The organism is Pseudomonas sp. NPDC089422, from assembly GCF_044749405.1.
Lineage (GTDB): Bacteria > Pseudomonadota > Gammaproteobacteria > Pseudomonadales > Pseudomonadaceae > Aquipseudomonas.
In genome coordinates this window covers 1-57,029 of record NZ_JBIVHW010000015.1, presented here as the reverse complement: position 1 = coordinate 57,029, position 57,029 = coordinate 1, and the positions used below count along the sequence as shown (strand labels likewise).

General features: G+C 64.0%; 47 protein-coding genes and 2 pseudogenes (1 of these 49 running past the window's edge). 23 read left to right on the top strand and 26 right to left on the bottom strand.

Going from position 1 to position 57,029, the window contains the following annotated elements:
- On the bottom strand, positions 1-928 hold the 5' portion of the coding sequence (locus tag ACIPZ8_RS24300) for an NAD(P)/FAD-dependent oxidoreductase (protein ID WP_400728628.1). 374 nt of this gene lie to the left of the window's left edge; the window shows 928 of its 1,302 coding nt (coding positions 1-928); the start codon lies at positions 926-928; its stop codon lies off the left edge, out of view.
- Positions 929-1,065: 137 nt separating this feature from the next.
- On the opposite strand from ACIPZ8_RS24300, the gene ACIPZ8_RS24295 reads away from it, so the two are divergent.
- Positions 1,066-1,986 carry a LysR substrate-binding domain-containing protein gene (locus ACIPZ8_RS24295; protein WP_400728625.1) on the top strand — a complete coding sequence of 307 codons (921 nt, stop codon included), beginning with the start codon at positions 1,066-1,068 and terminating at the stop codon, positions 1,984-1,986.
- 324 nt (positions 1,987-2,310) lie between these two features.
- Here ACIPZ8_RS24295 and ACIPZ8_RS24290 read toward each other — a convergent pair whose 3' ends face one another.
- A complete protein-coding gene (locus ACIPZ8_RS24290; protein ID WP_400728623.1) occupies positions 2,311-2,790 on the bottom strand; it encodes a hypothetical protein in 480 nt (159 codons plus the stop codon).
- Positions 2,791-2,953: 163 nt separating this feature from the next.
- Here ACIPZ8_RS24290 and ACIPZ8_RS24285 point away from each other — a divergent pair, with 163 nt between their 5' ends.
- The 6 genes from ACIPZ8_RS24285 (at position 2,954) to ACIPZ8_RS24260 (ending at position 9,287) form a co-directional block, all read left to right on the top strand.
- Positions 2,954-3,379: an anti-virulence regulator CigR family protein gene (locus tag ACIPZ8_RS24285; protein ID WP_400728620.1), complete on the top strand. Its 426-nt coding sequence runs from the start codon at positions 2,954-2,956 to the stop codon at positions 3,377-3,379.
- A 33-nt stretch (positions 3,380-3,412) separates the two neighbouring features.
- A complete protein-coding gene (locus tag ACIPZ8_RS24280; RefSeq protein ID WP_400728618.1) occupies positions 3,413-3,826 on the top strand; it encodes a GFA family protein in 414 nt (137 codons plus the stop codon).
- Between the two features lie 78 nt (positions 3,827-3,904).
- Positions 3,905-4,513: a GNAT family N-acetyltransferase gene (locus ACIPZ8_RS24275; protein WP_400728616.1), complete on the top strand. Its 609-nt coding sequence runs from the start codon at positions 3,905-3,907 to the stop codon at positions 4,511-4,513.
- Entirely contained in the window at positions 4,510-4,869 is a 360-nt protein-coding gene (locus ACIPZ8_RS24270) for a cupin domain-containing protein (protein WP_400728613.1), read from the top strand. The genes ACIPZ8_RS24275 and ACIPZ8_RS24270 overlap by 4 nt, the downstream gene beginning before the upstream one ends.
- A 149-nt stretch (positions 4,870-5,018) precedes the next feature.
- Complete coding sequence (gene gstA, locus ACIPZ8_RS24265; RefSeq protein ID WP_400728610.1) at positions 5,019-5,624, top strand: glutathione transferase GstA; 606 nt, start codon at positions 5,019-5,021, stop codon at positions 5,622-5,624.
- A gap of 276 nt (positions 5,625-5,900) precedes the next feature.
- Positions 5,901-9,287, top strand: a complete 3,387-nt coding sequence (locus ACIPZ8_RS24260) for an Ig-like domain-containing protein (protein WP_400728608.1) — start codon at positions 5,901-5,903, stop codon at positions 9,285-9,287.
- A 56-nt stretch (positions 9,288-9,343) separates the two neighbouring features.
- On the opposite strand, the gene ACIPZ8_RS24255 is transcribed toward ACIPZ8_RS24260, so the two are convergent.
- The 3 genes from ACIPZ8_RS24255 to ACIPZ8_RS24245 form a co-directional block, all read right to left on the bottom strand.
- A complete protein-coding gene (locus tag ACIPZ8_RS24255) occupies positions 9,344-9,832 on the bottom strand; it encodes a glycine zipper domain-containing protein (RefSeq protein WP_400728606.1) in 489 nt (162 codons plus the stop codon).
- 232 nt (positions 9,833-10,064) lie between these two features.
- Complete coding sequence (locus ACIPZ8_RS24250) at positions 10,065-10,469, bottom strand: DUF2251 domain-containing protein (RefSeq protein ID WP_400728604.1); 405 nt, start codon at positions 10,467-10,469, stop codon at positions 10,065-10,067.
- An 88-nt stretch (positions 10,470-10,557) separates the two neighbouring features.
- Positions 10,558-11,328 carry an IclR family transcriptional regulator C-terminal domain-containing protein gene (locus tag ACIPZ8_RS24245; RefSeq protein ID WP_400728601.1) on the bottom strand — a complete coding sequence of 257 codons (771 nt, stop codon included), beginning with the start codon at positions 11,326-11,328 and terminating at the stop codon, positions 10,558-10,560.
- A 145-nt stretch (positions 11,329-11,473) separates the two neighbouring features.
- On the opposite strand from ACIPZ8_RS24245, the gene ACIPZ8_RS24240 reads away from it, so the two are divergent.
- The 5 genes from ACIPZ8_RS24240 (at position 11,474) to ACIPZ8_RS24220 (ending at position 17,656) form a co-directional block, all read left to right on the top strand.
- Complete coding sequence (locus ACIPZ8_RS24240) at positions 11,474-12,283, top strand: shikimate dehydrogenase family protein (RefSeq protein ID WP_400728599.1); 810 nt, start codon at positions 11,474-11,476, stop codon at positions 12,281-12,283.
- 4 nt (positions 12,284-12,287) lie between these two features.
- Positions 12,288-14,015 (top strand): FAD-dependent oxidoreductase, encoded by a 1,728-nt coding sequence (locus tag ACIPZ8_RS24235; protein ID WP_400728597.1) that lies wholly within the window; start codon positions 12,288-12,290, stop codon positions 14,013-14,015.
- Positions 14,000-14,320, top strand: a complete 321-nt coding sequence (locus tag ACIPZ8_RS24230) for an NIPSNAP family protein (protein WP_400728594.1) — start codon at positions 14,000-14,002, stop codon at positions 14,318-14,320. Before ACIPZ8_RS24235 ends, ACIPZ8_RS24230 begins: the two co-directional genes overlap by 16 nt.
- A gap of 171 nt (positions 14,321-14,491) precedes the next feature.
- Positions 14,492-16,165 carry an FAD-dependent oxidoreductase gene (locus tag ACIPZ8_RS24225; protein WP_400728591.1) on the top strand — a complete coding sequence of 558 codons (1,674 nt, stop codon included), beginning with the start codon at positions 14,492-14,494 and terminating at the stop codon, positions 16,163-16,165.
- A 165-nt stretch (positions 16,166-16,330) separates the two neighbouring features.
- Entirely contained in the window at positions 16,331-17,656 is a 1,326-nt protein-coding gene (locus ACIPZ8_RS24220) for an MFS transporter (protein WP_400728588.1), read from the top strand.
- A gap of 346 nt (positions 17,657-18,002) precedes the next feature.
- Here ACIPZ8_RS24220 and ACIPZ8_RS24215 read toward each other — a convergent pair.
- Positions 18,003-18,141: pseudogene (locus ACIPZ8_RS24215) on the bottom strand (carboxymuconolactone decarboxylase family protein); the annotation flags it as partial.
- On the opposite strand from ACIPZ8_RS24215, the pseudogene ACIPZ8_RS24210 reads away from it, so the two are divergent.
- Positions 18,134-18,334 (top strand): annotated as a pseudogene (locus ACIPZ8_RS24210) (helix-turn-helix transcriptional regulator); the annotation flags it as partial. The pseudogenes ACIPZ8_RS24215 and ACIPZ8_RS24210 sit on opposite strands and share 8 nt — an antisense overlap.
- A 78-nt stretch (positions 18,335-18,412) precedes the next feature.
- Here the strand turns inward: ACIPZ8_RS24210 and ACIPZ8_RS24205 are convergent.
- Positions 18,413-19,291: a LysR family transcriptional regulator gene (locus ACIPZ8_RS24205; RefSeq protein WP_400728585.1), complete on the bottom strand. Its 879-nt coding sequence runs from the start codon at positions 19,289-19,291 to the stop codon at positions 18,413-18,415.
- Positions 19,292-19,398: 107 nt separating this feature from the next.
- On the opposite strand from ACIPZ8_RS24205, the gene ACIPZ8_RS24200 reads away from it, so the two are divergent.
- Positions 19,399-20,400 (top strand): zinc-dependent alcohol dehydrogenase family protein, encoded by a 1,002-nt coding sequence (locus tag ACIPZ8_RS24200; protein WP_400728583.1) that lies wholly within the window; start codon positions 19,399-19,401, stop codon positions 20,398-20,400.
- 178 nt (positions 20,401-20,578) lie between these two features.
- Here ACIPZ8_RS24200 and ACIPZ8_RS24195 read toward each other — a convergent pair whose 3' ends face one another.
- The 3 genes from ACIPZ8_RS24195 to ACIPZ8_RS24185 form a co-directional block, all read right to left on the bottom strand.
- Positions 20,579-21,394 carry a sugar phosphate isomerase/epimerase family protein gene (locus tag ACIPZ8_RS24195; protein WP_400728580.1) on the bottom strand — a complete coding sequence of 272 codons (816 nt, stop codon included), beginning with the start codon at positions 21,392-21,394 and terminating at the stop codon, positions 20,579-20,581.
- Between the two features lie 23 nt (positions 21,395-21,417).
- Complete coding sequence (locus ACIPZ8_RS24190; RefSeq protein ID WP_400728578.1) at positions 21,418-22,470, bottom strand: Gfo/Idh/MocA family protein; 1,053 nt, start codon at positions 22,468-22,470, stop codon at positions 21,418-21,420.
- Positions 22,471-22,609: 139 nt separating this feature from the next.
- Complete coding sequence (locus tag ACIPZ8_RS24185; protein WP_400728575.1) at positions 22,610-23,386, bottom strand: IclR family transcriptional regulator; 777 nt, start codon at positions 23,384-23,386, stop codon at positions 22,610-22,612.
- A gap of 186 nt (positions 23,387-23,572) precedes the next feature.
- On the opposite strand from ACIPZ8_RS24185, the gene ACIPZ8_RS24180 reads away from it, so the two are divergent.
- The 3 genes from ACIPZ8_RS24180 (at position 23,573) to ACIPZ8_RS24170 (ending at position 26,106) form a co-directional block, all read left to right on the top strand.
- On the top strand, positions 23,573-25,285 hold the full coding sequence (locus tag ACIPZ8_RS24180; RefSeq protein WP_400728572.1) for an FAD-dependent oxidoreductase: 1,713 nt from the start codon (positions 23,573-23,575) through the stop codon (positions 25,283-25,285).
- A 106-nt stretch (positions 25,286-25,391) separates the two neighbouring features.
- Entirely contained in the window at positions 25,392-25,778 is a 387-nt protein-coding gene (locus ACIPZ8_RS24175) for a YidH family protein (RefSeq protein ID WP_219811526.1), read from the top strand.
- Positions 25,771-26,106, top strand: a complete 336-nt coding sequence (locus ACIPZ8_RS24170) for a DUF202 domain-containing protein (RefSeq protein WP_400728569.1) — start codon at positions 25,771-25,773, stop codon at positions 26,104-26,106. The genes ACIPZ8_RS24175 and ACIPZ8_RS24170 overlap by 8 nt, the downstream gene beginning before the upstream one ends.
- On the opposite strand, the gene ACIPZ8_RS24165 is transcribed toward ACIPZ8_RS24170, so the two are convergent.
- From ACIPZ8_RS24165 to ACIPZ8_RS24140, 6 genes are all read right to left on the bottom strand, one after another.
- Positions 26,062-27,465 (bottom strand): amino acid permease, encoded by a 1,404-nt coding sequence (locus ACIPZ8_RS24165; RefSeq protein ID WP_400728566.1) that lies wholly within the window; start codon positions 27,463-27,465, stop codon positions 26,062-26,064. The two genes, ACIPZ8_RS24170 and ACIPZ8_RS24165, sit on opposite strands and share 45 nt — an antisense overlap.
- Positions 27,466-27,583: 118 nt before the next feature.
- On the bottom strand, positions 27,584-28,300 hold the full coding sequence (locus ACIPZ8_RS24160) for an ABC transporter ATP-binding protein (RefSeq protein ID WP_400728563.1): 717 nt from the start codon (positions 28,298-28,300) through the stop codon (positions 27,584-27,586).
- Positions 28,297-29,070 carry an ABC transporter ATP-binding protein gene (locus ACIPZ8_RS24155; protein ID WP_400728560.1) on the bottom strand — a complete coding sequence of 258 codons (774 nt, stop codon included), beginning with the start codon at positions 29,068-29,070 and terminating at the stop codon, positions 28,297-28,299. The genes ACIPZ8_RS24160 and ACIPZ8_RS24155 overlap by 4 nt, the downstream gene beginning before the upstream one ends.
- A complete protein-coding gene (locus tag ACIPZ8_RS24150; protein ID WP_400728557.1) occupies positions 29,067-30,314 on the bottom strand; it encodes an ABC transporter ATP-binding protein in 1,248 nt (415 codons plus the stop codon). The genes ACIPZ8_RS24155 and ACIPZ8_RS24150 overlap by 4 nt, the downstream gene beginning before the upstream one ends.
- A 10-nt stretch (positions 30,315-30,324) precedes the next feature.
- Positions 30,325-31,263, bottom strand: a complete 939-nt coding sequence (locus tag ACIPZ8_RS24145; RefSeq protein ID WP_294335394.1) for a branched-chain amino acid ABC transporter permease — start codon at positions 31,261-31,263, stop codon at positions 30,325-30,327.
- Between the two features lie 130 nt (positions 31,264-31,393).
- Complete coding sequence (locus ACIPZ8_RS24140) at positions 31,394-32,542, bottom strand: branched-chain amino acid ABC transporter substrate-binding protein (protein WP_400728554.1); 1,149 nt, start codon at positions 32,540-32,542, stop codon at positions 31,394-31,396.
- A gap of 332 nt (positions 32,543-32,874) precedes the next feature.
- Here ACIPZ8_RS24140 and ACIPZ8_RS24135 point away from each other — a divergent pair, with 332 nt between their 5' ends.
- Positions 32,875-33,600, top strand: a complete 726-nt coding sequence (locus ACIPZ8_RS24135) for a FadR/GntR family transcriptional regulator (protein WP_294335390.1) — start codon at positions 32,875-32,877, stop codon at positions 33,598-33,600.
- Positions 33,601-33,743: 143 nt separating this feature from the next.
- Here ACIPZ8_RS24135 and ACIPZ8_RS24130 read toward each other — a convergent pair whose 3' ends face one another.
- The 9 genes from ACIPZ8_RS24130 to ACIPZ8_RS24090 form a co-directional block, all read right to left on the bottom strand.
- A complete protein-coding gene (locus ACIPZ8_RS24130) occupies positions 33,744-35,192 on the bottom strand; it encodes an NAD-dependent succinate-semialdehyde dehydrogenase (RefSeq protein ID WP_400728551.1) in 1,449 nt (482 codons plus the stop codon).
- A 61-nt stretch (positions 35,193-35,253) separates the two neighbouring features.
- A complete protein-coding gene (locus ACIPZ8_RS24125; RefSeq protein WP_400728548.1) occupies positions 35,254-36,939 on the bottom strand; it encodes a thiamine pyrophosphate-binding protein in 1,686 nt (561 codons plus the stop codon).
- 25 nt (positions 36,940-36,964) lie between these two features.
- Positions 36,965-38,161: an NAD(P)/FAD-dependent oxidoreductase gene (locus tag ACIPZ8_RS24120; RefSeq protein ID WP_400728545.1), complete on the bottom strand. Its 1,197-nt coding sequence runs from the start codon at positions 38,159-38,161 to the stop codon at positions 36,965-36,967.
- Between the two features lie 24 nt (positions 38,162-38,185).
- A complete protein-coding gene (locus tag ACIPZ8_RS24115) occupies positions 38,186-38,998 on the bottom strand; it encodes an NAD-dependent epimerase/dehydratase family protein (protein WP_400728543.1) in 813 nt (270 codons plus the stop codon).
- A 26-nt stretch (positions 38,999-39,024) separates the two neighbouring features.
- On the bottom strand, positions 39,025-40,227 hold the full coding sequence (locus ACIPZ8_RS24110; RefSeq protein WP_400728540.1) for a pyridoxal phosphate-dependent aminotransferase: 1,203 nt from the start codon (positions 40,225-40,227) through the stop codon (positions 39,025-39,027).
- Between the two features lie 3 nt (positions 40,228-40,230).
- Entirely contained in the window at positions 40,231-41,895 is a 1,665-nt protein-coding gene (locus ACIPZ8_RS24105) for a hydantoinase B/oxoprolinase family protein (protein ID WP_400728537.1), read from the bottom strand.
- A 23-nt stretch (positions 41,896-41,918) separates the two neighbouring features.
- Entirely contained in the window at positions 41,919-43,994 is a 2,076-nt protein-coding gene (locus ACIPZ8_RS24100; protein WP_294335376.1) for a hydantoinase/oxoprolinase family protein, read from the bottom strand.
- Positions 43,995-44,161: 167 nt separating this feature from the next.
- A complete protein-coding gene (locus ACIPZ8_RS24095; RefSeq protein ID WP_400728534.1) occupies positions 44,162-44,917 on the bottom strand; it encodes an SDR family oxidoreductase in 756 nt (251 codons plus the stop codon).
- Positions 44,910-45,659: an SDR family NAD(P)-dependent oxidoreductase gene (locus ACIPZ8_RS24090; protein ID WP_400728531.1), complete on the bottom strand. Its 750-nt coding sequence runs from the start codon at positions 45,657-45,659 to the stop codon at positions 44,910-44,912. The genes ACIPZ8_RS24095 and ACIPZ8_RS24090 overlap by 8 nt, the downstream gene beginning before the upstream one ends.
- Positions 45,660-45,743: 84 nt before the next feature.
- Between ACIPZ8_RS24090 and ACIPZ8_RS24085 the strand changes: the two genes are divergently transcribed.
- Positions 45,744-46,349, top strand: coding sequence for a TetR/AcrR family transcriptional regulator (locus ACIPZ8_RS24085; protein WP_400728528.1), 606 nt, complete (start codon positions 45,744-45,746; stop codon positions 46,347-46,349).
- On the opposite strand, the gene ACIPZ8_RS24080 is transcribed toward ACIPZ8_RS24085, so the two are convergent.
- The gene (locus tag ACIPZ8_RS24080) at positions 46,346-49,210 is read right to left on the bottom strand and encodes an HD domain-containing phosphohydrolase (protein WP_400728525.1); all 2,865 of its coding nucleotides are present in this window, start codon (positions 49,208-49,210) and stop codon (positions 46,346-46,348) included. The two genes, ACIPZ8_RS24085 and ACIPZ8_RS24080, sit on opposite strands and share 4 nt — an antisense overlap.
- Before the next feature lie 570 nt (positions 49,211-49,780).
- On the opposite strand from ACIPZ8_RS24080, the gene ACIPZ8_RS24075 reads away from it, so the two are divergent.
- From ACIPZ8_RS24075 to ACIPZ8_RS24060, 4 genes are all read left to right on the top strand, one after another.
- Complete coding sequence (locus tag ACIPZ8_RS24075) at positions 49,781-52,963, top strand: T6SS effector BTH_I2691 family protein (protein ID WP_400728522.1); 3,183 nt, start codon at positions 49,781-49,783, stop codon at positions 52,961-52,963.
- On the top strand, positions 52,963-53,793 hold the full coding sequence (locus tag ACIPZ8_RS24070; protein WP_400728519.1) for a DUF6708 domain-containing protein: 831 nt from the start codon (positions 52,963-52,965) through the stop codon (positions 53,791-53,793). The genes ACIPZ8_RS24075 and ACIPZ8_RS24070 overlap by 1 nt, the downstream gene beginning before the upstream one ends.
- 138 nt (positions 53,794-53,931) lie before the next feature.
- Positions 53,932-55,290, top strand: coding sequence for a Na+/H+ antiporter NhaA (gene nhaA, locus ACIPZ8_RS24065; protein ID WP_400728516.1), 1,359 nt, complete (start codon positions 53,932-53,934; stop codon positions 55,288-55,290).
- 125 nt (positions 55,291-55,415) lie between these two features.
- A complete protein-coding gene (locus ACIPZ8_RS24060; RefSeq protein WP_400728513.1) occupies positions 55,416-56,795 on the top strand; it encodes an 8-oxoguanine deaminase in 1,380 nt (459 codons plus the stop codon).
- Positions 56,796-57,029: the final 234 nt, after the last annotated feature.

Below are 57,029 nucleotides of genomic sequence, written 5' to 3'. Positions count from 1 at the left end.
TGTCACGCTGGCGATACTCCACGGTGTTGCGGATCAGCAACCGGCGCCCCGGCAGCAGGCGTAAGGTGCAGCCGCCCGGCAAGGTGGACAGCACGCCCCAACCCGGGTCGTCGAACAGCGGCTGCCAGGGCCCTTCGGTGAGCGGGCGGGTGATGCTGGCACTCAGCTCCAGCGGGAACGTGCCACTGCGCTTGAGGCCGACCCGCGGCAGGAACGCACCCACACATACCAGCACTTGCCGGGCCTGCACTGCGCCTGCTTCGGTATGCGCAGTCCAGCCTTTGCCTGGGCGGCGGCGCAGCTCGGTGACGCCGCTGTGCTCGAAGACTTCCACCTGCTCCGGCAGGCTGTCGGCCAGGCCTTTGACGTAGCGCGCCGGCTGCATCAGCCCGTTGCCGCCCGCGCAGTGAATGGCGCGGGCATAGAACGACGTGCCCAGGCGCTGCTGCAGAGGCGCGCCTTCGAGGAACTGCGCCTGTGCCCCCACGGACGCCAGGGTTTCCAGGGTCCGCTCGACCTGCTGCAGATGCGCGGGTTCATGCACCGCGAAGTGGTAGCCGTTGTCACTGAGTTCGCAGTCCAGCTTCAGCTCGGCGATGCGCCGACGTACCTCGTTCCCCGCCGCCACGCCAATACGCGAGGCGACCTGGTAACCGGCGTACCCTGCCGTGCCGATCAGTTCGTCGGCCCCAGGCAACTCATGGCTGACCACAAACCCGGAATTGCGCGCCGAGGCGCCTTGGGCGACGCGCTGGCGCTCGAGCAACACCACCCGTTGCGAGGGAAATTGCCGCGCCAGGGTATGGGCCGCCGAAAGCCCGGTGATGCCGCCGCCGATAATCAGCCAGTCGGCCTGTTGCGTGCCCTCGAGGCGCGGCTTTACCGGCGACTCTCCAGCCAGGGCGATCCAGCCACAGTGGTTGTTCATTGTCTGTCACTCCTTCACAATCGATGCGCAGGCGTGATCGACCAAAGATCCCCGGATGCCCGCTACACGCCCTTAATCTAAGGACATGGCGCCGAGAGTTCTAACGCTAATAATTCATCCATCCATTCGGAATTTGCATGGATACCTACCTTCGTGTGCCCTCGCTGCACGCACTGCAGGCGCTGGTCCGGGTCGCGGACACCCGCAACTTCACCGAAGCCGCGCGCCAGCTGCACCTGACCCAGAGCGCGATCAGCCGGCAGATCCAGCAGCTGGAAGAGCACTACCAGACCGTGCTGTTCGACCGCACCAGCCGCAAGGTCGCCCTGACCGAGCACGGTCGCGAGGTCTACGAGGTGGCTCGGGAACTGCTCAAGTCCCTGCGCATGCTGGAACAGCGCTTGGCGCCAGCGCCCCTGGACCGCCCTTTCCGCATCCGCATATTCGTATCCCTGGCGGTGCGCTGGCTGTTGCCGCGGCTGAGTTCGTTCTATGCGATGAACCCGGGGCTGACCCTGTCCATCGAGACCGTCAGCGGGGAACGGGTGGACGAAGGCGGCGACTGCGATGCCTATGTGCTGTACCTGCCTGGCGGCCTGGACGATCGCCGGCTGACGCCACTGTTCGACGAATACCTGATCCCGGTGTGCGCCGCGCAGCTAAATGACGGCCGCGCCCCACCCCGTTCGGCCGAAGCATTGGCCGGGCATTCGCTGATCCACGGCTCCACCTCGCGCTACGAGTGGAACCTGTGGCTCAAGGCGCAAAAGGACCTGCCCGGGCTCAGCTACCAGCATCTGCTGTTCAACCTCGACGACCTGGCGCTGGACGCCGCCGCCCGAGGCCTGGGCATCGCCATGACCGACCGCATGCTGGCCCACGACGCGCTGGTGCGCGGCGAACTGGTGGTGCCCTTCGGCGAAGCCCTGAAGACCGGCGGTGTGTATGCCCTGTGGCTACGGGACAGCGGCGTTGCACATCCGGCGTGCCAGGCAGTGTTGAACTGGTTCGAAGAACAGGTGGAGCAGACCATGCAGCCGGGAAAACCGCGACGGTAAAAGTTCGGCCCGATGCCAGGCTATCGCCACTTGTGGGGCCGGAAGAGAGAGCAACATTTTCGCAGGTGAGTACGCGCAATACTGCAGACAAGTCAGGCGCTGGCTCCAGGAGGGATACAGCTGTCCAGCAGCTGGTATGGCTCGTAAGGCGCCATTCAACTGCTCAGTCGCTTCTCCATAGGCTGATAGATCAGCCCTGCAATCTCGCCAACTGCTCTTCGTACCTCGGCGCACCTGATCGCAGCCAGCGCCATCGATGCAAAAAAGCCCAGCAGAGGCTGGGCTTCCAAACGCCAGGGGCGGCACTCAATCGAGTCGGTCAGATCACCGATCGTTCTTTGAAGAGGATGCCGTGGCGTTGCTTAGACCTTTGGAATTGTGCTCGCCTGGGGTGGTTCGAGAGATGGCTGTGGATTTGGCCAAGCCGCGAGTGTCTTTGGAGTGGGCGACACCCGAGGTGGTGGTTCCGTGACCTTTATCACTGTTGCGCGAGCTCCCGTAATGGTTGCCGCTTATTCCATGATCGCGTGTTGCTTTGCCTTCGTGGTCGCTTCCAGCGCTCATTCCATTTCCGTTGTGCCCTCCCATACCGCCTGCATGACCACCGCCATGTCCGCCGCCATTGCCGCCGCCGTTGCCACCGCCGTGACCGCCGCCACCGCCACCACCACCACCACCACCACCACCACCACCACCACCACCTTTGGCGTATGCAGAACCAATCGGGGATAGATCAGCGGGCACGAATGCCGTCAACCCGAGTACCAATGCACAAGCAAAAGCAGCAACAAGGGGTTTTCTCATTTTTGTTCGCCTCCAGAGGCGCGGGGGGAGCTAAAGTGCCGATCTGACCAAGAGCGCGCGCTGAAGTTCTCGCATTCCGACAGAATGCTGCCCCTTTGAGAGCATTGCCTTCGGTATCAGGTTGACTACGCTCTCGTTAGATAAATGATCAAGGACGGTTCACGTGGGTAAAAAATTGAATTTCGCCGTAGTGCTCTCGCTGGTAATGGGTTTTAGCCCAATGCTGTTGGCAGATCCGGGAAAAGGGAAAGGCCACGACAAGGGAAATCAGCACGGCAACCCTGGGCATCAAGGCAATGGTAACGGCTGGCAGAGTGGACCTTCTGTCGACTTGGGCGGGGTGCGGGTCATCCTCAACGACAATCGCGATTACTGGAATCCAGCCGCCTCTCTACCTCCAGGGATTCAGAAGAATCTGGCACGCGGCAAACCTCTCCCGCCCGGAATCGCCAAAAAACTGGACAGCAGGCTGATCGAACGACTTCCTCATTACGATGGCTATGAGTGGCAACAAGCCGGAGCTGACATCCTGCTTGTAGCTATTGCCTCGGGTGTGATCTACGAGGTACTGCACAACGTGCTGGATTGAAGTTGTCAGCTTGGACAACGCTGGAAGTAGCGGATGCCACCGCCCACGCTCCACATGTTCGATCAGGCGCTGCGCTGCGCCGGTAGGCGTCAGACCAACCGATACGGGCAAGTCACGATTGCGATCGTAGCGCAGCGACTGCCGCCGCTGTATGCCTGCCACTGCTTGAATTGCCAGCGCTGGAGCGGAAGTGCGTTTGGCCTGCACATGCTGAGCGCGGCTTCAGCTGTTCAGGTGGCGGGCGAAACGGCGATCTTTGAGCATGAACATCAAGGTCATACGTCCACCCAACATGCCTGCGGTCTATGTCATACCCGGCTGTTCAACGAGACCACGGCAGCGCCCGGCATGCGTGTGGTACGGGCCGGCATTCTGGAATGTGTGACTCGTCGCACGGCGAATTGTGAGGGCAGCGTCGCACGCCGTGCTGATGGTGTTCGCCCATAGCATGATGGCAACCGTTCAATCCGCCTACCCTGCCCCCTTTGTCAAAGGCGTAATCCTGGAAACCAACCACCCGACCCCATGGGAGCACTGTACGTGCCTATCGACTTCAGACCCGCTCAAGCCGCGGACGCGCACGATATTGCGCGCTTCTTTCAACTGACATCGGAGGGCATGGCCGATTACATCTGGAGCAAGCTTGCAGCACCTGGAGAAGCACTGCTGAGTGTCGGCGCATCTCGCTATTCCAGGGAGCAGGGCGACTTTTCCTACAAGAACTGCCTGATGGCCACGTTCGAAGGGCGCGTCATCGGCATGATGCATAGCTATGCCTTGCGTGAAACCCCTGACAGGCCTGTGGAGACAGACCCGGTCCTGGCGCCTTATTCCGACATGGAAATACCCGATACCTTGTACATATCCAGCCTGGCACTGGATGAGGCCTGGCGCAGCCAAGGGCTGGGCGTGCAGTTTCTTCGCCACGCCCAGCAGCGCGCTGAGGACGCTGGCCTGGACGGGTTATGCCTGATCGATTATGCAGAAAACCACGGTGCACGCCGCTTCTACGAACGTCACGGTTTTCAGATTGTAAAAACCTGCCAGATCGTTGCGCACCCGATGCTGAACGTCACCGGTGAAGCCTATTTGATGTATCGCCCCAACCACAACGTGCTCGAGAAAAAACCATGAACCAGAAACTGACCGTGTTCCGCGAACTGGATATCCAAGCGGTGCGCGACCTTCCCTTTTTTGAAGAAGTCGTGGAAGGCACCCCTCACACGCTGACGTCCAAGTACTACCACGATGAGCAGCAAGGTCGCATCTGCGGAGAATGGGAAGCCAGCACCGGCGCATGGCGCATCGACTACAAGGTCTGGGAGTTCTGCCATGTCCTCAGTGGATGCTGCGTCATCGAGCTTGAGGGTTGCGCCCCCGTCACACTGAGCGCTGGCGACACGTTCATCATCGAACCGGGCGCCAAGGGCAAATGGACCGTGCTGGAAGACATGAAAAAGAAGTTCGTGATCCTCTTGTCCGCGAACTAGGCAGCGCCGGCGCTTCCAAGCGTTGACCCGATGCCAGGGGGCGCAACGCAGCTTGCGTGAAATCCTGTTTTGGTGTCATAACCTGTGCGCTGCACAGTGCCTCACCTCGCCAGCCTTCGCACACTGACCCGCTCGAATGGGAGAAGAAAATGAAGCTCTTTTACACGCCAGGTGCCTGTTCGCTCTCGCCGCACATCGTCCTCAACGAATTGGACCTGACCTACACCGTCGAAAAAGTCGACCTGAAGCACCACACGACTGCCAGCGGCGCGGATTTCTACACGGTCAACAGCAAGGGCTATGTTCCCGCCCTGCAACTGGATAACGGCGAAGTCCTCACCGAGGGCCCGGCCATCGTCCAGTACCTCGCCGACCAGAAACCCCAGGCCAACCTGCTGCCCCCGGCAGGCTCGCTGGAACGCGCGCGGGTACAGGAATGGCTGAACTTCATTGGCACCGAGGTGCACAAGACCCTCGCCGCCCTGTTCAACCCAAGCATCAGCGCAGAGGCCAAGAGCAAGACCCTCGAGGCCTTCGGCAAACGCCTGGGCTTCGTGGACAAGGCATTGCAAGGCAAGGACTTCCTGACCGGCCAGCACTTCAGCGTGGCCGATGCCTACCTGTTTACCATCGTCAACTGGGCGCCAATGCTGGGCATTGACCTGGCACCCTGGCCAACGGTGGCGGCATTCCAGAAACGCGTCGCCAGCCGCCCGGCCGTGCAGAAAACCCTGCAAGCCGAAGGCTTGATCTGACCTTCGCCGGGCTCAAGCCCCCTGCCCTCTGCGGGCTTGAGCCCATTGCGCGCCCTCAATTCAGCACACCGATCATGGGGAAACTTGCCCCCGTTACCGGGCATTGGCATGGGGTATTGGCGCCCATTTGTTTTGCGTACATCAAGCGACACAAGGACTTAGCTGGCAAAGCACTTGTGAAAAAATTGTTGGCATAGCCGTTGCTCCGGCCTGTTGAACCAGGCAAAGCGCTATCAGTGGCCCACGGCCACCTAGCTTCGAGCGAGGCACCACACTATGCCAATACCTGTCGTGATCCACCCGCGTTCCCACGCATTCAGATTGTCAGCCCTCACCGCGCTGATGCTCAGCCTGTCAGCCGAGGCATCGTCGCTGGATGACGTCAGCCAGCCAACGCCGACAGACCCGTCGCATTACGATGACCAACCAGCTGACCCCGCCCCGGCGCTGCTCAACCTGTTCAACCTGCCCGAGGCCAACGAAGGTTCCCTCGAACTCAAAGATGGGGTGTATGGCGATCGCTCGACCAACCGCGTCGACAACGTGCTGCCGCCCGCGCTGCAGACTTCTCGCAATTACCCTACCAACGGCAAGCCGAGCCCGTTGTTCGGCGCGCAGCCGTTCACCCAGCAATTGCTGCTGTTCGAGGAGTTCGGCCCGGAAAAACTCGACCCCAACCTGCCGCCGCCTGCCCTGACCTTCCCGGTCCCGACACTGGGTGCAGCCCCTGCGCAAGACCCAGACGTGGTCGCCCGCAGCAGCCCCAACGGCAATGCCCTGGAAGCCTTCCTCAAGCAGCCGGGCCTGTACCCGTTCCCGACCCAGTACGCCAACACCCTTGACCGCAACCCGTGGAAGGCGCAGATCGAACTGTTCCTCAACCGCAACTCGGTCGGCTCGCCGGCGGAAGGCCGGCCGCCAGGAAAAGGCTGGTCGCACCAGCGCTGGAACGAGTTCTATCCCCAGGCGGCGTTCAAGACTGCACAGGCAGGCGCACGCATCAACCAGGGGCTGCGTGACCGCAAGCAGCTGCACAACTATGCCGTCGGCGAGTTCGCCCCGGGCGGGCTGTACTACCAGACCTCGGACATCCCGACCACCCTCGGCACCACCAAGGGCATCGACACCCGCTTCCACCCGAACTTCCCGCTGCAGAACCACAAATCGCTGTGGACCTTCGACGGTACCTTCCCGCCGAAGCTGCTGATGGTTCGCTATGGCCAGCCGGTGCTGATGCGCCACTACAACGCGCTGCCGATCGACCCGGCAGCCAACGCAGGCTTTGGCCTGCACACCATTTCCACCCATGAACACAACGGCCATAACCCGGCCGAAAGCGATGGTTACGCCAACGCCTATTTCTTCCCCGGCCAGTATTACGATTACCGCTGGCCGGTGCAGCTGGCCGGCTACGACACCATCAACACCCGTGCCGAAGACCCGCGCGCCGCGTTCCCCTGCTCGCCGGGTGAAACCCTGTTCGTCAACGACGCCAATCCGGGGCTGAAGACCTGCGAAAACGGCAGCATCAAAGTGCGTGGCGACTGGCGCGAAACCATGAGCACCCATTGGTTCCACGACCACATGCTGGATTTCACGGCGCAGAACGTCTACAAGGGCAACGCCGTGATGATGAACTACTACAGCGCCATCGACCGCGGCAACGAAGCGCTGCAGGACGGCGTCAACCTGCGCTTCCCCAGCGGCTCGGCCATGCCGTGGGGCAACCGCGACTACGACGTCAACCTGGTGATCGCCGACAAGGCCTGGGATCAGAACGGCCAGCTGTGGTTCAACCCGTTCAACACCGACGGTTTCCTCGGCGACCAGGTGCTGGTCAACTGGCAGTACCAGCCCAAGCTCAAGGTCCGCGCCCGCAGCTACCGCTTCCGTATCCTCAACGGCTCGGTATCGCGCTACTTCAAGTTTGCCGTGGTACGTGAAATCGCCGGCAACGGTGGCGAATTCAAGGGCCCTTCCGGCTCCAACGTGTCGTACGCCCGGGTGCCGTTCCACATGATCGGCAACGACGGCAACATCATGGAACACGCCGTGCCGTTCGACGGCACCCTGGACCTCAACGGCGACGGCAAGACCGACGACAACAACGCGATCCTGCCAGTGCAAGCCATTGCAGAGCGCTATGACATCATCATCAACTTCGCCAGGAACGGCATCAAGGCCGGCGACAAGCTGTACTTCGTCAACCTGATGGAGCATGACACCGGCAAAGGCCCGAAACAGGCCATCGAGCTGGCCGACGTGCTGTCCGAGAAGTACAAGGCAGTGATCAAGCAGACCAGCAAAGGGCCTGAGTGGGACAAGGGCGACCCGGTGGTCGGCAAATTCATGCAGTTACTGGTGCAACCCTACAGCGGCACCGACCTCAGCATGGACCCGGGCGCCTATGAACCGGCCAAGCCGGGCAAGGCCGAAGGCCTGAAGATGATCCCGCTGACCATCGACCGCAATGCCCTGGCCGACCAGGCCAAGCTCAAGGCTGCGCGGCACCGCGAGTTCCTCTTCGGCCGCTCCGACGGCACCGACAGCGCACCCTGGACCATCAAGACCGACGGTGGCTTCGGCTACAGCATGGACCCGCGGCGCGTCACCGCCGCACCGCAGATGGCCAGCGAGGCAACCCCGGGCGGCTTCAGTGGCGACGGTACCCTGGAGGTGTGGAAGATCAAGAATGGCGGCAACGGCTGGAGCCACCCGGTGCATGTGCACTTCGAAGAAGGCGTGGTCCTCAGCCGCGACGGCAAGGCGCCACCGGAATGGGAAAAATGGGCGCGCAAGGACGTCTATCGCATCGGCCCGGAAGCCGACTCTTCGATAGAGCTGGATGTGGCCATTCGCTTCCGCGAATTCGCCGGGACCTACATGGAGCACTGCCACAATACCCAGCATGAAGACTCATCGATGCTGCTGCGCTGGGACCTGGAGCATCCGGGGCAATTCCAGGTCATGCCGACGCCGCTGCCCGGCTGGGATGGTGTGGAATACATGGCTTCGGTGGGCCTGCCAACCTTCCGCAGCGCCAGCAAGGACAGCGGGACGGACCCGGCCAACAAGCCACCGGTGGCCAACAACGACAGCGCCGCGACCACGGCCGGCAAGCCGATCGTGATCAACGTGCTGGCCAACGACACCGACCCCGAGGGCAACCTGCCGTTGACGGTAACGGGCCTGAACCAGCCGGACTCGGGCCAGGGGACGACCAGCACCAACGGCACGACCATCACCTACAGCCCGCCGGCCACGGTCGATACGCCGTTCACCGCCAGCTTTGCCTACACCGCGCGTGACGCCAAAGGCACCGAGTCGCTGGCACCGGCGACGGTCAGCGTCGCGGTAAGCCCGGCTGTGGTGGCCGACCAGATCCAGGTGAGCAGCGCCGTGGTGCAGATGCGCAGCAACAATCGTTACACCTGGGACATCTCCGGCACCACCTCGGTGGCCACCGGCAACAGCATCAGCGTCACGGCAGCCACCACCAGTGGCCCACTGGACCTGGGCGCGGCGACGCTCACGGCGGCAACCAGCGGAGCGCGCTGGCGGTTGTCGGTGACCACCACCGGCAGTGGCCCGGCCACCCCTGCGACGATCACCGTGAAATCGGCACTGGGGCAAAGCGTGAGTGCTCCCATCACCGTCAAATGAGTGCTGGGCAACACGGGGCCGCATTGCGGCCCCTGGGACGCCAGCCTCGGCGCCGATCAGTCGTCGTCGTGGTGTTTGCGCCACCCATAGTGATGGCCACGGTCGTGGTGGTGACGACGCCAACCCCGATCGTCGTCATCATCGTCATAGTCGCGCCCACGGGAGCGATGACCACTTTCATCGTCATACTCGCGGCCCATGTGGTTGCCCAGGGCACCGCCCACGCCACCACCGGCTGCCGCACCGATCAGGCTGCCGGTGGTGCCGCCCATCTGGCGCCCCACCACGTTGCCGCCGGCGGCGCCCAGTGCGCCGCCAATGGCCGCTTCGCCACGGCTGTGCTTGTTGGCGCCCACCGCACCACCGGCCGCGCCACCTAGACCTGCGCCGATTGCCGAGCCGGTGCTGCCGCCGATCGACTGGCCGACCACCGAGCCCAATACCCCGCCCAATGCGCCGCCTATGCCTGCTTCGGTATTGCCGCCTGCCGATGCAACGCCGCTCAGCAGGCCAAGTGACAACAACAGAATCGAGGAGTACTTCATGGATGAAAGCCTCAAGGGAATGCCGAGGCGATCCTGAGGCTCTGCACGGGGCGTTACAACGGAAATCCGACGAATAACACGGGTTGGAAAAATTCTCTAAGTTATTGTTTTTTCCGCGAAACTTTGCGGCCTTTTGGCAGTCTTTGATTGCTTGACATGACCTCGTCGATCGCCGCGGTCCTGGCCTCCATTCCAGGCAGCGTTGCAGACGCGTGCCGAGCCTCAAGGGCTGTCAGGCAAAATGCCGCAGGGCGCTGTCATCCCACTCATGGCCCGCGTGCGACCAGCCGTTGTCCATCGGCAACGGGAACCCGGTACGGCATTGGCCCTGTTTGGCTTCAAAGTCGAAGACCGCGTGCGGGTAGTCGTTGATCAGCAGTAGCGCCTTGCGGTGGTCCTCGGACCAGGCAATCTTGACCATCGAGGGCTTGTCCCGGTCCGCCACGCTCTCCACGTCGTAGATGTGCAGCGCATTCTGGATCGGGTTGCCGCCGCCTGAAGTGTCCAGGGCGTAGAAATAGCCGGTTTCCTCATCGTCCTCGAACACCACGGCGTAGGGCCCTTCCCCGGCCGGCGCCTCGACCACCAGGCCGTCCCCTACGAGCAATTCGTTCTGTGCAGCAAGATAGGCAGGCATGTGGGCGTTCCTTTTCCTGTGTCTGGAGGCTGGATCATGCCCAGCAACGGATGCCCGCTGCAAGCGAATCAGGTTTGGGTCTGATACTTCAATCCAGCACCGGTTTGAGCAGCGCCTGCGCCTCATACAGCGTCGCCAGGTAGCGCAGGCGCATCTCATCGATGCTCAACCGCGAAGCATGGGTGGTGATGGTCAAGGTCGCCTTCAGCTGGCCCCTTCGGTCGAGCAACGGCACACCCAGCACGCGCATGCCGATTTCGTATTCCTGATCGACGATGCTGTAGCCCTGCGCCCTTACCCGCTGCAACTCTGCCATTAACAGCGCCCTGTCGGTCTGGGTGTATGGCGTCAGTGCCTGCAGCGGATTGCGCGCGAAGTACTCCTCGCGTGGCCCCTCCTCCAGCCACGCCAACCAGACCCTGCCGCTTGCCGTGCAATACATCGGCACCCGCGACCCGGGGCGGATCGACAACGAAGCAATGTGGCTGTAGCGACTGCGCACCAGGTGAATGATCTCGTCGCCATCGCGGCTGCCCACCGACACATGCTCCTGGGTCTGCCGCGCCACCTGCTCGACGATCGGCCGCAACATCCGCGGCAACTGCGCCGAATCGACATAGGCCTGGCCGATGCGCAGGGCCTTGGGCGTCAGCCAGTAATGGCGGTTGTCGGTCTCGGCAAAGCCTTCGTGCACCAGGGTCAGCAGAAAACGCCGCGCAGCACTGGGGGTCAGGCCGGACAGCCTGGCCGCCTGGGGCACGCTCAGGCGTGGTTGCTCAGCACTGAACAGTTGCATCAGCGCCAGGCCTTTCTGCAGGCCGGCGATCAGGTCGCGGGGGTGGATCTCGGGCTGGGACATGAACTCGGCTCTTGAAAAGTGGCATTCAACGCGATTAACGCATGATGATTGCGATTATCGCAATAAACGTCCGATAAGCGCATTGTTGATGACACCTCCCCGCGCCAAGCTGGCCTCCACAACAACAGTCATAACGGAGGTCAGCATGATCCGAGGTTCGACAGAACTGGTCGCCATCGTCGGTTCGCCCATCGCCCAGGTGAAGTCACCGGAAAACTTCAACACCTGGTTCGCCAACAACGCCCGCGACCTGGCGATGCTTCCCATCGACCTGCAGGAAACGGCGCTGGGCGCCTTTGTCGACAACCTGCGCGGTTGGCGCAACCTGCGCGGCTGTGTGGTCACCGTGCCGTACAAGCAGGCCCTGGCCGCACGACTGGATGGGCTCAGCGAGCGCGCCAAGGCACTGGGCTCGGTCAACGTGATCCGCCGCGAGCACGACGGCCGCCTGCTGGGCGACAACGTCGATGGCGCGGGCTTCCTCGGCGCCGCCCGCCTGCAAGGCTTCGTGGCCAGCGGCAAGCGTGCGCTGGTGGTGGGCTGCGGTGGAGTCGGCAGTGCGATCGCCTATGCACTGGGCGAAGCGGGCATCGCCAGCATCACCCTCAGCGACCCCAGCGCCGAACGCGTCGGTGCGCTCGGTGAAGTGCTCGGCACGGCCTTCCCGGACCTGGAGATCGACACACAGTACCGCTCGCTGGAAGACTTCGACCTGCTCGTCAATGCCTCCCCCGTCGGCATGGGCAACAGCGGCGAACTGCCTTTGCCAGCGGTGCTGCTGGAGACCCTGAAAGCCGCCACGCTGGTAGCCGACGTGGTCACCTCGCCGGAAATCACCCCACTGCTGCACAAGGCGCGGGAACGCGGCTGCCCGATCCAGACCGGTGCGCAGATGGCCTTCGCCCAACTGGGCCACCTCGGCGCCTTCATGGGCGTGACACCGCTGGAGATCTGACGCCATGAGCGCTAGTGAACAAGCAGTGTTCGACCTGGTGGTCCTCGGCAGCGGTGCCGGGGGGTTCGCCACCGCCGCCACGGCGGCCCGCCGCGGGCTGAAGGTGCTGGTGGTGGAAAAGGCCGAACGCTTTGGCGGCACCTCGGCGATTTCCGGCGGCGCGGCGTGGATCTACGGCAGCGATCAGGCCCAGGCTGCCGGTGCCAAGGACTCCCCCGAAGCCATGCGCACCTACCTGAAGACGATCATCGGTGCAGGCTACAACCCGGCGCTGGTGGATGCCTTCATCGAGCAGGGTCACCAGGCCCTGCGCTGGCTGGAGCACAATACCGAACTGCGCTACGGCCTGCGCCCGCACTCGCCCGACTACTACCCCGACGAACCCGGTGCCACCGAGTTCGGCCGCGCCCTGGAGATGGTCGAGTACGACGGTCGCCACCTCGGCTCGCGCTTCAAGGACCTGAAGATGCCACCGCCCGGCATGCTGCTGTTCGGCGGCATGATGGTCAACCGCGTGGACATCCAGCACTTCCTCAACCTGCGCCGCTCGCCCGCCTCGCTGTGGCATTGCCTGAAACTGATGGCACGGTATGCGCGGGACCGTCTGCAGCATCCGCGGGGCACCCGCCTGACCACCGGCAACGCGCTGATCGCGCGCCTGGCCAGCAGCGCCTTCGCCCATGGCACAGAACTGTGGCTGCGCAGTGAAGCACAAGAGCTGATCGTTGAGTGCGGCGTGGTCACCGGCGTGATCGTGCAGCGCGAAGGTCGACGGATTCGGGTGCAGGCTCGCGGCGGCGTGGTCTGTGCCATGGGCGGTTTTGCTGCCGGGCAGCTGGCCGCCGGCTACCGCCCGGTTGCCGCAGCGCCACACCTGAGCATGTCGCCGCCCACCAATGACGGCGCCGCCCTGCGCCTTGGCGAGGCGGTGGCGGCAGCCGAGGGTGACGGCCTGGCGGCCAATTTCTTCTGGGCGCCGGTGTCCGAACTGCGCCATGCCGATGGCGAGCGCGAGCGCTTTCCACACCTGGTCACCGACCGGGCCAAACCCGGGGTAATCGCGGTCGACCCGGCCGGACGGCGCTTCGTCAACGAGTCCAACTCGTACCACCACTTCGTGCAGGCCATGTTCGCCAACGGCATCGGCCATTGCTGGCTGATCTGCGACGCCGAGGCAATGAACCGCTATGGCCTGGGCCTGGCGCGGCCGAAGCCGGTGGACAACGCGGCGCTGATCGCAGCCGGCTATCTGCACCGCGCCGCCAGCGTGCCGGCGCTGGCCGAGGCCATCGGTGTCGATCCCCAGGCCCTGCAGCAGACGCTGGAGCACTTCAATGCCGACGCCCGCAGCGGCATCGACCGTGAATTCGGCAAAGGCGGCAACAGCTACAACCGCTACATGGGCGACCCTCAGCACCAGCCCAACCCATGCCTGGCGCCACTGACCAAGGCGCCGTACTACGCCATCCGCCTCCATACCGGCGACCTTGGTTCGGCGCGCGGCCTGGTGACCGATGCCAATGCCAACGTGCTGAACCGCAGCGGCGCGCCCATTGCCGGGCTGTATGCGGTGGGCAACGACATGAACTCAATGATGAACGGCACCTACCCCGGCCCGGGTATCACCCTCGGCCCCGCCCTCACCTTCGGCTGGATCGCTGCCAGCCATATCGCAGAGCGTCTGCAGGCGCCAGCCACCCACCAGGAGCAACCCGCATGTACTACGAACTGAGAACCTACACCCTCGACCCGCTGAAAATGGCCGACTGGCTGGCCCTGTACCAGAGCCATGCACTGGAGGTGCAAAGCGAGCACCTGGGCAACCTGGTGGGCTTCTTCACCAGCGAATTCGGCGAGGTCAACCAGGTGGTGCATATGTGGGCCTACGCCAGCCTCGACGAGCGCATGGCGCGCCGTGCGGCGATGGCGGCCGACCCGCGCTGGGCGGAATTTTCGCGGCGCAATCGGGAGCTGGGCGCAGTGCTGCAGCTGCACTCGCGACTGCTGCGACCCACGGCGTTTTCGCCGCTGCAATAGAACACTTTTCTCTTGAATCCGCGGGCCTTGTAGGAGCGGCCTTGTGTCGCGAAAGGGCCGCAACGCGGCCCCGGCAGTTTTTGCTGCGAAGCTGAAATCCTGGGGCTGCTGCGCACCCCTTTCGTGACACAAGGCCGCTCCTACAGGGGGCGCGCCAAAAAGGATTGATACATGCAACCCCTTGCGTGTGACGTACTTGTCATCGGCTCCGGTGCCTCTGGCCTGGCGGCCGCCGTTACCGCCGCGCATCACGGCCTGCAGGTGATCGTCGCGGAAAAGGCCAGCCAGCTTGGCGGCACCAGTGCCTGGTCGGGGGGCTGGCTGTGGATTCCACGCAACCCGTTGGCTATCGCCGAAGGCATCGTCGAACGCGACGACGCTGCGGAACGCTACCTGCGCGCCCAGACCCACGTCGCCGAACTCGACCCTCGCCAGCGTGCCTTCCTGCGCCATGGCCCGGAGATGGTGGCGTTCTTCCAGCAACACACCGCCGTGCAGTTCCAGTCCGGCAGCAAGATGCCCGACATGCGTGATGGCGACGGCAGCGCACGTGGCGGGCGCTCGCTGTGCGCGCTGCCGTTCGACGGCCGGTTGCTTGGCCCATGGCTGCACAAGCTGCGCCCGCCGCTGGACATCGTCAGCCTGGCGGGCATGGGCATCGCCGGTGGCGCCGACATGGCCGCCTTCTTCAACGCCCGCCGCTCGCCGAAGGCCGCCCTGCATGTTGGCAAGCGCCTGCTGCGCCATGGCCGCGACCTGCTGCTGCATCGGCGCGGTCTGCAGCTGGTCAACGGCAATGCCCTGGTCGCCCGCCTGTTGCGCAGCGCCCTGGACCTTGGCGTGACCGTGCTCACCGACAAACCGGCCACTCGCTTGCTCGGCGATGGGCGCATCGACGGCGCCCAGTTCGCCGGCGGCCAGGTGATCCACGCACGCCGTGGCGTGGTGCTGGCGTGTGGCGGCTTCGCCCACGATCGCCAGCGCATTGCCCAACTGATGCCCCATGCGCCCGATGGCGATCAGCATCACTCGGCCGCGCCGCCGCAGAACAGTGGTGACGGCCTGCGCCTGGGTGAACAGGTCGGCGCCCGGCTTGGCCCCTCGCTCGCCCATGCCGGCGCCTGGGCACCGGTCTCGCAGGTGCCGCGCCGTGACGGCAGCATTGGCCACTTTCCGCACCTGGTCGACCGCGCCAAGCCCGGCTTCATCGCCGTGCGCCGCAACGGCCGGCGCTTCGTCAACGAAGCCGACTGCTACCACGACTTCATGAATGCGCTGTTCGCCGCCACGCCACAGGGCGAACCCCACGAGGCCTGGCTGATCTGCGACCACGCCGCGCAACGGCGCTACGGTATCGGCTGGGCCAAGCCGTTCCCGTTCCCGACCGGCTTCTATCAGCGCCGCGGCTATCTGGTCAGCGGCCAGTCCCTGGCCGAACTGGCGCAGCGCTGCGGGATCGATGCCGCGCAACTGCAACGCACCGTGGCCGACTTCAATCGGCATGCCGCACGCGGTGAAGACCCGGCCTTCCAGCGCGGTGCCTCGGCCTACAACAAGGCCCAGGGCGAACCGTTGCAGGGGCCGAATCCCGCGTTGCGCCCCTTGCTGCAGGGGCCTTTTCATGCGGTGAAGCTGCTGCCCGGCAGCCTCGGCACCTTCGCCGGCCTGGGCACGGATGCCTCGGCCCGGGTGCTCGATCACGCGCAGCAGCCGATACCCGGCCTGTTCGCGGTCGGCAACGACATGCACAGCGTGATGGCTGGGCATTATCCTAGTGGTGGTATCACCCTGGGGCCGGGCATGACCTTCGGCTATCTGGCGGGCAAGGCGCTGGCCAGTCTGTGAGCGGGGTTCGCTACTGTTCGGTTATCGAACACTAGCCCCCTCCAGCGAATTGACGGTCGCCGCTTCACTGCTCACCATGCACCGGCCTTGCGTGTACCCCCTGCCTGGGGCCAGGTCACGTTCGAGAAAAAGCCGTTCATTACAATTTCAAGAAACGACCAGGATATGAACCACTCCAAGCTCACAACCGCCAGCCCACGGCTGCCTTCTGCCGGCATCGGCGACAAGATCCGTGGCGCCTTCGCCGTCGGCAAGACCCGCTGGGGCATGCTCGCCCTGGTGTTCTTCGCCACCACCTTGAACTACATCGACCGCGCCGCGCTCGGCATCATGCAGCCGGAACTGGCCAAGGCCATGAGCTGGACGGCGATGGACTACGCCAACATCAACTTCTGGTTCCAGGTCGGCTATGCCGTCGGCTTCGTGCTGCAGGGCCGGCTGATCGACAAGGTCGGCGTCAAGCGCGCCTTCTTCGCCGCCGTACTGCTGTGGAGCCTGGCCACCGGCGCCCACGGCCTGGCCACCTCGGCAGCCGGCTTCATGGTCTGCCGCTTCATCCTCGGCCTGACCGAAGCGGCCAACTACCCGGCCTGCGTGAAGACCGTGCGCCTGTGGTTCCCCGCGGGAGAGCGCGCCATCGCCACCGGCCTGTTCAACGCCGGCACCAACGTTGGCGCCATGGTCACCCCGGCCCTGCTGCCCCTGATTCTGACCGTCTGGGGCTGGCAGGCCGCGTTCATCGCCATGGGCTGCCTGGGCCTGGTCTGGCTGGTGTTCTGGGGCCTGAAGTACTTCAACCCGGAAGAGCACCCAAGCGTGCGCCAGAGTGAGCTCGACTACATCCAGCAGGACGTCGAGCCGGAGGTGGCGCGCCTGCCCTTCAGCCGCATCCTCGGCATGCGCGGCACCTGGGCCTTCGCCGTGGCCTACGCGATCACCGCGCCGGTGTTCTGGTTCTACCTGTACTGGCTGCCGCCGTTTCTCAACCAGCAGTACAACTTAGGCATCAGCGTGACCCAGATGGGCATCCCGCTGATGCTGATCTGGCTGACCGCCGACTTCGGCAGCATTGGCGGCGGCATCCTGTCCTCGTGGCTGATCGGCCGCGGCGTGCGCGCCACCACCGCGCGCCTGGTGTCGATGCTGATCTTTGCCTGCACCATGCTCAGCGTGACCTTCGCCGCCCATGCCAGCGGCCTGTGGATCGCAGTGCTGGCCATCGCCCTGGCGGTCGGCGCGCACCAGGCCTGGACCGCAAACATCTGGAGCCTGGTGATGGACTACACACCCAAGCACCTGATCAGCACGGTGTTCGGCTTCGCCAGCATGTGTGCGGCGATTGGCGGGATGTTCATGACGCAGATCGTCGGCAGCGTGCTGATGGCGACAAACAACAACTATGCCGTGCTGTTCACCATGATCCCGGCCATGTACTTCCTGGCGCTGATCTGGATGTACTTCATGGCGCCGCGCAAGATCGAAACCCAGTAAGCGCGGATTCCAGTTACCTCGATGGGGCCCTGACGGGCCCCTTTTTTCATGTAAAACCGGCGTTTCCTGCACGGGCCTTATCGTCGACAAGCCGGCTCCCGCAGGTAAACCCGCGGCCCCGGGCATACAGATGTCCGTCACGGGTCGAAAGCGGTCCGTCGCAGACTGTCTGCTATCGGCCCGTTTGGGATACTAACCAGAGAGAAGGGTCAACCCTGACGAAGCGGCTGCGACGTGGCCCGTTCCGGAGCACTCATGCAGATAAGGCATGAAGCAGCGCATCGAGCCTGCCCTGATGGGGGTGGTATAGATAGTCACTTGGCTCATGGCGGTTACCCTCCTGGCGTGCCGACGGCGGGAAGTCGATATCGGTCGTAGCGATGTTGTTCAGGTAGTTGGTCAGGGTCAGCAGCGTGACTTGCGGTGATCTGCTGCGCCAGCGCTGCGACCGCGCTGAGGGCGCCGCTGCGGGCTTGGCTGATTGCCAGCCGCAGCATCGCCTCGGGAATGATGGCCGGGCTGGCCAACGCCCAGCTGTCCCGTGCGCTGCTTGCTATCCACAACGAGCCCCAGCAAAACTGGTCCGTGGCGGAGTTGGCGGATCGTGCCGGTATGTCACGCGCGAGCTTTGCTGCGCAGTTTCGCGAGACCTTGGGCGCAAGCCCGAGGGAATGGCTGCAGCAGAACTCGGCATGATACCTGACAGCTCTGCCCGTTACGGCAATACGCGCGGACCTGCGCCCCGCTTGGGAGCAGCTACAAATGCTCCCGGAGAAAATCGACGAACGCCATCGTCCGAGCCGAGCGTCGTCGCTCGCGACTGAACACGGCGCTGACTGGCAGCGCGGTGGTCTGATAATCGTCGAGCACGCTGCGCACGATGCCCTGCTGGACGTCTGCTGCGAACAGCCATTGCGGAGAGAGGGAAACGCCCAGGCCGCCCAGGACCATCTCACGTATGGCTTCGCTGCTGTTGCTGGTGACGTTGCCCTTGATGGCGACATCGAGCCCTTGCGCACCGTGGGTGAAATGCCAGCGATCGTAATGCTCCAGCAGGGTGAAGGCGATGCAGTTGTGGTTTGCCAGGTCGGCGGGCTTGCCTGGCAGGCCGTGGCGATCCAGATAGCTGGGCGCGGCATAGACCCGCCGCGTGCTGGTGCCCAGAGAAACGGCCACCAGCCCCTCGCTCTTCACCACCCCGATGCGGATCGCCAGGTCGATGTTTTCCTTGAGCAGATCCTCGTTGCTATCGCTCAGGCGCAGGTCGATCCGTACATCGGGATGGCGCTGCAGAAAGGCCCCAAGCAGCGGCGCTATGCACAACCTTCCGTAGGTGACCGGTGCGGCGATTCGCAGGGGGCCGGCAATTTGCTCCTGGCCGCTGGCGAAGCTGCGGGTGGCGCTGTCGAGCTGGCCGAGAATGTCCTGGCAGTGCCTGTAAAAGCCTTGCCCTTGGTCGGTCAAGGCCAAAAGCCGGGTGCTGCGAATGAAAACGGCCCCACCCAGATACTGCTCCAGCGAACGGATCTGCTTGCTCACCGCAGGCTGCCCGATGTTCAGTTCGCGCGCGACCGCCGAGAACGAGCCACGCTCCACGACGCGCACGAAGATGCGCATGCTATCGAACAGATCCATCGACATTAGGCCTCTTTCAGGAATGAGTGATATGCGAATTTGGTTTCTTATCAGAATGGATAAGTCGGAGCAATCTGTAAGCCTCCACTCATTCAGAGGTGCCCGTCATGAATCAGACCATGCTTGCCGCTATCGCTGAATCCGCCCAGGCCCCGCTGGCCGTCCGCCACATGGCTCGCCCTGTTCCCGGTAAGGGGCAGGTCCTGGTCAAGGTTCACGCCGCGGGGGTCAACCCGCTCGATACCAAGATCGCCACTGGCGCCGGAGCACACGCCCGCCAGGCACTGCCGGCGGTGCTCGGCCTGGACCTGGCCGGCACAGTCGTCGAGCTGGGCGAGGCGGTCGAGGGGTTCACGCCCGGCCAGGCGGTCTTCGGCATGGCCGGCGGGATCGGCGGTGCTCAAGGCACCATGGCGGAGTACATCGCCGTGGATGCCCGATTAATCGCGGCAAAGCCACAGGTGCTCAGCATGCGTGAAGCCGCCGCTTTGCCTTTGGTCTTTATCACCGCCTGGGAAGGCTTGGTGGATCGCGCCAATGTCCATGCCGGCCAGCGGGTGCTGATCCATGGCGGTGCGGGAGGGGTCGGGCAAGTCGCGGTGCAACTGGCCAAGGCGCGCGGTGCCGAAGTCTACGCCACCGGTTCGGCGGCGAGTCTCGACTTCATTCGCTCGCTGGGCGCCACGGCAATCGACTACCAGACGCAAAGCGTGCAGGCTTACGTCGAGCAGTACACGGCCGGCGAGGGGTTCGACATCATTTATGACACCGTGGGTGGCAGCACGCTGGATGCGTCCTTCCAGGCCGTGAAGCCCTATACCGGACACGTACTGAGTTGCCTCGGCTGGGGCCAGCACAGCCTCGCGCCGCTATCGTTCAAAAGCGCCACCTACTCGGGCGTGTTCACCCTGACGCCGTTGCTCACCGGCACGGGACGCGACCACCATGGGGACATCCTGCGCGAGGCGGCTATGCTGGCCAATGCCGGGCAGCTGACCATTCGAGTCGATCAGCAGCACTTTGCGCTGGCAGAGGTCAACGAGGCATTTCGCCAGGTCGCAGCAGGTCGCAGCAAGGGCAAAACGGTCATTCAATTGGTGAGTGAATAGGCCTTGGTGTTCTAGGGCTCCACCCGTACAAACAGCTAGGTGCGTCCGCTTCTGGCCAATAGTCGCCCTTCGCGAATGGCAGCTATGGGTCGGTCACTCGCGGGTGACAACTATCGACCCCAAGCATACATTTGTGAGCGGCTTGCCGGCGATCACGGGCCTAGCCCGTTTCCTGAGCTCAGATTCTGGCAAGTACGGCCTTGGCCTTCTCCAACGCCATGCGCGCCCGCTGCTCACCGCTGATGCCCTGCTCCATCAGCTGCCGGGTGGGAATCTCCAGGCTCAATGGGACGGTCGCCGGCAAACCCCGCAACAGCCCCACCAGGTCGGCATCACCCTCCCCCGGGAAACGCCGTTCGTTGCGCGCCTGGCGCAGGATTTCGTCCATGTCGGCGGGCACCGGGCCGGCGACATCGCACAGCTGGGCATAACGCATGCTGTGCGCCGGCAACTGCGCCAGGTCGTCCAGCGAGGAGCGCGAGCGGTTGAAGTGGAAGGCATCGACCAGCACGCAGCCATTGGCCCGGTCAGCGTTGGCCACCACGCGCATGGCCTGGCGCAGGTCACGCACGTCGGTCCAGGGCATGAACTCCAGGTGCGGGTAGATGCCATAGCCGGCTGCCAGGTCGCACAGCTCGGCAAAGTGCGCAGTCAGGCGCGCTTCATCCGGGTCGTTGCCGGCCACCAGCAGCTCGGTGCCACCCAGCTCGGCACCGACCGCCAGGATCGGTTCGAAATCGGCCACGCAGGTGTCGGCCTTGAGCCGGAGGATCTCCAGGTCGAGCACCTGGATGCCGGTGTCGCGCAGGCGCGCCTGGGTCTGCCGGCGCAGGCCGGCGTCTGCCACCAGTGGGAAGTGCTGCTCCTGCTCGGTGGCCGGCACCAGGCGCAGGCCCACATGGCTGTAGCCGGCGCGGGCGGCGGCTTCCACCATGTCTGGCGGGGACAGTTCGAGCACCGTCAGGGCGGCGAGGGAAAAGATTCGGTCGGTCATTTCACTTTCCTAAAGACGAGAAATCAGGCGATCAGTTCTGGCGCACAGGCCCGGCCCGTTTCGGCGGCCTGGCGGATCGCTTCGATCAAGGCCAGGGTGCGGCCACCGTCGGCGGCATCGATCAATGGCGCTTCAGTGCCCTGGACCACGCGGATGAAGTGCTGCAACTGCAAGGTCAGCGCCTCGCCTGCAGGGATGGCTTCCTCGCTCTGCAGCAACGGCGTGTGCCAGCCGGAGCCTGCCTCTGCGTAATGCCAGCGCTTGAGCTGTGGAATGCTCAGCGCCCCCTGGGTGCCGGCCAGCAGATAGCAGGGCTGCCCATCCTGGCGCGGGTAGATCGGGCTTTCGCCGGAATCCAGCTCCCAGCTCCACGGCGCAGCCACCGCGTCGGAACCGGTCAGGCTGCCCAGCGCGCCGTTGGCGAACTGCAGCAGCACCGCCGCGCTGTCTTCGTTGGCGAAGCCGCGCACGTCGTTGCGGGTGAAGGCCTGCACCTGCACCACCTCGCCACACAAGTGGCGCAGCAGGTCGAGGTCGTGGATCAGGTTGGTGAGCAAAAAGCCCGCCCCCGGCTCGCGGCGCCAGGGCGTCTCGAAATAGCTGTCGGGTTTTTGCAGCTGCCACAGCGCAGTGACATTGATCAGCCGGCCCAGCTTGCCTTCGCTGATAACCTGATGGGCCTTGGCGATCAGCGGATTGTGCCGCCGGTGATGGCCGACCAGCACCGGCACGCCACGGCGGCGCGAGGCCTCGACCAGCGCACGTACCTCATCCAGGTGCACGCCCACCGGCTTTTCCACCAGCACCGGCACACCGGCCTCGACGCAATCCAGGGCAGTGGCCACGTGCAGGTTGTTGGGGTTGGCGACGATCACCGCATCGGGCCGGGCCTGTTCGAGCATCTGCCGGTGATCGGCGAAGCAGGCAACCCCGCATTCGGCGGCAAACGCCTCGGCCTGCGGGCCTGGGTCTGCCACGGCGCACAGCCGGGCTTGCGGCAGCCGGCGCAGGTGCTGGTAATGCTGGCGGCCCATGATACCGGCGCCGATCAGGGCGATTCGTAGGGGTGAGTTCAACGCACTGTCCTCTTGTCGTTACTGTGGTGCCGATAGTGAAACCAAGTTCCAGAATCGACATTGCACAATGTAGAACCAAGTTCAGCTTTTCAGAACGACCCACCCGACAGACTGTGCGATTACCGACCACAAATGCATATCAGGCGAACAATTCGCTCGCCCGGCTGGCAGCCGAAAGCTCGTCTGCCGCCGCCAGCAGCAGCGGCGCCAGCTCGGCCAGGCGCGCTTGCGCCAGGCGGGCGCTGGGGCCGGCAACGCTGAGCACGCCGATCACCTCGTCGCTCTGCGGGCGCCGCACCACCGCGGCCAGGGCTGACGTGCCGATGGCCGAAGTCTGCTCGACCCAGGCATAGCCGCGCTCGCGGGCGCGGTGCAGGTAGGCCAGCAGCTCATCGGTCGAACGGGGTGCATTGGGGCCGAACTGGGCCGGGTCGGCAATGCCCTGGCGCAACACCATCTGCAGCGCCTCTTCATCGCTCAGGCTGGCCAGCCAGGCATGCCCGGACGCGGTGTAGAACAGGGGCGCGTCACGCCCCATGTCGGGGTCGTAGCGCAATCCGGAACGGGCACCCTGGGACTTGGCGATCCAGGTCTGACGGTGGCCGTCGATCACACCCAGACGCACCAGTTCGCCGCTGTCCTGGGCCAGGCGGTCGAGGATCGGCTGGATGATGTCGGCACCGCTGCTGGACAGGTAGCGAAAGCCCATCGCCACCAGCTTGGCCGACAGCTGATAACGGCTGTTGTCGCGGTTCTGCCGCACATAGCCCAGGCGCACCAGTTCGGTAAGCATGCGGTGGGCGGCGCTCTTGGGAATGCCCAGGCGCTCGGCCAGGGTTTGCAGCGGCAAGCCGTGCGGCTCGCCGGTGAGGCTTTCAACAAGACTGAAGGCGCGTTCGATCTGACTACCAGCCATGACACGTATTCCTGAAAATTTGCCGAATTCTAGAAGATGATTCCATGCCGACGATAGCCGGCGCAGCCTGCACGCCTTGAAGTGTCCGGTTATCGACCAGAAATTGGCCATCGGCCTTGCAGTGTCATCCGCTAGAAATGAATATTATGGAATCAGGTTCCAATAATAATGCAGGAGATACCGCAAATGCCCGCCGAACCCTTCCCAAGCGACTGCGACGTACTGGTCATCGGCTCCGGCGCGGCCGGCCTGGCAGCGGCGGTCACGGCCGCCTGGCACGGGCAGAAGGTCATCCTGGTGGAGAAAGACCCAGTGCTCGGCGGTGCCACCGCCTGGTCCGGCGGCTGGGCCTGGGTGCCACGCAATCCGCTGGCCCGGCGCGCCGGCATCATCGAGGACATCGAACAGTCGCGCACCTACCTGCGCAATGAACTGGGCAGCCATTACCACGCCGAGCGTGTCGATGCCTTCCTTGAAGCCTGCCCGCACATGGTCGCCTTCTTCGAGCAGCACACGGCCCTGCAGTTCGCCGACGGCAACGCCATCCCCGACATGCACGGCGACACGCCCGGCGCCGCCCTCGGCGGCCACCAGGTGATTGCCGCCCCGTACGATGCCCGTCAGCTGGGCGCACTGCTGCCGCGGCTGCGCAAGACGATGCGCGAGACCTCGTTCATGGGTATGCCGATCATGGCCGGCGCCGACCTGGCCGCCTTCCTCAACATGACCCGCTCGCCACGCGCCTTGCTGCACGTGTGCAAACGCTTCGCCCGCCACCTCTACCACCTCGCCCGCCATGGTCGGGCGATGCACCTGGTCAACGGGGTGGCACTGGTGGCCCGTCTGGCAAAGTCGGCGGATGACCTGGGCGTGCGGATGTTCGAGTCGACCGCGGCCAAGAGCCTGCTGCTGGAAGACGGCAAGGTGCAGGGGGCTGTGGTGACAACCGCGCAAGGCGAGCGGGCGATCCGCGCCCGGGCCGTGGTACTGGCGGCGGGCGGTTTCCCCAACGATGCCACCAGGCGCCGGCAGCTGTTCCCCCGCGATGGCAGCGGCCACGACAACCTCGCCCTGCCCCCGCCGTCCTGCTCCGGCGACGGCCTGCGCCTGGGCGAATCGGCCGGTGGCGTGGTGGCCACCGACCTGAAGTCGCCGGTAGCCTGGGCGCCGGTGTCCAAGGTGCCGCACCGCGACGGCAGCGTCGGCCACTTCCCGCACATCATCGAACGCGGCAAGCCAGGCATCATCGGCGTGCTTGCCAGCGGCAAGCGCTTCGTCAATGAGGCGCACGGCTATTACGACTATGTATCCACCATGGTCGCCGCCGTGCCGCAGGGCGAGGAAGTCTGTTCCTGGCTGATCTGCGACCACCGCTTCCTGCGCCGCTTCGGCCTCGGCCATGCACGCCCGGCGCCCCTGCCGGTAGGGCCGCACCTGCGCAGCGGCTACCTGAAGCGCGGCACCACCCTGGCGCAACTGGCCCAGGCTTGCGGCATCGACCCCGCCGGGCTGAGCGCCACGGTCGCTGAATTCAACCAGCATGCACGCCAAGGCCAGGACCCGGCCTTCGGCCGCGGCTCGACACCGTTCAACCGCAAACAGGGCGACCCGCTGCACAAAGGGCCGAACCCCTGTGTGGCGCCCATCGAGCAAGGGCCGTTCTATGCGGTGAAGGTGCAACCCGGCTGCTTCGGCACCTTCGCCGGCCTGCGTACCGACGGCCACGCCCGCGTGCTGAACGACGCCGGCCAGCCGATCAGCGGCCTGTACGCAGCGGGCACCGACATGGCCAGCGTGTTCGGCGGCTGGTACCCGTCCGGCGGCATCAACCTCGGGCCGGCACTGACCTTCGGCTATGTCGCCGGCCGGCATATCAGCGGCGTAACCGAGTACGAATAGCGCCAGCGGCTGGCGAACCATGGACATTGGCAGGGTTTGCCACTCAAACTGAGCCAGCCCAGAGAAAAGAGTGCCCACCGACCTTACCCGAGGAGGACGACTGCCCTTGAACAAGAACACCGAGCCTTCACGCGGCTGGCTGGCCAGCAAGCTCCTCGCCGACGGCCAGGAACCGGACCCGCGCTTCACCCTGGCCAACGAGCGCACCTTCCTGGCCTGGATCAGGACCGCGCTGGCGCTGCTGGCCAGCGGCATTGCCGTGGACATGTTCACCGCCGAGATCTTCAGCCCCGGCACCCGCCGCCTGCTGGCGGTGGCGCTGATCAGCCTGGCGCTGCTGCTGAGCCTGCCGGCCTTCGTCCGCTGGCTCAATGTGGAACGGGCGATGCGCCAGAAGCGCCCGCTGCCGTTCCCGCTGATTGCCCCGGCGCTGTCGATTGGCGTGTCGCTGGTGATGGTGTTCTTTGCCTATGCGGTGTTCTTCCATGCCTGACCCGCAGCTGGCCCACGCCGATGACGGCTTGCAGCCGGAGCGCACCTTGCTGGCATGGCGGCGGACCATCCTCGCGCTGGTCGTGTGCTGCTGCATGTATTTGCGCTGGGTGCCCCACCACCATTGGTTTGCGGCGCTGCCCGCGGCGCTCTGCCTGCTGCTGGCCGGCGCCACCTGGCTGCGCCTGAGGCGGCGCTATCACCACCTGGTGCGCGGCCTGCATGACGAGGGCGTGGTGTCAGGTGTCACCGAACACCTGCTGCTTGCCCTTGGCGTCACCGTGTTATGTGCAATCGAACTGGCGGCCATCGTGCTGTATGCGGCCTGAAACCAGCCAGCGGCGGCTCACACACACCAGCAGGATGAACAGCGTCACCCCGGCGGTCATCAGCACTTCGTAACGGTAGGCATCGCTGAACAGCATGTAGCCGAGCACCAGGGCGATGGCGGCGATCACCAGCCAGGTCAGCCAGGGGAACAACCACATCTTCAGCTCCAGGTGTTTACCCTCGCGCTCGACACGAGCACGCAAACGCAGCTGCGAGATGGCAATCACCAGGTACACGATCAAGGCGATCGCACCCGTGGTCGACAGCAGGAAGTCGAAGACCTTGCCCGGGAACACATAGTTGACCAGGCAACCGGCAAACCCCGCCAGGGTCGACATCAGCACCGCCACCACCGGCACACCGTTGCCGCTGACCTTGCAGGTGATGGCCAACGCTTCACCCCGTGCACCCAGCGAATGCAGCATGCGTGACGCGGTATACAGGCCCGAATTCATGCAACTGGTGACGGCCACCAGCACCACGGCATCGACCACCCGCTTGGCGCCCGGCACATCGAGTACCTCCAGTACCCGCTGGAACGAGCCGACCGCCAGCAGCCGTGGGTCGTTCCACGGCACCAGCGCTACCACCAGGAAGATCGACGCCAGGTAGAAGATGGCGATGCGGTACACCACCAGGTTGGTGGCGCGGCGGATCTTCGCCTGGGGGTTGGCAGTTTCGTCGGCGGCGATGGTGACGATCTCGGCACCGAAGAACGAGAAGATGGTGATCAGCACGCCACCCAGCACGGTGCCCCAGCCGTTGGGCACGAAACCGCCGTTGGCCCACAGCTGGGCCACCCCGGAGACCTCGGCCCGTGGCCAGGCGCCGAACACCGCCATGCCGCCGATGACGATGAAGGCCAGGATGGCGATCACCTTGACCAGGGCGAACCAGAATTCGAACTCACCGAAATGCTTCACACTGACCAGGTTGCTCGCCGCCAGCACGGCCATGATCACGAAGGCAAATGCCCAGGACGGCACACCCGGGAACCAGGCATGCAGGATTTCTGCCCCGGCAATGGCTTCGACCGGAATGATCAGCACCCAGAACCACCAGTACAGCCAGCCGATGGTAAAGCCCGCCCATGGCCCGATGGCTTCGGCGGCGTAGGTGGAGAACGAACCGCTATTAGGGTTGGCCACGGCCATTTCGCCGAGCATGCGCATGACCAGCAGCACCAGCAGCCCGGTCATGGCGTAGGAGATGAGAATCGCCGGGCCGGCCGAGGCGATGGCCTTGGACGAGCCGATGAAAAGCCCGGCACCGATGATACCGGCGATGGAGATCATGGAGACCTGGCGCGAGGTCAGGCCGTGTTGCAGTGCAGCGTTCTTGTTCGGTTGCAGCGACATCGTTTGAGCCTTCGAGAGATTAGGGTCTGACTTACCGGCCTCTTCGCGGGGCCAGTGAAGTCAAAGCCAGTCTTCTTGTCTTTTTTTCAGAGCCCCCGGCCAGACACCGGGGCATGGGTCAATCGCCGAGGTAGGCCTTCTTCACCTGGTCATCGTGCAGCAAGGTTTTCGCACAGCCTTCCAGGCTGATCCGCCCGCCATCGATCACATAGGCACGGTCGCAGGTCTGCAGGGCCAGCCGCGCGTTCTGCTCCACCAGCAGCAGCGTCACACCGCCCCTGACCACCTCGACGATGGTCTCGAAGATCTTCTGCACGATGATCGGGGCCAGCCCCATCGACGGCTCGTCGAGCAACAGCAGCTTGGGCCGCCCCATCAGCGCCCGGGAAATCGCCAGCATCTGCTGCTCGCCGCCAGACATCGTCCCGGCCAACTGGAAGGCGCGCTCCTTGAGGCGCGGGAAAATGCCGTACATGCGTTCGATATCGGCGCCGATCGCGTCCTTGCCGTCGCGCCGGGAAAACGCCCCCATCTCAAGGTTCTCGTGCACCGTCAGCTTGGGGAAAATGCCCCGCCCTTCCGGCACCAGCGCCAGGCCTTCGCGAATCAGGTCATGGCCCTTGATCGCCGCGTGCGCCTTGCCATCGAAGGTGATCTGCCCGGCGCTGGGCTTGAGCAGCCCGGCCAGGGTCTTGAGGGTGGTGGTCTTGCCTGCGCCGTTGGCACCGATCAGCGCCACCATTTCACCTTCGCCCACTTTCAGGTCGATGCCCTTGATCGCCTGGATGGCGCCGTAGGACACCTTGAGCTCATTCACTTGCAGAAGGGTCTTCATGCCACTGCCTCCGCGCCGAGGTAAGCCTCGATCACCCGTGGGTCCTTGCGTACATCGGCCGGCAGGCCGTCGGCGATCTTGCGGCCGAATTCCAGCACGGTGATGTGATCGCACAAGCCCATCACCAGCTTCACGTCGTGCTCGATCAGCAGCACCGTCTTGCCGTCCGCCTGCATCTTGCACATCAGCTGGCGCAGGCCTTCGGTTTCCGCCGCGTTCATGCCAGCGGCCGGCTCGTCGAGCGCAATCAGCTTGGGTTCGGTGGCCAGCGCGCGGGCGATTTCCAGGCGACGCTGGTCACCGTACGAGAGGTTTTTCGCCAGTTCACCGGCGAGGTGGGCGATGCCGACATAATTCAGCCAATGCCGCGCTGCCTGGCGGATTTCACGCTCCTCGCGCACACAGGCCGGGGTCCGCAGGATGGCGCCGAACACGCCGCTGCGGGTACGCACATGGCGGCCGATCATCACGTTCTCCAGCGCGGTCATGTTGTGGAACAGGCGGATGTTCTGGAAGGTTCGGGAGATACCGGCCTCCACCACCTTGTGCGGCTTGCTGATGCGCAGTGGCTGGCCATCGAACATCACCCGCCCCTGCTCGGCCCGGTACAACCCGGTGAGCACGTTGAACAAGGTGGTCTTGCCGGCACCGTTGGGGCCCAGCAGGCCGCGGATCTCACCACGGCGAATGCTCAGGTCGATGTTGTGCAGGGCCTGCAGGCCACCGAAGAACTTGCTGACCTGATGCAGCTCAAGAAGGATTTCGCTCATGCCTTGTCCGCCTGTTTGATCGGGAGTTCGAAGGGCGCCTCGCTGGCCGGCGCCTGCACGGCGGTGCTGAGTGCCGCGGGCAGTGGTTCAGCCTCCGGGTCGGCATCGTGCAGCTCGGCGCGGCGGCGGTCGGACGGCCACAGGCCTTCGGGGCGAAAACGCATCACCAGGATCAGCGCCAGGCCGAACACCAGCATGCGCAGGGTCGAGGCATCCAGCACGTTGCGCAGGATGTCGCGGCTGACGAAGGTGACGTTATCCATCACCCACGGCTGCACCCAGTTGACCAGGTCGCGGAACAGCTCGGGCATCACCGACAGGATCAGCGCCCCCAGCACCACGCCACGGATCGAGCCCATGCCACCGAGCACCACCATGGCCAGGACCATGATCGACTCCATCAGGGTGAACGACTCGGGGCTGACGAAGCCCTGGTAGCTGGAAAACAGCACACCCGAGACACCGCCGAAGGTCGCCCCCATGGCAAAGGCCAGCAGTTTCAGGTTGCGCTTGTTAAGGCCCATGGCTTCGGCCGCCACTTCGTCTTCGCGCAGGGCCATCCAGGCACGGCCGATGCGCGACACCTCCAGGCGCTTGGACAGCACGATGCAGAAGATCACGATGGCCAGGAAGAACAGGTAGTAGTTGATCACCGGCGACACCTGCAAGCCGAACAGGCTCCAGCTTTGCTGCAGTGACAACAGCGGCGCAGCGCCCTCACCCGCCGCGTGCATCCACGGCCCGCCATCCACATGCAGCGGGGCAATGTTGCTGATGCCCTGGGGACCGTTGGTGAGGTTCACCGGCTGGTCGAGGTTGTTCATGAAGATGCGGATGATCTCGCCGAAGCCGAGGGTGACGATCGCCAGGTAGTCGCCGCGCAGCTTCAGCACCGGCGCACCGATCAGCACCCCGCAGATCGCTGCGGCCACCGCAGCCACCGGGATGATCACCCACAACGGCCAGTCCATCACGCCGCCGGCCAGGCCCGCCAGGTTCAAGTGCGGCGAGGCCAGCAAGGCGTACAGGTAGGCACCGATGGCGTAGAAGCCGATATAGCCCATGTCGAGCAGGCCGGCATAACCGATGACGATGTTCAGGCCCAGCGCCAACAGCACGTAGAGCATGGCGAAACCGAGGATGCGCACCCAGGTCGGGCCGAGCATCGGGACGGCATCGACCAGGAACGGCAAGGCGATGAAGCCGAGCAGCAACAGCAGGTACTGGCTCTTGAGGTTTTTCATGGCAACGCCCTCACGCCCGGTCAGCCTGGCGTTCGCCAAGCAGGCCGTTAGGCCGGAACAGGAGCACCAGGATCAGCACGGCAAAGGCGAAGATGTCCTGGTAGTTGGCACCGAGGAAGCCCCCGGTGAGCTGCCCGGTGTAGCCGGCCGCCAACGACTCGATCAGCCCCAGCAGCAAGCCACCGGCCATGGCCCCGAACAGGTTGCCGATGCCGCCGAGCACCGCCGCCGAGAAGGCCTTGAGGCCCAGCAGCAAGCCCATGTAGGCGTCGGCCTGGCCGTAGTTGATGGCGCGCATCACCCCGGCGACCGCACCCAGGCTGGCGCCGATGAGGAAGGTCACGGAGATCACCCGGTTGATGTTGATGCCCATCAGCCCGGCCACTTCCTGGTTCTGTGCGGTGGCGCGCATCGCCTTGCCCAGGCGGGTCTTGTCGACCAGCAGCCAGAGGCCGAACATGATCACCACGGCGATCAGCATGATCGACACCTGCACATTGGTCAGGGTCGCGCCGAACACCTCGACCGGCTGCACCTCGACCACTTCGGGGAAGGTCTTGTAGCCGCGCCCCCAGATCATCATCGCCAGGTTCTGCAGGGCGATGGAGATGCCGATGGCAAGGATCAGCGGGGTCAGCCGCGGCGCCTTGCGCAGCGGCCGGTAGGCGTACTTCTCCATGCCCTGGGCCAGCAGCATGCAGACCACCGCCGCCGCCATGATCGCCAGCAGCAAGGTGAGAATGCCCGGCGCGAAGCCGGCACCGGCCAGCATGGTGAGTACCGAAATGGTGACCATGGCGCCGACCATCACCACCTCGCCGTGGGCGAAGTTGATCAGGCCGATGATGCCGTAGACCATGGTGTAGCCCAGGGCTACCAGGGCGTAGATGCTGCCCAGCACCAGGCCGTTGAGGACCTGTTGCAACAAGATATCGAAGTTACCGTCCACGAGCTGAATCCTCAAAACTGCGTTGTCGTCGGCGCACGGTGGTTCAGCACCATGCGCCGACAGGCCTGGCAGGTGGGAAAAGTCTTGTTGTTATGTCGCAGGCTTTACCTGCTTGTTATGGGGGTGACGCTCAGTCGCGCTCGACCGACAGGGTCTTCCAGCCGCCATCGGCAAACTGGAACACGGTCGCCGCCGGGTTCTTCAAATTGCCTTTGTCGTCGAAGGCGATGGTGCCGGTGACACCGTCATAGCTCTGCTGCTTGAGCACTGGCAGATAGACCTTGGGGTCATCGGAGCCGGCCTTGACCATGGCGCTGATCGCAGCCCAGGTGGCGTCGTAGGCAGCCGGCGAAGACTGCACTACGCCTACCCCGAACTTGTCCTTGAGCTTCTGCTCGAAGGCTGCGCCCTTGGGCATTTCCAGCAGCGGCGTGCCGTAGTTCCAGGCGTAGGTACCTTCGGCGGCGCTGCCGGCCATTTGCTTGAACGAGTCGTTGGGCAGGTTGCCGATGTTCATGAACCGCGCCTTCAGGCCCAGGTTCTTCATCTGCTTGGCCATGGGCGCGGCCTGGTAGTCGAGGGCGGCGAAGAACACGGCATCGGCCTTCTGCGCCTTGGCCGTGGTGAGGATGGCGTTGAAGTCGGTGGACTTGTCGTTGGTGTACTCGCGCACCACCACGTTGCCGCCCGCCGCCTTGACCGCCCGGGTCACCTCATCGGCCAGGCCTTGGCCATAGGCGGTGCGGTCGTCGAAGATGGCGATGCGCTGGGCCTTGAGCTGGTTGACCAGGTAGTTGCCGGCGTAGCGGCCCAGGGTGGCATCGTCGTTGACAGTGCGGAACACCGACGGGATGCCCTGCTGGGTCAAGGTGGGGTTGGTCGCCGAGGGCGAGATCTGCGGGATGCCGGCGGCGGCGTAGATCTTCGAGGCGGGGATGCTGGTGCCGGAGTTGTAGTGGCCGATCACCACGGCCACTTTCGAGTCCACCAGGCGCTGCGCCACGGCGGTGCCGGTGCGTGGGTCGGCGACGTCGTCTTCTGAGACCAGCTTGAATTGCGCGACCTTGTCGCCGATCTTCAGTTGCTGCTGGTTGGCCTCCTCCACGGCAATCTGGATGCCATGCTCGACGTCCTGTCCCTGGTGCGCCGAAGGCCCGGTCAGGGGGCCGGCGAAGCCGATCCTGACCACTTCACTGTCTGCTGCGTTTGCCGTCCCCATGGCCATCAGCAAGGTTACCGCGGTGGCGAGGGCTGTACGCCCGCCGTTATTCTTATTCATGCTCAGCTCCCAGTCGTAGTTTGACGAACCTCGAAACACTGTGCTTACCGCCTGCGAATTGGCAGGAACGCCGTCGCACTTGTAAGATAACAGTCAGCAGGCAACTGTCAATGGGTGTATGCTACGGGAGTCGGTAAAAAAATTTTTCTGCCGACCAGCGAAGTCGTCGACAGAAAAGGGGTCGCCCTGCCACCCGGTAAGATGTTTGATAACATATGCCGACAACATCACCGCTGGTTGGCTACGGATCCCGCCGCATGGGCTTTCGGGCTGCGCGCAACCTGCCGGAGAACAACCGTGATGAGCCAACCAGTTTCAGGAGCAACACTTCTATGAATGCGTCGTTAGGCACGCGCCGCGCCAATCTGGCGGAAACCGTGATCCAGGAGCTGTCCGGCCGGATCGACAACGGCACCTACGGCCCGGGCGACAAGCTGCCGTCCGAGCAGGAGCTGTGCAAGGAGTTCAACGTCAGCCGGCCGGTGATCCGCGAGGCGGTGGCGTCGCTGCGCCTGGGCGGGCGCCTGATCGCCCGCCAGGGCGTGGGCGTGTTCGTGGTCGAGCAGGACGTCAAGCGCATCGGCTTCGCCATCGACAGCGTGGTCGACGACGTACGCGCCGCAGCGCAGATCCTTGAATTGCGCCTGGGTATCGAGACCGAGTCGGTGGCCCGCGCCGCCGAGCGTCGCAGCCCGGCCAGCATGGCGGCGATCACCGAGGCGTTCGACCGCTTCAATTCCCTCGATGGTGCCAGCCAGGAAGAAGAAGCCCGCGCCGACTTCGAGTTCCACCTGGCGATCGCCCGCGCCACCAACAACCCGCACTTCACCCAGCTGCTCGAAGCGCTGGGGCCGGACATCATCCTCGACCTGAACCTCAAGCATGGCCAGGTGACCGGCAAGAACCGCCAGGCCCATATCAAGAAGATCGGCCGCGAGCACGGGGCGATCCTGTCGGCGATCAGCATGGGCGATGTGGGCAGTGCGCGCACGGCGCTGCGCAAGCACCTCGAAGAGAGCCTGTCGCGCTATCAGCGGTTGCTCGACAGCAAGGCCTGAGTGACTGCCTGCAAGGGCCTCTTCGCGGGGCAAGCCCGCTCCCACAGGTACCGCGCCACATTCGAGGTTGGCGTGGTACCTGTGGGAGCGGGCTTGCCCCGCGAAGAGGCCAGCCCTGCCAGCCTCAAAGGCTCAGGAATACCTCAAAGCCCCAGGCACACGTACTTGATCTCCAGGTAATCCTCGATCCCGTACCGCGACCCTTCCCGACCCAGCCCCGAAGCCTTGACCCCGCCAAACGGCGCCACCTCGGTCGCCACCACCCCGACATTGACCCCGACCATCCCGTATTCCAGGGCCTCGGACACCCGCCAGATACGCCCGACATCCCGCGCATACAGGTAGCAAGCCAGACCAAACTCGGTATCGTTCGCCTGGGCAATCACTTCCTCTTCACTGCTGAAGCGGAAGATCGGCGCCACCGGCCCGAAAATCTCCTCACGTGCCACACGCATGCCCGGCGTCACATCCGCCAGCAAGGTCGGCTCGAAAAACGCCTCGCCCAACGCATGGCGGCGCCCACCTGCCACCACCCGCGCGCCTGCCTCCACCGCTTCGCCCACCAGGCGCTCGACACCACTGGCGGCACGCCCGTCGATCATCGGCCCGACCTGGGTGCCAGGCGCATCACCCTGCCCCACCACCAGCTCGCGCACCCGCTCGGCAAAGCGCGCAACGAAGCGCTCATAAATGCCATCCTGGATATAGAAACGGTTGGCGCACACGCAGGTCTGCCCGCTGTTGCGGAACTTGGCGATCAGCGCACCTTCCACCGCCTTCTCGAGGTCGGCGTCATCGAACACGATAAAGGGCGCGTTGCCACCCAGTTCCAGGGTCACCTTCTTCACCGTCGCCGCCGACTGCTGGAGCAACTGGATACCGATCGGCGTGGAGCCGGTGAACGACAGCTTGCGCACGGTCGGGCTGGCCGTCAGCTCACCACCAATGGCCGCAGAATCACCCGTGACCACGCTCAGCACACCGGCAGGGATGCCCGCACGCTCGGCCAGCACGCACAACGCCAGCGCACTGAAGGGCGTCTGCGATGCCGGTTTGAGTACCAGCGTGCAGCCAGCGGCCAGTGCCGGCGCAGCCTTGCGGGTAATCATCGCCGCCGGGAAATTCCACGGCGTGATCGCCGCGCACACGCCGATGGGCTCCTTGGTGACGATCAAGCGCCGGTCGGCGCTCGGCGAGGGAATCACATCACCGTAGAGGCGCTTGCCCTCCTCGGCATAGAACTCCACATAGGCGGCGGCAAAGGCAATTTCGCCACGGGACTCTGCCAGCGGCTTGCCCTGTTCGGCGGTCATGATCCGCGCCAGGTCTTCCTGATGGGCGAGGATTTCGCGGAACCAGGCCTGCAGCCGCGCCGCGCGCTCCTTGGCGGTGAGCGCGCGCCAGGCCGGCAAGGCACGCTCGGCGGCGGCGATGGCGCGACGGGTTTCCTGCGCCCCCATGCGCGGCACATGGCCGAGCACGGCACCGGTGGCCGGGTTGGTCACGGCAATGCGCTGGCCGCTGTCGGCCGCCAGCCATTTTCCGTCGATGTAGCAAACTTCACGCAGCAGGTCGTGATCGGCAAGTTTCATGTCGATTGGCTCGTTCGAATAGAAAAAAGGTGGGGCCGTACCGCGCCCCACCTGAGGCGAATCAGCGCTTGGCCTGCAGGGCCTTGTCGCGGATCTGGCTGAGGGTCATGCGCGGGGTCAGGGCTTCAGGGTCGACCTGGATCTCGATCAACGCCGGCTTGCCCGAAGCCTGGCAGCGCTCGAAGGCGCCAGCGAAGTCCTCGGTGCGGGTCACGGTTTCGCCATGCAGCCCATAGGCACGGGCCAGGGCGGCGAAGTCCGGGTTATGCAGCTCGGTGCCCGAGACGCGACCTGGGTAGCTGCGTTCCTGGTGCATGCGGATGGTGCCGTACATGCCGTTGTTGACCACGATGGTGATCAGCCGGGCGTCATAGTGCACCGCCGTGGCCAGCTCCTGGCCATTCATCAGGAAGCAGCCGTCACCGGCAAAGGCCACCACCATGCGTTGCGGGTAGGTCAGCTTGGCCGCCACCGCTGCGGGTACGCCGTAGCCCATCGAGCCATTGGTAGGCCCGAGCAGCGTGCGGAACACCTGGTGCTGGTAACCACGGTGCACCCAGCCGGTGTAGTTGCCGGCGCCGCAGGTGAGGATGCTGTCGGCTGGCAGCTGCTTGTTCAGCCAGGCGATCACTTCGCTCATCTGCACATCGCCCGGTGAACGCGGCGTTTCAAAGTTGCCGCGGTAGCCCGTATTGAGCTTGGCGGTCCAGTCTTCAAAAGACTGCGGGCGTACCGGCCCGAGGATATTGGCCTGGCGCAGGAAGCTGCCGGGGCCGGCATTGATGCCCAGCGTCGGCTGATAGACCCGGCCGATCTCTTCGGCACTGGCGTGCACATGCACCAAGGCTTGTTTCGGCGTTGGGATATCCACCAGCGCGTAGCCGCCTGTGGTCATCTCGCCAAGACGCGCGCCGATCACGATCAGCAGGTCGGACTGCCTGACCGCCTCTACCAGCACCGGGCCGGCCGCCAGGCCCAGGTCACCGGCGTAGTGCGGGTCGGTGTTGTCGAACAGGTCCTGGCAGCGGAACGAGGCCGCCAGCGGCAGGTTCTGGGTGTGCACGAAGGTCTTCAGGTCGGCTACCGCTTCGGCGGTCCAGCCGCCGCCACCGGCAATCACCAACGGGCGCTCGGCCTTGGCCAGCAACTGCTGCAGCTCGCCCAGGGCCTCAGGTGCCGGCGCCGCTTCCACGCGCTTGGCCGGCAGGGCATCCGGCACCTGGACAAGATCGGTCAGCATGTCCTCGGGCAATGCCACCACCACCGGGCCGGGGCGGCCGCTGATGGCGCGCTGGAAGGCCTGGTTGACCAGTTCGGGGATGCGCGCGGCGTCATCGATCTGCACCACCCACTTGGCCATCTGGCCGAACATGCGTCGGTAGTCCACTTCCTGGAAGGCTTCGCGCTCGATCTGGTCACGGGCCACCTGGCCGATGAACAGCAGCATCGGCGTGGAGTCCTGGAAGGCGGTGTGCACGCCCACCGAGGCATTGGTAGCGCCTGGGCCGCGCGTGACGAAGCAGATGCCCGGCTTGCCGGTGAGCTTGCCATAGGCCTCGGCCATGTAGGCCGCCCCGCCTTCCTGGCGGCAGACGATGAGGTCGATCTGGTCCTGCACGTCATGCAGTGCGTCGAGCACCGCCAGGTAGCTTTCGCCGGGCACGCAGAACGCACGCTCGACGCCATTCACCCGCAGCGCGTCGACCAGCACCTGGCCGCCACTGCGTTTCACTTCGGAGTTGCTCATTGTTGTTCTCCCTCAGGCAGTGCGTTCAGATGACCGAATCTTCCAGGAACGGCTTGTTGTCGATCACCCGCTGGTAGCTCAGCGCGCCCAGGTCGAGCGAGCGGTAGCCGCCGTAGGTGATCAGCTCGGACAGACCCCGGCCGATGGCCGGCGCCTGCTGCAGGCCGTGGCCGCTGAAGCCGTTGCAGAACAGGAAGTTGCTCACTTCGTTGTGCGGGCCGACGATGGCGTTGTGGTCGAGCACGCAGAAGTCATAATGCCCGGCCCAGTAGTTGACCACCTTGATCCCTTCGAACGCTGGCACGCGCTCGGCGAGGATCGGCCAGACTTCTTCGTCGAACTCGTCGTGCAGCACCTCGAAGTCCTCGAAGTCCACTTCCGGGTCGTTTTTCGGGTAGGTGCCGCCCAGGTAGAACTTGCCCTCGGGGCGGAAGAACACACCGGTCGGGTCGATGGTCAACGGCACCGTGCCTTCAAGCGGGGTGCGGCAGTCGAACACGAACAGCGAGCGGCGGCGTGGCTCGACCGGGATGTCCAGGCCGGCCATGCGCGCGACCTGGGTGCCGCGGGTGCCAGCACAGTTGACCAGCAGGCCACAGCCGATGCGCTCACCACTGGCCAGCTGTACGCCAGTGACGCGATCGCCTTGACGCTCGATGCCAACCACCTGGTTTTCGATGTACTCGATGCCCATGGAACGGGCCTTGCGGCGGAAACCATTGAGCATGCCGAGGCTGTCGAACCAGCCCTCGCCGCTCTGGCCATAGCTGGCACCGGCCAGGCTGTCGATATTGACCCAGGGGAACTTGCGCTGCAGCTGCTCGGGGTCGAGCAGGTGCACGTCAGCGCCGTGGGACACCTGGGTATCGTGCAGCCGACGCAGCACTTCATAACCCTTGTCATCACCCAGGAACAGGTAGCCGTTTTCGTGGAAGGCCAGGTCCGGGCGGTCGCCGTCCACCGCCATCACGTCCGGGAAGTTGCGCACGAATTCGGCGCCGAACTTGGAGATCTCGATATTGATCGGGTTGGAAAACTGCTGGCGGATCGAACTGCTCGACAGCGCGGTGGCCGACTTGTTGTAGGTCCAGTCGCGCTCGATGACCAGCACCGAGCCCTTGAAGTCCGGGTTGTTGGCCAGGAAGTAAGCGGTGGCGCTGCCATTGACCGCGCCACCGACGATCACCACATCGTAGTTCTGTTGTTTTGCCGTAGAAGCCATGTTTAGCGCTCTCGTGATGTGGAATTATTTCGGGTCTTCGAAGTGGCCAGCGCCGGCAAAGTTGCCGCCGTGGTAGCGCGCAGCCGGCTCGTCGGCCTTGAGCGGCGGGTGCTCGGCGAGGACCTTTTCGCGGTAGTCGTCGGCGCTGTCCTTCGGCACATAACCGATGGACGAGGCCAGGCGGTTGTCCCACAGGCTTTCGCGGTTGTTCGACATGCCGTAGACGATCATGTGGCCGACCCGCGGGGCCAGCAGCGCACGTTCGGTGAGCTGGGCAAAGTCGTCGAACGACAGCCAGGTGGCGAGCATGCGCCGGTCCAGTGGCTCGGGGAACGACGAACCGATGCGCAGGTTTACCGACTCGATGGCGAACTTGTCCCAGTAGTAGCGGCCCAGGTCCTCGGCAAAGCATTTGCTCACGCCGTACAGGCTGTCTGGCCGATGCGCAGCGGTGGCATCGATGGTTTCGGTGCGGTCGTAAAAGCCGATGGCGTGGTTGGAGCTGGTGTACACCACGCGCCTGACGCCATTGCGCCGGGCGGCCTCGTAGATGTTGTAGGTACCGACGATGTTGCCGTTGAGGATCTTCTGGAAGGTGTCCTCGACCGGCACGCCACCGGCATGCACGATGGCGTCGACGCCTTCGGTCAGCGGCAGCACATCATCGAAGTTGCCCAGGTCGCAACGGATCAGCTCTTCGTGCGGCGCGGCATGGCCCAGGTCGGCAATGTCGGTCAGGCGCAACTCGTCGGCGAACTGCGCCAGGTGCTTGCGCAGCACGCTGCCCAGGCGCCCGGCGGCACCGGTGATCAGCAGACGTTTGAATGGCTTGCTCATGGTTTACCTCTGTTCGATTCGTGTGTTCAGGCCAGCGCCGCAAACGCTTCGCGCAACTGGCCCAGCGCCTGTTCCAGCTCCTGGCGCGAGGTGGCGAAGGACAGGCGTACGTATGGCTCTACACCGAAGGCCGAGCCCGGCACCGTGGCCACCTTGCCGACGCGCAGCAAATAGGCCGACAGCTCGGTATCGTTGCTGATCAGCTGGCCGTCCGGCGTACGCTTGCCGATGTAGGCGCTGACTTCGGGGAAGGCGTAGAACGCCCCCTGCGGCATCGCCAGCTTGAGCCCCGGGATCTGCGCCAGGCCGCGCATCACCAGCTCGCCACGCGCCTGGTATTCGCGGTTGGCGTCACGCACGAAGTCCTGCGGGCCGTTCAGTGCTGCCACCGCCGCCAGCTGCGAGATGCTCGACGGGCAGGTGGTGGTCTGCGACTGGGTCTTGTTCATGGCCACGATCAGGTCCTTGGGGCCTGCCGCGTAGCCCAGGCGGTAGCCGGTCATGGCATAAGCCTTGGACACGCCGTTGATCAGCAGGGTGCGCTCGCGCAGTTGCGGGCAGGCCGTGACGAACGACACGAACGGCTGGTCGCCCAGCACGATGTGCTCGTAGATTTCGTCCGAGATGATCAGCACGTTCGGGTGGCGCTCCAGCACCTTGCCCAGGGCGGCCAGCTCTTCACGGGTGAAGATCGCCCCGCTCGGGTTGTTCGGCGAGTTGAGCATCACCCAGCGGGTGCGCGGGGTGATGGCGGCTTCCAGTTGCGCCGGGGTGACCTTGAAGCCTTGTTCGGCACCACACGGGATCACCACTGGCACGCCACCGTTGAGCATGGCCATGTCGGTGTAGGACACCCAGTAAGGTGCCGGGGTGATGACTTCATCCCCTTCTTCCAGGGTGGCGAGGAAGGCGTTGAACAGCAGTTGCTTGGCGCCGTTGCCTACACAGATTTCGTCCAGGCCGTAGGCCAGGTCGTTTTCCCGGGCGAACTTGTCGACGATCGCCTGGCGCAGGCTCTCGAGGCCGTTTGGCGCAGTGTAGTGGTTGTTGCCCGCCAGCATCGCCTGATAGGCGGCCTCGATCACGTGGGCCGGGACGTTATAGTCCGGCTCGCCGAGCGCGAGGTTGATCACCGGCTCGCCCTTGGCCAGCATCTGCTTGGCCAGCACCGATACGGCCATGCTCGGCGAGCTCTTCACCGCGCGCACGCGGCTGCTTTGGATATCCATGGATCAGCGCTCCTGGGCGGCATCGAAGCCGTAGTCGTCACGGGCCTGTTCGGCACTGATGTAGCCGTAGCGCAGGTCGCGCTCGACCTGCTGGCGGTCGCGCTGGCGCGGGTCGCCGTAGCCACCACCACCGGGCAGGCGCAGCACCAGGCGGCGTTCGGCCGGCACGAACTGCTGGCCCTTGCCGCGCAGCAAGGTGCCGTCATCCAGGCCAACGAAGCCTTCGGCGCCCTGCTGGCCGCCAGCCAGGCCGCGTGCCGGGTACTGGATGCGGTCGAACATGGCACTGAAGCGGAAGCTGTAGCCCTCGGCCGCCGACACTTCGATTTCCTGGCCCAGGCCACCGCGCAACTGACCGGCACCGCCGGAGCCTTCACGCAGCTCCTTGCGCCAGACCACCACCGGGCCAGCATGCTCGGTGGCTTCCACCGGCATGGTGTGCACGCCGCTGGGGAAGGCGGTGGCGCTGAGGCCATCCATTGCCGAGCGGGCGCCCATGCCGCCGCTGTTGAACATCAGCATCTCGGCATTGCGGCCGTTGGGGTTGGTTTCCAGCGGGCGCACGCTCAGGTGCAGGTTCCACAAGGCGCTGGCACCTTCAGCGGGCACCTTGCCCGGCAGGCATTTGTGCAGCGCGCCGAGTACCAGGTCGGGGACGAAGTGGCCGAGCACGTGGCGCACCGACACTGGCGCCGGGTGCTTGGCATTGAGGATGCAACCCTCCGGCGCGGTGACTTCGAACGGCGCCAGCGATGCAGTGTTGTTGGGGATCTCCGGCGCAACGATGCACTTGAGGCCGTAGCAGGCATAGGCCTTGGCGTAACCCAGCGGCACGTTGATGCCGAACTGGCTCATGCCCGAGGTGCCGGTGAAGTCGCTCTGGATACCGTCCGGGCCAACGGTGATGGTCACCGCCAGGGTCACCGGCACGTCGTAGCCGTCGAGGGTCATGCTGTTGCTGTAGGTGCCATGGGGCAGCGACTTGAAGCACTCCAGCGTGGCGCGGCGGCTGTGTTCGAGAATGAACCCGCCAATGTGCTCCAGATCGTCCAGCCTGAACTCCTCGAGCATGTCGAGCAGGCGCTTGTGGCCCGTTTCGTTGCACGCCGACAGCGCATAGAAGTCGCCTACCACCCGGTCGTTCTCGCGCACGTTGTTGCGCAGGATGTTGATCAGGTCGCGGTTGACCTTGCCACGCTCGAACAGCTTCATGATCGGGATGAACAGGCCTTCCTCGTACACTTCACGAGCATCCGGGCCGAAACCGCGGCCGCCGATGTCGACCACGTGGGCGGTACTGGCGAAGTAGCCGATCAGCTTGCCCTTGTAGAACGACGGCGACACGATGGTGATGTCGTGCAGGTGCCCGGTGCCCTTCCACGGGTCGTTGGTCACGTACACATCGCCTTCGAAGATGTTGTCCTGGCCGATGTCGTTGATGAAGTGCACCACCGCCTCGGCCATGGTGTTGACGTGGCCCGGGGTACCGGTCACCGCCTGGGCCAGCATGTTGCCGGCACGGTCGAACACCCCGGCAGACAGGTCGCCCGCCTCGCGCACGCTGGTGGAGAAGGCGGTGCGGATCAGGGTCAGGGCCTGTTCTTCGACCACCGAGACCAGGCGGTTCCACATCACCTGCATTTGAATGTCGATCAAAGTATCGCTCATGGTTCTGGCTTCCGAATCAGGCGTTAGCGGCGCACGACCAGCAGGCAGCCGTCTGGCTGGACCGTGGCGGTGAAGTTGGAGGTGACGAAGGTCGAGGTCTCGCGCTCGACGATGATGGCCGGGCCATCGACACGGGCGCCGACCTGCAGCTCTTCGCGCGGGTGGATGGCGGCCTCGACGAAACCACCGGCAGCCACGTCGAACACCTGGCGGCGAGCGACTTCATGGGCACGGTAGGCAGCGCCCACTTCTTCGATGCGCTCGACCGGTGGCAGCGGTGAGCTGGCCTTGACCGACCAGCTGACGATCTCGATGTCCGGGCCTTCGATGGGGCGACCGAAGAAGCGCGTGTAGGCCTCTTCGAACAGTGCCCTGAACTGGGCGGTGTCTGCTGCACTGAACGCCTTGAACGGCAGCGCCACGGGGATTTCCCAGCCCTGGCCGACGTAGCGCATGAACGCCGTGCATTCCATTTCCGGCTCGCCCTCGGGCATGCCCTGGCGCAGGAAGCCCAGCGATTCGGCTTTCATTTCCGCGATCAGGCCATTGATGGCGACCGCATCGAATTCGGACAGGCGCACGAACGAACTGCGTACCGCTTCGTAGCCAAAGGGTGCGCGCAGGAAGCCGATGGCCGAGCCCACGCCGGCACCGGCCGGGACGATGAAACGGGCCACGCCCATTTTTTCGCACAGGCGTGCGGCATGCAGCGGGCCGCCGCCGCCGAAGGTGATCATGGTGTAGTCGGCGATGTCCTTGCCGCTTTCCACCGCATGCACACGGCCGGCGTTGGCCATGTTCTCGTCGACCACTTCACAGACGCCGAAGGCTGCGGTTTCGGGCTTCATCCCCAATGGCTGACCAATCACCCGCGCCATGGCGTTGCCAGCAGCCAAGGTAGACAAGCGCAAGGCACCACCGGCGAAGTTGTCGGCGTCCAGACGGCCGAGCAGCAGGTTGGCATCGGTGATGGTCGGTTCCAGGCCGCCACGGCCATAGCAAGCCGGGCCAGGTTCGGACGCCGCGCTGTGCGGGCCGACGCGGATCTGGCGCATGCTGTCGATGCTGGCGATGGAGCCGCCACCGGCACCGATCTCGACCATTTCCACCACCGGGATGGAAATCGGCATGCCACTGCCCTTCTTGAAGCGGTAGGTACGCGCCACCTCGAAGGTCTTGGCGGTTTTCGGCACCTGGTCTTCGATCAGGCAGATTTTCGCCGTGGTGCCGCCCATGTCGAACGACAGCACGTTCTCAAGCGCGTAACGGCGGGCGATGTCGGCGGCGAAGATCGCCCCGCCGGCAGGGCCCGACTCGACCAGGCGCACCGGGAACTCGGCCGCACTCTGCACCGAGATGATGCCGCCACCGGAGTGGATCATGAACACCGGGCAATCGGCGCCTTCCTTTTTCAGCGTGACCACCAGGCGGTCCAGGTAGGACTTGATCAGTGGCTTGACATAGGCGTTGGCACACACGGTGTTGAAGCGCTCGAACTCGCGCATCTGCGGCGACACTTCGCTGGAGATCGAGATCGACAGCTGCGGCAGGCGCGCCTGCAGGGCATCGCGCAACTGGCGCTCATGGGCACCATTGACGTAGCTGTGCAGGAAGCCGATGGCGACGCTCTCGTAGTTGCCTTCGGCGATGCGCTCGATCAGCGCGTCGATTTCGGCCTGCTGCGGGGCGATCAGCACCTGGCCTTTGACATCCAGGCGTTCGCGCAGGGTGTAGCGGTGTTCGCGGTCGATCAGCGGCGGCGGCAGGGCGATGTTGATGTCGTACTGCTCGAAGCGGTTTTCGGTGCGCATCTCCAGAGTGTCACGGAAGCCTTCGGTGGTGATGAAGGCAGTGCGCGCGCCACGGCGCTCGATCAGGGCGTTGGTGGCCAGGGTGGTGCCGTGGATCAGCTGGTCGATATCCGCGAGCGTGAGACCGGCCTGCTCCACCACCTGGCGCACGCCGGTGAGGATGGCCCGCTCGGGCAGCTCGTAGTCGGTCAGGATCTTGGTCGAATGCAGCACGCCGTCCACGTCCAGCGCGATATCGGTGAAGGTGCCGCCTATGTCCACGCCGACCCGGCATGATGTCGCAGTCATCGTCATATCCCCTGCAATGCTTTGTAGTTGTACCGATCCGCTGAAGCGGTCTTCATGTAAGTTATATGTTGTCTTACAGGTGGTCAAGCACCCATTTGCTGAAATCTTTTGTGTCTGTGCTGGCCTTTTCGCGGGTTTGCCCGCGAAGAGGCCAGCACAGGCAACCATTAACCCGCGGTCTTGACCATCCGCCCGCCACCCACCGCCTGCGCCGTGGGGAATACCTCCAGGCGCGACACATCCACCTGCCGCGGCATCTTCAGTGCCGCCAGCAACAGCGCGGCGATGTCCTCCGGCTGGATCGATTCATAGCCGTCATACAGCTCGCTGCCCGCCGCCTGCATGCCCATGGCGGCCTTGTACAGCTGGGTCTGCACCCGCCCTGGCGCGATCTCGGTCACCCGCACGCCAGTGCCCAGCAAGTCGCAGCGCAAGGCATCGCAGAACAGGCTCACCCCGGCCTTGGACGCGCCATACACTGCCGCCCCCGGGTGCGGTGCGCGGCCCGCGCTGGAGCCGATGAAGAACAGATGCCCCCTGCCCCGCCCGACCATGCCCGGCAACACCTGGCGCGCCAGGTGCAAAGGCGCCTTGAGGTTGATGTCGAGCATGTTGTCGATCTCGGCCTCGTCGATGTCCTGGAACGCTGCCCGGGTCGAGAGAATCCCGGCGTTGTTGACCAGCACATCCACTGTCTGCCCTTCGAGCGCAGCGCTCAACGACCGGTAGTCGCGCACATCGGCCTGCAGGGTGCTGACCCCCGGCTCGCGCGCCAGCTCCGCCAGCGCGTCCTGGCTACGGCCAACGGCAATCACCTGCAACCCGGCATCGCGCAGCGCCAGCACGATGGCCTTGCCGATACCACTGGTGGCCCCGGTCACCAGCGCGCGCTGGTAGCCCTCGGGGAATGCGACTTCAGGCATAGATGTAACCTCCGCTGACGATGACGTTCTCGCCGGTGGCATAGCTGTTGCGGCTGCTGCCCATCATCACGATCCATTCGGCGATTTCCGCAGGCTCCGCGGCGCGCCCCAACGGGTTGGCGGCGGCCAGTTCGCCAAGGAAGCCCAGTTGCTTGGCACGCTCGGTGGCGAAGCCGGCCGGCGCCACCGAGTTGACCAGGATCTGGTCCTTGGCACAGGCCTGGGCAAAGGACTTGGTCAGGCTCACCACCGCCGCCTTGGTGGCGGCGTAGTGGGCGTTCTGCGGGTGCGCCTTGAAGGCGTCCACCGAGGTCACGTTGACGATGCGCCCGGTCACCGCCGGTGCAGCGACGTACTGCTGCATGTGGCGCACGGCGGCGACCATCATGTGGTAGGTGCCCTTGATGTTGACGGCGTTTTCCAGGTCCCACTCGTCGTCGGTGATCTCGAGGATGTCCTTGCGCGGGTAGATCGCCGCGCTGTTGACCAGGCAGTGCACCCGGCCCAGGGCACTGACGATTTCGCCAAATGCGGCATGGGCAGTGTCCTTGCGGGCGATGTCGCCGACCGCGATGGCCACCTCCACGCCCTGGCCGCGCAGTTCCTCGGCCGCTTGTACCAGCAATTGCTCGTTACGGTCGATCAGGCCGATCTTGCCAGCGCCACGCTTGACCATCAGCCGGGCTGTTTCCAGGCCCAGACCCGAGGCACCACCTACGATCACAACAGTTTGATTGTCCACACAACACCTCCGCGATTGAGTCTTTACGTAAGATGCCTGTTGTCTTACATTTGGTCAAACATCAAATCGCCGACAGGTCCTGCCATGCCCGCCTCCAGCCACTCGCACATTGCTTCGCCCGATGCCCGTGACCGCCTGCTGGAAGCGGCCAGCAGCCTGTTTGCCAATCGCGGCTACCAGGCCATCGGCCTGCGCGACCTGGCCAGCCACCTGGGGCTGCGCGCCGGTTCGCTCTACCACCATATCGAGAGCAAGCAGGGCCTGTTGTTCGAGCTGATCGAGTCGAGCCTGACCGACCTGCTGTATGAAACCCGACAATGCCTCAAAGGCGCCCGCTCCACCAGCGAACGCTTGCCGTGCTTCGTGCAGGCGTTCGTCAGCTACAGCCAGGCCCACCCCGACAAACTGATCCTGCTGACGCGCGAAGCGGTGAACCTGAGCGAGGATCAGGCGCGACAGGTGGAACTGCTGAAAAACGCCTATGCCGGCCTGCTCAGCGAAATCGTCATGGCCGAATGCGGGTTATGCGGGCCGGCCTCCGCGCCGCGCGCCCGCTCGATTGCCCAGGCAGTGCTTGGCCTGCTGTGTGGGCAAGCGCACTGGGGCGGCAGTATTACCGCGGCGCGCGAGCAGATGGTGGCCTTCGTGCAGGGCATCGTGTGTACGGGCAAGGCCCGGGAAGTGCGCTAGGTCCGCTCGGGCTGCCCCTCCAGCTGGGCCAGCCAGTACGCCACATCCACTTCATCGATCTGCTCGCAGCGCAGGAACCGCCTGGCGTATTCCAGGTGTACCCCGCTGCTGAGGAACAACCGCAACAGCTGCCCGTCGATGTGCTGGTCGCGGGCCATGAACACCAGGATCTTCACCGACTCGGACAAGGTTTTCGCCGCCTTGTACGGCCGGTCAGCGGCGGTCAGCGCCTCGAAGATATCGGCAATGGCCATCACCCGCTCGGCGACGCTCAGGTCGTCCCTGCCCAAGCGCCGCGGGTAGCCAGCGCCATCCATCCGCTCGTGGTGGTTGCCGGCGATGTCCGGCACCCGCCGCAGTTGGCGCGGGAACGGTAGCGCGGTCAGCATGATGATGGTCTGCACGATGTGTTCGTTGATCTTGAACCGTTCTTCATCGTTCAACGTGCCCCGGCGGATCGCCAGGTTGTACAGCTCACCGTGGTTGCAGGCATTGGCCGGCAGGCGCATGTCGAAGCCCCAGACGTTGCGCGGGTCGCCCTTTTCCACTGGCGGCTTGCGCGCGCCCCAGGGCTGCAGATGTTCAGGGCGGTCGGCCAGCAGCAGCTCCTCGGCCGGCAAGGGCGCAGGGGCCTGGCCGGCAAAGCGCTGCTGTTCATCCCGGGAAATGCCCAGGCGGTTGTCGAAGTGCCGCTGCCAACGGCGCCGGCCAATGCGCTGCAAACGCTCGACATCTTCATCCTGCATGAACTCGCCACCGATGTTGGCCTTGGCGACGAACGCGAACTCATCCTGCAGCTCTGCACGGTATTGCTCCAGCCACCGTTGCAGCACCTGTTTGTCCTGGCCTGCTGCCAGGCCCTGCCAATAGGCCAGTTCGGCATCACGCCAGAGCACCTCGAAGCGCATGCGGATTTCGTGGATGCGGTTGTACAGGGTCTCCAGCTTGGTCGCCTTGTCCACCACGTATTCAGGGCTGGTGACCTTGCCGCAATCATGCAGCCAGGCGGCAATGCGGAATTCATAGCGTTCGGCGGCGCTCATGCTGAAGTCGGCATAGGGGCCTGAGTCGGCCTGCATGGCCTTGTCCAGCAGCATCTGCGCCAGTTGCGGCACACGCTCGCAGTGGCCGCCGGTGTAGGGGCTTTTGGCATCGATGGCATCGGCCAGCAGCTTGATCATCGCATCCAGCAGGCGTTGCTGAGCTTCGACCAGCTGGCGCGTCTCGATCGCCACGGCCGCAGCACCGGACAGCTCGGCGACGAAGCGGCGGAACGGCTCACCTGCTTCACCATGTTCGCCCTTCAACGCCAGGACGAGAATGCCCAGCAGCGCGTGACCACGGTCATTGAGCACCACCGCCAGACTGCGCCCGCCCAGTGCCAATGCCTGGGTGACTGCCCCTTCCAGGTCGTGATGGTCGGCCTCGCCGAGGGCAATCTCCTCGGGGTAACCCGGCCCCCGGCAGGACGCGGCCAGGCGCAGGTGGGCATGCTGGTCGTCGAACAGGTATACCGCCCCCGCGCTGACCCCGGCGGCCTCCACCAGATGCGCCAGCACCCCCTCGAGCATGCGTTCCAACTGGGTTTCCCGGCTGAGTGTGAGGGTAATCGCCTGGAAGCTGCGGATGGTGCCGGACATGCGCCCCAGCACCCGGCTCAGCTCACGCACTTCGGATACCCGCGAGACCACCCCCACTTCACGGCTGAAATCGAAGTCGGCCAGGCCACGCACCTGTTCGGCCAGCTGGTGCAGCGGGCGGCCGATGCGCTGGCCGAGCAAGCCACCGAGCAAAAGCAGCACGACCATCAGCGCAGCCGTCCACAGCAGTTGTTCGAACAGCACCGTGCGCGCGCCCGCCAGCAGCTCATGGGCCGGCACCGCGATCAGCACCTGCAGGTCCTGCCCGGCCAGGGTCGTCAGTGGCACACGCATGCCAAACCACTTGGCGCCCTCGACCTGATAGAGCCGGGGCCGCGTGCCCTGGGGCAGATCGCTGTAGACCTGCTGCAAGCTGGGCACGCCCAGTTCGGCGATCCGCGACAGGCGCACGGCCTCGCCCTCATGCACGATGACCCGCTGCAGGTCCGGGTACGCCACCACGTTGCCCTGGTCGTCGACCACGGCGATTTCGCTGCCTGGGGTCATGCGCAGGTCGCGGGTTTCGCTGGCCAGGTCGTTGACCGAGACATCCATGCCAAGCACCGCCGCGCCGTCAACGCTGCGCTGGGCCAACGTCATGCCGATCTCACGGGTGGTGAAGAACACGTAGGGGTGGGTCAGCACGGTACCGGCTTGCGCGGAGGCATCGACGAACCAGGGCCGTGTGCGTGGATCGTAGTGATAGTCCGGCATGGCCTGGGTCTTGAGCAGGCTCAGGGCCTGGTCATAGAAGCGCCACTCCCCCGACATCGCCCCGCCCTCGCCCAGGCTGACGCTCTGCACCAGGAAATGAGTACCCGCAGGCGCGGCAAAGCGCTCCAGCAACTGCGGGTCGCGCAAGCGGCGCACCAGCAGGAACTCGCCATTGGGGTAGCCGATGTAGGCGGCACTGAGCATCTTGTTGGCATACAGGCTTTCGACCAGTTGCGGCAAGCGCTCCAGTCGCTGCGGCAGGTTGCTGGCGGCCGGGTTGAAGGCCAGCAGGCGGATACTGCTCTGTGCGGGGTCGACCAGGCGCCGGGCGCGCTCGTCGATGGTCTTGCCGACTTGTTGCGCGGCGTCGCCGGCGGCGGCCACCAAAGCCTGGCTGATGCCGCGGTAGCCCTGCCAGGCCAGGCCGGCGCCAAGCAGCAGCATGCCAAGCATGATGGCCAGGGCTATCAGCCATTGCAGGGAAATTCCACGCCCAGATCCGTTCATGGATGCTCTCTCCATGAACGCTCGATACACACCCTGCTCGCCCGCAGGCGACCTGCCGACTCGGCAGCACGACCCAGCAACACGCAGACCATCCGCAGCATTCCTTGTGTGGCGACTTCAACAGTGTAATCAGTCGAGACAAACATGCTGGGCGCAGGCGGCACACTGGCAGCTGGGCATGCTCAATAGCGGCACATGGCCATTGCCAAACTCAATCATTGGCCATGCCCGGCTTGGCTTTTGTGTAGGAGCGGCCTTGTGTCGCGAAAGGGCTGCGCAGCGGCCCCGGCAATCGTGAATGAAGAAAAAATCCTGAATTCACTCCAAATCAACAGTCTCGTATTGCCCCATTTGCTATTCGAATTGATAAAACTTTTAACTCTGTTATTTCGCAAGTATAAAAGCTCCGTATTCTAGAAACTTTTCCTACAACATTTTGGGAAATGGAAAATTTCACAACGAATTGATTCCTCGCTAGTTTTCTTGCTTCAGCTCAATAGCAAAGGCTGACTTCAAATTCTATTCAGAACTGCAGTTCGAGCGCGGCCAGCTGTTAGACGAGGACTTCCCATGAGTATCACTCAAGACATTGCCAATGCAGTCGCCGAAGTCGACTTCCTTCTGACCTCCTGCAAAGCCTGCCAGCGCCAGGGCCTGCCCATCCTTCCCCTGCGCCGCGCCGTGGTCCCCGATACCCGCCCCGGCAGCGACCCCGCCACGCAAACCCGGATGGGCCTGCGCACCTTGCGCAGCGGCTACCTCTATGTGCTGCTCGACCAGCGCATCTGGCATGCCTACGAAGTCACCGCGCAAGGCCACCTGCGCCGCTTCAATCCCTACGAACCTAATCCAGGACCGCCACCATCCCTCCCCGAGCACTGCGTACATGAGGATCACGACCTCCCCTCGTCCTTCCTCAATATCGACACCGACACCTACGGCTCGGCCTGGCTGGCCTTTGCCAGTGACCCTTGGCCAGTGAGCGTGCTGCAAGCCTACAAAAGCGGCCAGGGCCCTGCACACCGTTTCGAGGGCCTGGACCTGATCCAGGCGCGCAAAAGCCCCCAGCTGCTGGGCTTGGCCATGACCCCGGACAACCTCCAGGTCGACCGCCAGGTGTTCGAATACGCCCAGCAGTTGAACGGCCCGTTCGACAGCGCCCATGGTTTCCACAGCCGCTTCCTGCGCAAGACCGCCTTGCGCGGTTATGTGGTCAACGCCATGGCCCGCCACCAATTGGAAAACGGCGTGCTGGCAGTAGTACTCGACGACACCGTCGGCCTGATCCAGGAGTACAACCACCAACGCCTGAACTGGGTGGTCAAGCGCCAGGCTTGGCGCGAGGATCCGCTGCGTGCTTACCAGCTGCAGACCTCGCAGATCCTGCAGATTATCCGCGCCACCCAGCGTGAGTGGGCGGCGCAGGAAGTCCCGACGCTCGAGCCACAGTTCAGAAACCGGCTACCGGTGTTCAACGATCCCGAGGTGGTACGCCAGCGCGTGGTCGAGAAGCGCCAGCGCAAGAGCGATGACAAACTCGAGGAACGCTATGACGAACCCCGGCGTGCGGCGTTCCAAGCGGAGTATGAACAAGAGGAAGCCCGCTTCCAGGCTTATATCGACCGGCATGCCGGCGCCTACGCGCAACTCTGCGAGAGCGCGACCTTCGCACTCATCGAACGCCATGACTACGACGGCCGGGACCGAGAATCGGGCATTGCCTACAGCAAGACCATGGCCGCCTGCCTGGCCGGCGGCACCACCGAAGCGCCTACCGCCAGCGCCGAACCATCCCTCCCAAAGCACGGCACCAGCGAAGCATTGTGGCTGAAGTGGCTGCAGGACCCGAATAGCCCACCCTACCGGGCGCTCCTTCTTCGCGACGGGCCACTGATGGCAGCGCTGCTGCCAAGTTTCTCGGCGACCGAGCCGACCCACTGGAACGACAGCGAAAAGCTCTATAACGCGCTGAGCAAGCTCATCGCCAGTGATGACATCGGCTTCAAGCTGCGTGACTCGCTCAAGCAAGCTATCACCGAACTACAGGGATCGGTCAACGCCGCCAGCCAGCGCCTGCAAACGCTGCTCGACCCTAGCATCCAGCAGGTCGTGCGGTATCTGAACAGTGCCAGCCAGCGGCTCTACAACGGCGTGCATCTCATCGAATTACAGGTGCAGATGAAGCTGGGCGAGTACTACGCCCTGCAGAGCACGCACCTGCGTGAAATGCAGAACAGCGCCAGCGAAAAACTGGCCAAAGCGCGCGCGGAGATGATGCCGTCTCTCGACGAACTGCAAGCCGGCGTGCAGAACGAAGCGCGCAAGGTAAAACCGATCATCCAGACCGGCCTGCTGAGCCTGGCCGTGCTCGACCCAAAAGTGGCGCACACCGTGATCCAGGTCAGCGTCTGGGTCGAGGGAACAGCACATGAGCTGCATGAGCGGTTGTCCAGGGAGGTAAAGCTCAATGTCAATCAACTGAATGATGCCGCGAAGATGACGTTGGTGGACATCACAGTCACGGCGGGGACGCTGGAATTGGATGCGCGGAAGACACTGAATGGCTTGAAAATCAGCGCGGGGCAGGCTTCACAGTTGGTACGTGAAAGCTTTACGGGGTTGCGAGGAACGGGAAAAGGCTGGGAGTTGCTGCTGTCCTTGGGCGGGCTGTACTTACTGAACGATAGTCTTGGCAAGAACCTGAAGAATGCGGAAGAGGCGATGGGGCCGAAAGCCGATGAAGCCATGCTGGCGCTGTATGGGGCCAAGCTGGGAATTATCGGCGGCGGTATAGAGATGGTTGGACTACTGATGCCGCGCAAGGCAAGCGCAGGCAATCAAATGTCTCTTGGCCGCACCATAATCAGAGTTGGCGGAGTGCTTAATGCCGCTGCTGGCATCTTTGAGACCGCACAGGCATGGGCTGCGTCCAGCCGCGCTAAAAAAACCGGAGATAAAACAGCCGCCATATATTTCAGAGTCGCCTTAGTAACTAGTTTGATTGCCACCGGCACAGCTATCGCAGGCGTATTCAACCCATTGGCTCTAAAAGCCATAGGGTTTACCATCATATCAAGCCTGGCTGCGTACATCTTATATAAAATGGGAGAAAAAAACGAATCAACAGCATTGGAACTATGGGCCAGACGTTGTTATTTCGGTCGCGCCGATGAAACACCTCGCATACATTGGAACTCCCCAAATCACGCAGACATCGCGCTTGCAGCTTTAAACGCGGCGACACTAGACATAACCGGCGGTCTAAAATTTGAGACCGTCATTGCAAACCAGCTCAACAATACCAAAATTGGGGTACCCATCGACCTGCAAAGGTTTTTGAAATTCCGACTAACGCTCCCCAACTTCAACAGTTTATCTGCCGGTTATCACTGGGCACTGCTGATCCACAGGCATGGTGACGGCGATCCTCCCAATTGCATTGGCGGCGAAGTAGTTACCTCAAGGGAACATTTCCCACCGACACTCGGCCTAACGATTTCAAAGAAGGTATCACTAAAGCCTTCAATAGCCACCAATAAAATCGACTACAAACTTGAAACCTTGACAATAAACGACAACGATCAGCCTCTCCAGTCTGACCAGCGCTCGATGAAAACCTTTGCTGGGCAGATTGAACTAGCCCAAGACGCAGGAAGGCACAATATCATGTCTGCATCCCTGATTATTATTTACTGGCCGGATCGAAGCATCGCTGACGCCTTTGCCGAAGTCACGTTCCAGGAGGATAATTAATGGAAAAGCCTAGTCGAGGTTTAGGTTGGAAATACGACTTACCTGGTCCTTATGCCACATCAACGATTGACCCAAAAATCAAGCAGCGACCACGTGCTGTAGTCGAAATAAATGAAAACCACCTTGAACTTTCCCGGGTCACGTTGAAGCTTAGAGGCGTCTGGATTGTCACGGGCGCCTTGACGGCCACTGTGGCTATATTTAGTACAATCGATTTATTCAGCCACTTCCCCCTCAAACCAAACCTAACAGGACTAAAAGAACTTACCTCCTACCTTATCATTCATGTCATCCTGTTCGGCCTCTTGGCCCCTTACATCCGAATGGATCTTGGTTTCCCACGAAATGAGCCTATCCGTTTTAATAGGCAGCGCCGTAAGGTCTATTTCTATCAGTACAGATCCAACCTCCTGAACCCATTTGGAAAAGAAGGCTGGGGCGTGATACCGGTGGCTTATGACTGGGATGACCTCACTCTCGAGGCCTATCGAATTTATGCTCCCATGGGTAATGGTGGGCTCAAGGAAGAAGTGAAGATCTCGATCTGCAAACCTGGCACTGATGAAATAATCGACCGCGTCTTTTTTACTGACGATATAGAGGAAGGCGAGCAATACTGGGCCATCGTCAGGCTTTTCATGCAACAAGGCCCCGAAGCAATTCCGGACTTCCTCCACCCTTCCAATAATAAGGATGAGTTCTCGAGTCCGAACACTGAGGGAAAAATAATTTTCCGTAACCCTTTCGACCGCCTGGCCCCCGAGGTCAATTGGCCCGCCGAAATGGACCTGGAATCCCGCTCCGCCCCCGCAGAAGCCGAGCAACCATGAAACCCGCCGGCGCTGGCGGTATCGCTTGGCCTCCACGCTTGCACCCGTTAAAATCCCCCGCGGGTGCTAGCTGCAAGGTGCAGTGATGCAGGTTAAAGAACAGTGCAGGTCGGGCCGCCTGCAGGAGTTCTTGCGCCTATGCAAAAAACCAATTTGACCCGCGCCCAGCGCCTGGCCCAGCGGGCCTTCGCCAATTTCGAGCGTTTCCTGCACATCGAAGCGGTCAGCGGCATCGTCCTGCTGATCACCGCCGTCGCCGCCCTGATCTGGGCCAACTCCCCGGCCGCCGCCAGCTACGACGCGCTCTGGCACATGCCGATCAGCTTCGGCATCGGTTCGCTGAGTTTCTCGCAATCCCTGCACTTCTGGATCAACGATGGCCTGATGACCATCTTCTTCCTGGTGGTGGGCATGGAGATCCGTCGCGAAATCCACGAAGGAGCCCTGTCCAGCCTGCGCCAGGCCACGCTGCCCATGGCCGCTGCGGTGGGTGGCGTCGCCGTCCCCGCACTGATCTACCTGGCCTTTGGCCATGCGCCGGCCGAGCAGCAAGGCTGGGCCGTGCCGACCGCTACCGACATCGCCTTCGCGGTCGGCGTGCTGGCCCTGCTGGGCAAGTCGATCCCGTCCAACATCCGCGTGTTCCTGCTGGCACTGGCGATCATCGATGACATCATCGCCGTGCTGATCATCGCCATCTTCTATTCTGGTGGCCTCGACTACAGCGGCTTCGGTGTCGCTGCCATCGGCCTGCTGCTGGTGGTCGGGCTGCAGAAGATCGGCGTCGGTTCGGCCTGGGCCTATGTCATTCCCGGCGTCATTACCTGGGTCGGCATGCTGATGACCGGTGCTCACCCAACCCTGGCCGGCGTGGTCCTCGGCCTGATGACCCCCGTGGTCACCATGCCCCTGGGCGAGCGCCCGGTGGATGCCATTTCGCGGTTCACCCACGACCTGCTGGGCCGGGCCAAGACGCCCGAGTCGGACACCGGCGACCTGATCGACCCGCTCAAGCGCCTGCGCCTGGCGCAACGCGAGCTGGTGGCTCCAGTAACCCGTGTGGGCGGCGCCCTGCACCCTTGGGTGGCCTACGCGATCATGCCGCTGTTCGCCCTGGCCAACGCCGGCGTGGGCCTGTCGGGCATCGACCTGTCTGCCGCAGCGCCGCACTGGGTAATGATGGCGGTAGCCGTGGCCCTGGTGGTCGGCAAGCCACTGGGCATCATCGGCGTCAGCTGGCTGATGGTGCGCCTGGGCTGGTGCAGCCTGCCAGCCCAGGTCAACTGGCGGGGCATCACCCTGATCGGCCTGCTGGCCGGCATCGGCTTCACCATGTCGATCTTCATTGCCAACCTGGCCTACAGTGACCCGGCCTCGCTGGGCGCAGCCAAGCTCGGCGTGTTGTCCGGCTCGGTGATCGCCGCTGTGCTGGGCCTCGCCTGGGGTGTCACAGGCCTGCGCAAAGGCGCCCGCAAGGCGCCCGTACAAGCAAGTTGAAAGTAACCGGGGCCTGCGGGCCCCGGCATTTTTCTGTATACAAGAAATTCAAACTTTGCTTACATGCATGCCTGTGCGCCTACGACATCGGCAATCGTCGCTGCGTATTGCGCCAGGCACAAGCCATGCAAGCTCCTCTGCAACACACCCCCAAGACCCTCCTGGTCAAGAATGCCGCACTGCTGGTCACCATGGACGGCGAACGCCGCGAGATCAAAGGCGGCGGCCTGTACATCGAAGACAATGTGATCAAGCAGGTCGGCCCCAGCGAGACGCTGCCACAACACGCCGACGTGATCCTCGACATGGCCGGCAAGGTGGTCATCCCGGGCCTGGTCAACACCCACCATCACATGTACCAGAGCCTCACCCGCGTGGTGCCGGCAGCCCAGGACGGTGAGCTGTTCAACTGGCTGACCAACCTGTACCCGATCTGGGCCCGGCTGACCCCGGAAATGATCGCGGTGTCGACCCAGACAGCCATGGCCGAGCTGATCCTGTCGGGCTGCACCACCTCCAGCGACCACCTGTACATCTACCCCAACGGCTGCAAGCTCGACGACAGCATCCAGGCTGCCGGCGAGATCGGCATGCGCTTCCACGCCGCCCGCGGCAGCATGAGCGTGGGTCGCAGCCAGGGTGGCCTGCCGCCTGACTCGGTGGTGGAAAAGGAAAGCGACATCCTCAAGGAGTCGCAGCGCCTGATCGAGGACTACCACGACGCCAGCCATGGTTCGATGCTGCGCGTGGTGGTGGCGCCCTGCTCGCCGTTCTCGGTCAGCCGCGACCTGATGCGCGAAGCTGCGGTGCTGGCGCGCAGCTACGGTGTATCGCTGCACACCCACCTGGCCGAGAACGTCAACGACATCGCCTACAGCCGCGAGAAGTTCGGCATGACCCCGGCCGAGTACGCCGAAGACCTCGGCTGGGTCGGCCACGACGTGTGGCACGCCCACTGCGTGCAGCTCGACCAGCACGGCATCGAGCTGTTCGCGCGCACCGGCACCGGTGTTGCCCACTGCCCCTGCTCGAACATGCGCCTGGCCTCGGGCATCGCGCCGATCCGCAAGATGCGCGACCACGGTGTACCGGTGGGCCTGGGTGTCGACGGCTCGGCCTCCAACGACGGTGCCAGCATGATCGGCGAGGTGCGTCAGGCGTTGCTGCTGCAGCGCGTGGGCTTTGGCCCGGACGCGATGACCGCCCGCGAAGCCCTGGAAATCGCCACCCTGGGCGGCGCCAAGGTGCTCAACCGCAACGACATCGGCGCCCTGGCGCCGGGCATGATCGCCGACTTCGTCGCCTTCGACCTGGGCCACGTGGCCTATGCCGGTGCCCTGCATGACCCACTGGCGGCCCTGGTGTTCTGCACCCCGACCCACGTCGATACCAGCGTGATCAATGGCCGTGTGGTGGTGCAGGATGGCCGCATCACCACCATCGACCTGCCGCGGGTACTGGAACGCCACAACCAGCTGGCCTGCCAGCTCGTCAGCGGCGAATGAGCGATCTCCTACAGCTGACTATTGTTGCTCTGCTTTAGCTCTGCTTTAGCTTTTGCTTTAGCTTTTGCTTTTGCTTTTGCTTTTGCTTCTAAGCGCGCGATAGTTCAGGCGACGCAGAATGCGACTTCAGGAGGCCGAGCGCAGGCGTCTGGAGGGCCAGGGTGCGCAGCACCCCTTCGGCGTAGCCGAAGGCGCGAGATGTAGACTTGCGCAGCAAGTCGTAGGCCGCGCGGG

What these genes read in the sequence shown, in the direction of transcription:
- ACIPZ8_RS24295 (WP_400728625.1), top strand. Translation starts at nt 1,066, where the DNA reads ATGGATACCTACCTTCGTGTGCCCTCGCTGCACGCACTGCAGGCGCTG.
- ACIPZ8_RS24290 (WP_400728623.1), bottom strand. Translation starts at nt 2,790, where the DNA reads ATGAGAAAACCCCTTGTTGCTGCTTTTGCTTGTGCATTGGTACTCGGG.
- ACIPZ8_RS24280 (WP_400728618.1), top strand. Translation starts at nt 3,413, where the DNA reads ATGCCACCGCCCACGCTCCACATGTTCGATCAGGCGCTGCGCTGCGCC.
- ACIPZ8_RS24275 (WP_400728616.1), top strand. Translation starts at nt 3,905, where the DNA reads ATGGGAGCACTGTACGTGCCTATCGACTTCAGACCCGCTCAAGCCGCG.
- ACIPZ8_RS24270 (WP_400728613.1), top strand. Translation starts at nt 4,510, where the DNA reads ATGAACCAGAAACTGACCGTGTTCCGCGAACTGGATATCCAAGCGGTG.
- gstA (WP_400728610.1), top strand. Translation starts at nt 5,019, where the DNA reads ATGAAGCTCTTTTACACGCCAGGTGCCTGTTCGCTCTCGCCGCACATC.
- ACIPZ8_RS24260 (WP_400728608.1), top strand. Translation starts at nt 5,901, where the DNA reads ATGCCAATACCTGTCGTGATCCACCCGCGTTCCCACGCATTCAGATTG.
- ACIPZ8_RS24255 (WP_400728606.1), bottom strand. Translation starts at nt 9,832, where the DNA reads ATGAAGTACTCCTCGATTCTGTTGTTGTCACTTGGCCTGCTGAGCGGC.
- ACIPZ8_RS24250 (WP_400728604.1), bottom strand. Translation starts at nt 10,469, where the DNA reads ATGCCTGCCTATCTTGCTGCACAGAACGAATTGCTCGTAGGGGACGGC.
- ACIPZ8_RS24245 (WP_400728601.1), bottom strand. Translation starts at nt 11,328, where the DNA reads ATGTCCCAGCCCGAGATCCACCCCCGCGACCTGATCGCCGGCCTGCAG.
- ACIPZ8_RS24240 (WP_400728599.1), top strand. Translation starts at nt 11,474, where the DNA reads ATGATCCGAGGTTCGACAGAACTGGTCGCCATCGTCGGTTCGCCCATC.
- ACIPZ8_RS24235 (WP_400728597.1), top strand. Translation starts at nt 12,288, where the DNA reads ATGAGCGCTAGTGAACAAGCAGTGTTCGACCTGGTGGTCCTCGGCAGC.
- ACIPZ8_RS24230 (WP_400728594.1), top strand. Translation starts at nt 14,000, where the DNA reads ATGTACTACGAACTGAGAACCTACACCCTCGACCCGCTGAAAATGGCC.
- ACIPZ8_RS24225 (WP_400728591.1), top strand. Translation starts at nt 14,492, where the DNA reads ATGCAACCCCTTGCGTGTGACGTACTTGTCATCGGCTCCGGTGCCTCT.
- ACIPZ8_RS24220 (WP_400728588.1), top strand. Translation starts at nt 16,331, where the DNA reads ATGAACCACTCCAAGCTCACAACCGCCAGCCCACGGCTGCCTTCTGCC.
- ACIPZ8_RS24205 (WP_400728585.1), bottom strand. Translation starts at nt 19,291, where the DNA reads ATGGATCTGTTCGATAGCATGCGCATCTTCGTGCGCGTCGTGGAGCGT.
- ACIPZ8_RS24200 (WP_400728583.1), top strand. Translation starts at nt 19,399, where the DNA reads ATGAATCAGACCATGCTTGCCGCTATCGCTGAATCCGCCCAGGCCCCG.
- ACIPZ8_RS24195 (WP_400728580.1), bottom strand. Translation starts at nt 21,394, where the DNA reads ATGACCGACCGAATCTTTTCCCTCGCCGCCCTGACGGTGCTCGAACTG.
- ACIPZ8_RS24185 (WP_400728575.1), bottom strand. Translation starts at nt 23,386, where the DNA reads ATGGCTGGTAGTCAGATCGAACGCGCCTTCAGTCTTGTTGAAAGCCTC.
- ACIPZ8_RS24180 (WP_400728572.1), top strand. Translation starts at nt 23,573, where the DNA reads ATGCCCGCCGAACCCTTCCCAAGCGACTGCGACGTACTGGTCATCGGC.
- ACIPZ8_RS24170 (WP_400728569.1), top strand. Translation starts at nt 25,771, where the DNA reads ATGCCTGACCCGCAGCTGGCCCACGCCGATGACGGCTTGCAGCCGGAG.
- ACIPZ8_RS24165 (WP_400728566.1), bottom strand. Translation starts at nt 27,465, where the DNA reads ATGTCGCTGCAACCGAACAAGAACGCTGCACTGCAACACGGCCTGACC.
- ACIPZ8_RS24160 (WP_400728563.1), bottom strand. Translation starts at nt 28,300, where the DNA reads ATGAAGACCCTTCTGCAAGTGAATGAGCTCAAGGTGTCCTACGGCGCC.
- ACIPZ8_RS24155 (WP_400728560.1), bottom strand. Translation starts at nt 29,070, where the DNA reads ATGAGCGAAATCCTTCTTGAGCTGCATCAGGTCAGCAAGTTCTTCGGT.
- ACIPZ8_RS24150 (WP_400728557.1), bottom strand. Translation starts at nt 30,314, where the DNA reads ATGAAAAACCTCAAGAGCCAGTACCTGCTGTTGCTGCTCGGCTTCATC.
- ACIPZ8_RS24140 (WP_400728554.1), bottom strand. Translation starts at nt 32,542, where the DNA reads ATGAATAAGAATAACGGCGGGCGTACAGCCCTCGCCACCGCGGTAACC.
- ACIPZ8_RS24135 (WP_294335390.1), top strand. Translation starts at nt 32,875, where the DNA reads ATGAATGCGTCGTTAGGCACGCGCCGCGCCAATCTGGCGGAAACCGTG.
- ACIPZ8_RS24130 (WP_400728551.1), bottom strand. Translation starts at nt 35,192, where the DNA reads ATGAAACTTGCCGATCACGACCTGCTGCGTGAAGTTTGCTACATCGAC.
- ACIPZ8_RS24125 (WP_400728548.1), bottom strand. Translation starts at nt 36,939, where the DNA reads ATGAGCAACTCCGAAGTGAAACGCAGTGGCGGCCAGGTGCTGGTCGAC.
- ACIPZ8_RS24120 (WP_400728545.1), bottom strand. Translation starts at nt 38,161, where the DNA reads ATGGCTTCTACGGCAAAACAACAGAACTACGATGTGGTGATCGTCGGT.
- ACIPZ8_RS24115 (WP_400728543.1), bottom strand. Translation starts at nt 38,998, where the DNA reads ATGAGCAAGCCATTCAAACGTCTGCTGATCACCGGTGCCGCCGGGCGC.
- ACIPZ8_RS24110 (WP_400728540.1), bottom strand. Translation starts at nt 40,227, where the DNA reads ATGGATATCCAAAGCAGCCGCGTGCGCGCGGTGAAGAGCTCGCCGAGC.
- ACIPZ8_RS24105 (WP_400728537.1), bottom strand. Translation starts at nt 41,895, where the DNA reads ATGAGCGATACTTTGATCGACATTCAAATGCAGGTGATGTGGAACCGC.
- ACIPZ8_RS24100 (WP_294335376.1), bottom strand. Translation starts at nt 43,994, where the DNA reads ATGACTGCGACATCATGCCGGGTCGGCGTGGACATAGGCGGCACCTTC.
- ACIPZ8_RS24095 (WP_400728534.1), bottom strand. Translation starts at nt 44,917, where the DNA reads ATGCCTGAAGTCGCATTCCCCGAGGGCTACCAGCGCGCGCTGGTGACC.
- ACIPZ8_RS24085 (WP_400728528.1), top strand. Translation starts at nt 45,744, where the DNA reads ATGCCCGCCTCCAGCCACTCGCACATTGCTTCGCCCGATGCCCGTGAC.
- ACIPZ8_RS24080 (WP_400728525.1), bottom strand. Translation starts at nt 49,210, where the DNA reads ATGAACGGATCTGGGCGTGGAATTTCCCTGCAATGGCTGATAGCCCTG.
- ACIPZ8_RS24075 (WP_400728522.1), top strand. Translation starts at nt 49,781, where the DNA reads ATGAGTATCACTCAAGACATTGCCAATGCAGTCGCCGAAGTCGACTTC.
- ACIPZ8_RS24070 (WP_400728519.1), top strand. Translation starts at nt 52,963, where the DNA reads ATGGAAAAGCCTAGTCGAGGTTTAGGTTGGAAATACGACTTACCTGGT.
- nhaA (WP_400728516.1), top strand. Translation starts at nt 53,932, where the DNA reads ATGCAAAAAACCAATTTGACCCGCGCCCAGCGCCTGGCCCAGCGGGCC.
- ACIPZ8_RS24060 (WP_400728513.1), top strand. Translation starts at nt 55,416, where the DNA reads ATGCAAGCTCCTCTGCAACACACCCCCAAGACCCTCCTGGTCAAGAAT.